The sequence below is a fragment of the Micromonospora sicca genome, assembly GCF_003172935.1.
Classification (GTDB): domain Bacteria; phylum Actinomycetota; class Actinomycetes; order Mycobacteriales; family Micromonosporaceae; genus Micromonospora; species Micromonospora sicca.
Genome location: NZ_QGKS01000242.1, coordinates 1 through 57,671, shown reverse-complemented (window position 1 = coordinate 57,671; position 57,671 = coordinate 1). Strand labels below are relative to the sequence as shown.

The following is a 57,671-nucleotide window of genomic DNA, read 5'->3' as shown; positions in this document are numbered from 1 at the left end:
CGTCGGCGGGGTCGCCGGGCGCGCCGAGCCGACCGCGGTACGCCGTACCGTCGGGGGATCGGCACCCTGCTGGCCGAGCGGGAACGCCGCTTCGCCGAGCTGGGCGTGGAGTCGATGGCGGCGTGGCGCCGGCGGCGGGCGGCGGCACCGGCCACCGGGCAGCCGGGGACCGACCCGTTCGGTGACGTGTTCCTGGTGGTGGACGGCTGGGGCACCCTGCGCAACGACTACGAGGACCTGGAGCCGCTGGTCACCGACCTCGCCACCCGCGGCCTGTCGTACGGCGTGCACGTGGTGGCCGCCTCCGTGCGCTGGACCGATTTCCGGCCGGCGATCCGCGACCTCTTCGGTTCCCGGCTCGAACTGCGCCTCGGTGACCCCTCGGACTCGGTGGTGGTGAAGCGGGCGGTGGCGGCGAACGTGCCGGAGCAGGCCGGTCGGGGGATCACCGCGGAGGGGCTGCACTTCCTCGGTGCCCAGCCCCGGGTCGCCGGGCTGGGCGGGGAGACGGTGGACCTGGTCAAGGCGGTCGTCGCCGGCTGGGCCGGGCCGCCCGTGCCCCGGGTCCGGCTGCTCCCGCCGGTGTTGCCGTACGCCGAGCTGGACCTCGCGGCGACCACCGGCCTGGCCTTCCCGGTCGGGGTGGCCGAGGCGGACCTGCGCCCGGTGGTGCTGGACTTCGCGGCCGAGCCGCACTTCGTGGTCTTCGGCGACGCCGAGTGCGGCAAGTCGTCGTTCCTGCGGGCGCTGGCCACCTCGATCATCACCCGCTTCGCCCCGGAGCAGGCCCGGGTGATCCTGGTGGACTACCGGCGCAGCCTGATGGGCACGATCGAGACGCCGCACCTGATCGGGTACGGCGCCGCCGCCCCGCACACCGCCGAGCTGATCGAGTCGGCGGCCGGCTACCTCCAGGGCCGCATCCCCGGGCCCGAGGTGACCCCCGCCCAGCTGCGCAGCCGGTCCTGGTGGTCGGGGCCGGAGCTGTTCGTGCTGGTGGACGACTACGACCTGGTGGCCGGCGGGCCGACCAACCCGCTGCGCGCCCTGGAGGAGCACCTGCCGCACGCCCGCGACGTCGGGCTGCACCTGGTGCTGGCCCGCCGTTCCGGCGGCGCCGGCCGGACCCAGTACGAGCCGATCATCCAGCGGCTGCGGGAGCTTTCCACGGCCGGTCTGGTGATGTCGGGCGGCCCGGAGGAGGGGGCGCTCGTGGGTCAGGTGAAGGCGAGCCCGTTGCCCCCGGGCCGGGGCCGGCTGGTGACCCGGAGGGAGGGGGTCCGATTGGTGCAACTGGCCCACCTGCCGCCGGCGTGACCGGAGTCACCGACTTGCACCGTGACGCACGGGAAACCCGGTAATCTCCGAGCAGCATGATTCTGTCGCGACGAAATGGCTGGGGAATGTGACCAGGGATCGGCACGGAGTTCCGACCGCCACCCGACATGTCGTGGGACGCACGCTGCTCGGTGTGGCGGCCGTCGCCGCCGCGGTCGCCGCCCCGCTCGCCCCGCCGGCGCACGCCGCCCCGGCCCGTACGGCCACCCCGCCGCTCGCGACGTCATGGCGGTTCAACGCCCCTCCGGCGGCCGCCCGGCAAGCGGGCTGGCTCGCCCCGGTGGACACCCCGAGCCGGGTCGACCAGGTCCGCCAGGAGCAGTGGCAGCTCGACGAGTTGCAGGCCAGGACCGCGTGGCACGACTCGACCGGGCGCGGCGTGATCGTGGCCGTGATCGACTCCGGGGTGGACGGCGCCCACCCGGACCTGGCCGGTCAGGTGCTGCCCGGCATCGACCTGGTCTCCCCGGACGGCGCCGAGGGGCCGGACCCGGTGGGGCACGGCACCACGGTCGCCGGCCTGATCGCCGGCCGCAACGACGACGACCGGGGCGTGGTCGGGCTGGCCCCGGACGCCAGGATCCTGCCCGTGCGGGTGCTCGACGACGAGAACCGGTACGACGACGCGATGATCGTCGCCAAGGGGGTGCGCTGGGCGGTCGACAACGGCGCCCGGGTGATCAACCTGTCCCTCGGCGGCAGCGGCGACAGCCCGGCCCTGGCGGCGGCCCTCGACTACGCCTTCGCCCGGGACGTCGTGGTGGTCGCCTGCACCGGCAACCTCGCCAGCTCGACCGGCACCAAGGTCTGGTACCCGGCCCGCGAGCCCGGCGTGCTCGCCGTCGCCGGCCTGGAACGCAGCACCCAGAACCTCTGGTCCGGCTCGATCACCGGCCACGAGACCACGCTCGCCGCCCCCGCCACGGCACTCTTCGGGGCCCGCCCCGGCGGGCCGACCGGCGGGTACTGGCGGGTGCAGGGCACCAGCTTCGCGTCCCCGCTGGTGGCCGCGACCGCCGCCCTGGTCCGGGCCCGCTTCCCGCAGATGTCCGCCGGGGACGTGGTCAACCGGCTGATCACCACCGCGAAGGACCTGGGACCCACCGGCCGCGACGACCGCTTCGGGTACGGCATGGTGGACCCGGTCGCCGCGCTGACCGCCGACGTGCCGCCGGCAAGGCGCAACCCGCTCGACGACAACGACTCCCCGGGCGTGGTGGGCTTCGGCGCGGCGCCCGGACCGGGGCAGGGCGACCGGGCGGCCGGGCGGGGCGCCGACCCGTTCAGCTTCGCCGCTCCGAAACAGCAGACCCGGTGGACGGCCCACCCGGCGGGCCAGCCGGACGACTCCGCGCCGGAACGGCTCTGGACCGGCCTCGCCCTCTTCGTCGCCCTGGTCACCGGCGCAGCGATGGTGGTCCGCAGGTTCCGCCAGTCGCGGCGGTGACCCCGGCACCGCCGGTCTGACCGGGCCGTCCGCTGGGTAGTGCTTGGGGAATGAGCGGGTCGGGCGAGCACAGTCGGATGTCCACGGTCGAGCGGTCCTGGCGGAGCCGGCGGCTGGACCAGGACCATTCGCTGGGCCTCCGGCTCACCCTGGCCGCCGCCGCGGCGTTCCTGGTGCTGGTGCCGTTCGCCCTGCTGGCCCTGCTGGTGCTGGCGGCCTGGCCGCCGCTGTTCCGGTTGGACGCCTCGGTGACCGACGCGCTGCACGGGTACGCCGTCGCCCATCCGGCGTGGGTGCGGCTGATGAGTCTGTGGACCGACGTCTTCGCGCCCGGCCCGCTGCGGGTCGCCACCGCCGTCGTCGTCGCCTGGCTGCTGTGGCGCCGGGCCCGGCGGCTGGCCCTCTGGGCGGTCACCACGATGGTGGTGGGCGGGCTGCTCGGCGCGCTGCTCAAGCTGCTCGTCGGGCGGCACCGGCCGGACCTGCTCGACCCGGTCGCCCGGGCGGCCGGCTTCTCCTTCCCGTCCGGGCACGCGCTGAACGCCACCCTGACCGCCGGGGTGCTGCTGCTGGTCTTCCTGCCGTTCACCCACGACCGGCGACCGCTGCGCTGGGCGCTGTGGTTCGCCGCGATCGTGCTCGCGGTGGTGACCGGCGTCAGCCGGATCGCCCTCGGCGTGCACTGGAGCAGCGACGTGCTGGCCGGTTGGCTGCTCGGCGTCGCGGTGGTGGCGGCCACCTCCGCCGCCTTCCGCACCTGGCGCAGCCGGACCGGTCGGCGGCCGGCGCGTACCGCCCGGGAGGGGGTCGAGCCGGAGCTGGCCGGGCCGGACCTGGACGAGGCGGGCCGGGGGCACGCGTAGTTGCGCGCCCGGTGGGGTATTGGGCGGCCCATGTCCAATGTCGCGGTCCAGGTGACCAAGCGCGTACTGCTGCCGCTTGCCCTGCTCTTCGCCCTCATGGTGGGGCTGGGTCTCCTGGTCGCCCGGGTCCTCACCCGGACCTGGCCGTTCACCGTGGAAGACGCGGTCAACCGCGAGCTGGCGGCCGACCGTACCGCCGGATGGAACCACGTCTCGCTGGTGTTCAGCACGCTGGCCAGCACCCAGCTGGTCGTCGTGGTCACCGTGCTGGTGGCCCTGGTGCTGCGACTGGTGCTGCACCGCTGGCGGGAGCCGCTCTTCCTCTGCGCCGCGGTGACCGCGCAGGCGCTGATCTTCCTGTTCACCACCATGACCATCGACCGCCGCCGGCCGGCCGTCGAGCACATGGGCGTCTCGCCGCCCACCTCCAGCTTCCCGTCCGGGCACACCTCCGCCGCCGTGGCGCTCTACGTCGGCATCGCGGTGCTGCTGGCGCTGCGGGCGAAGCGCACCCCGGTGAAGATCACCTGGTGGGCGCTGCTGGTCCTGGTGCCGGTCGGGGTCGCGTTCACCCGGATGTACCGGGGCATGCACCATCCCAGCGACGTGGTGGCGTCGTTCCTCAACGGCGGGACCTGCGTGGCGATCATGGCCCGGGCGGTGCTCGACCGGACGCTGACCTGGGGTCGGACCAAGCTGCCCGTCACCCGCCCGGCTGACGACGCGGCCCCCGCCGCCGCGCGCGGCTGACCCGGCGTCCGCCGCGGCCGGGTGCCGTCAGGTCGGCTCAGGTGCACTCGCCGGTGCCGACCGCCCGGGTACGCTCCGCGCCGGCCAGCGCCACCGGCCGAGCCTCGGCGGCGGTCACCGCGAAACCGGTGTTCGGGTCGTCGGCCGCCGCCGCGAAGATCACCCCGAGCACCAGTCCGTTCGCCGAGACCAGCGGGCCACCCGAGTTGCCGCTGCGCACCAGCGCCCGGATGGTGTAGATCTCCCGGGTCACGTCCCCGGAGGAGTAGATGTCGGGTCCGGTGATCTGGTCCACGTCCCGCACCCGGGCCGGCCGGGCGTCGTACGGGCCGTCGAGGGGGAAGCCCAGCACGATCGCGTCCGCGCCGCTGCCGGCCTGCCCGGCGGCGAAGCGCAGCGACGGACCGGGCAACCCGGGCACGTGCAGCACGGCGAGGTCGCGCTCCGGGTCGTAGACGACCACCTCACCGTCGTACCGCTCGCCGCGCAGCTCTACCGCCACCGAGCGGGTGCCGGCCACCACGTGCGCGTTGGTCATCACCCGGTCGTCCGCGTACACGAAGCCGGAGCCCTCGATCCGGCGGGCGCAGCTCGGCGCGGAGCCCAGCACCTTGACCACCGCCCGCTGGCTGTTGGCCACGACGGTGGAACCGGCGAGCGTCGGGTCGGGCGGGGAGACCTGCCGGGCCCGGGTGGGCGCGAGGTCGCCGAAGACGTCCGGGAAGCCGTTGGTGTCGACCGTGTCCCGCAGCGCGGTGGAGAGCTCCTGGGCCTTGTCGGGCAGGATCCGGTCGATCACGGTGAGCAGCGCGCTGTTCCGGATCGAGGAGGCCACCGCGGGCACCGCGGAGGAGCCCAGCGGCACCGCGACCAGCCAGGCCACCAGCATGACGGCGACGAGCGACACGAGCGCGCCGCCGATGTCGTCGAGCCGCTTGGCCACGTCGTTGGTGATCGTCTTGCGCAGGTGCGAGCCGAGCCACCCGGCGAGCGCCTGACCGAGCACGGCGAGCCCGAAGATCGCGACCAGGGAGATCAGCACGCGGATCCCGCTGTCGACGAACTGCCGGGCGATCAGCGGGCCGACCTGGAGGCCGATCAGCGCGCCCAGGAAGAAACCGGAGAGCGACAGCGCCCCGATGGCGAAGCCCTGGCGGTATCCGCTGACCGCGAACACGAGCATGAGCAGGAGCAGGACGAGATCCACGACGGACACGCGTCCAGCGTACGGGCAGCCGGCACGGAACCGGTCCACCGCTCGCGCAACGTGACGGTCAGGTCAGCGGACGGGGCTCTCGTCCACCTCGTCGGTGCCGGCCGAGGGCGCCGGGGCGGCGGCGGTCGGCGGCAGTTCCACCACCCGGCCGCGCGGCCACGGGCGCGCCCAGCCGCCCATCTCCAGCAGCGTGGCCAGCACTCCGGCGGTGAACCCCCAGACCAGCATCCCGCGCGCCGAGAAGGCCGGGCCGATCCAGCCGCTCGGGTGGCGTACCCGCATCCGGTTCTCCGGGTCGACCAGCTCGGCGATCGGCAGCCGGGCGACGTGCGCGACCTCGGCCGGTTCCCGCGGGTGCACCGGGTGCGGGGCGTGCCACCAGGCGAGCACCGGGGTGACCACGAAGTCGCTGACCGGGATCCAGAGCTTCGGCAGCTCGGCCAGCACGGTGACGCTGGTCGGGTCGAGCCCGACCTCCTCGTTCGCCTCGCGCAGCGCGGTGGCGCTGGCGTCGGCGTCCTCCGGGTCGGCCGCGCCCCCGGGGAAGGCCGGCTGCCCGGCATGGTTGCGCAGGGTGGCGGCGCGCTGGAGGACCAGCACGTCCGGGCCGCCGTCCGGTTCCTCGCCGAGCAGCACCAGCACGGCGCTCTCCCGGCCACCGCTCTCCGGGGTGGCGAGCCGGGTGAAGTCCTCGGCGCGGGCGGAGCCGAGCCGGCCGAGCAGCGGCGCCAGCCACGGCGGCGGTTGCCGGTTCACAGGTCGACCTCTGTTCGCGACTGCGGGGCTCGCAGGCCCGGTTCGCTCCTCGCCGTCACGCGCCCACCGCCACGCCGAGGTGCGTCCGCACCAGCTCGGTGAGCCGGGCGTCGTCGAGCGCGCCGCTGGCGTCGGCGTGCCGGACCCGGCCGTCCGCGCCGACGAAGAGGGTGAGCGGGAAGGAGTTGCGGCGCAGCGCCCGCTGGAACGCGTCCCCCTGGTCGACCAGCATCGGGAAGCGGACGCCGAAGTCCTCGCCGATGGACTGGGCGCCGCCGCGGCTGTCCCGGCTGTTCACCCCGATCACCTGGAACCGGCCGTCGGCGCGTTCGCTGAGCCGCTGGAAGGCGGGCAGCTCCTTGCGGCAGGGCGGGCACCAGGACGCCCAGACGTTGACCACCGCCGGGCCCTTCACCTCCCGCAGGTTCACCGGGGCGCCCCCGGTGAAGCAGTTGAGGGTCAGCTCGGGCAGCGGGTCACCCGTCCCGGCGGTGGGGGCGGGGGCGGCCGAGGCCGGCGCGGCGGTCAGCGCGGCGCAGTCGGCGAACGGCGAGGGGCGCTCGGCGCGGGGGGCGGCCGGCGGGGCCGCCCGCTGGTCGGTGGCGGTGCAGCCGGCGACCGCCAGCAGCACCGGGACGAGCAGGGCCGCGAGTCGGCGGTTCACGGCACCTCCGCCGCGACGGCCTGCTGCGGCACCAGCTCCGGGTCGATCCCGACGGCCGCCGCCAGGTCCCGCGCCCGGGGGCCCTTGAGCAGCTTGGCCGCGGCCGCCGGCTCGGTCGGCCCGGTCCCGTACGACGGGCAGAGCTTCGCCAGCGTGCAGGCGCCGCAGGCCGGCTTGCGGGCGTGGCAGACCCGCCGGCCGTGGAAGATGATCCGGTGCGACAGCATGGTCCAGTCGCGCTTCGGGTAGAGCCCCCCGATCGCGTGCTCGATCTTGACCGGGTCGGTCTCGGTGGTCAGCTTCCACCGCTGCACCAGCCGCTGGAAGTGGGTGTCCACGGTGATGCCGGGGACGCCGAACGCGTTGCCGAGGATCACGTTCGCGGTCTTGCGGCCGATCCCGGGGAGGGTCACCAGGTCGGCCAGCCGGCCGGGGACCTCGCCGTCGTACCGCTCGCAGAGGGCCCGGCCGAGGTTGATCAGGGAGCTGGTCTTGTTGCGGTAGAAGCCGGTCGGCCGGATCAGCTCCTCCAGCTCGGCCCGGTCCGCCCCGGCGTAGTCGGCCGCGCTGCGGTAGCGGGCGAAGAGCTTCGGGGTGACCTCGTTGACCTTCTTGTCGGTGCACTGCGCGGAGAGGATCGTGGCGACCGCGAGCTCCAACGCGTTGGAGTGGTCGAGTTCACAGTGCGCGTCCGGGTGCGTCTCGGTCAGCACCCGGCCGATCCGCCGGGCGCGGCGCGTACGGCCGAGGTCGGTCTCGGGGGAACTGGTTGTCACGCCGGCCAGCCTACGTCGCGCGGGTGACGTCCCGGCGGGCCGACGCGAGCGTGGATGCCCGGCCCGGCCTACGGCGCGGTGATCCGGCCGGCCGTGTCGAGCCGCGCCCCGGTCTTCGGGAAATCGGCCCGGCTCATCTGCCGGACCAGCCCGAGACCCTGGTGGCCGGGGTCGATCGCCGGCCGGCCCACGCCATTCATCGCGCTCGAGGTGAACGTCCCGCCGGCGAAGCTGCCGTCCGGCTTCAGGGACACCTTCAGCACGCCGCCCCAGCCGAGCCGGCCGGAGCTGTTCAGCGACTTGCCGCCGCCCGCGAAGTTGCCCAGGCTGTACGCGATCAGCCGGCCCCGGTAGAACTCCATCCCGCGCAGCACGTGCGGGCCGTGCCCGACGACCAGGTCCGCCCCGGCGTCGACGACCGCGTGCGAGAAGCGGACCGGGTCGCCCCGGTTCTCGCCGAAGAACATCTCGGTGCCCGGCTTCACGTGGCTCCGGTCGGCGCCCTCGGCACCCATGTGCACCTGCACCACCACCAGTTCGGCCATGGTGGCCGCCTTCGCCACCACCCGCTTCGCCGACTCGATGTCGACCAGGCTGTTGGACCAGACGTACGACGAGAAGCCGGCCACCGCGACCTTGACGCCCTCGACCTCGACCACGGTGATCTGGTCGGGCGCGCCGGTGTGCTCGAGGCCGTGCTCCTCCAGCGTCCGCTGGGTGTTCCGGTAGCCCCTGGGGCCGTAGTCGTAGCCGTGGTTGTTGGCCTGGTTGAGCAGCTCGAAGCCGGCGTCGCGGAGGTGCGCGGCGTACTCCGGGGGCGCCCGGAACTGGTAGCAGTTCTGCGGCTTCGGCCCGCACTTGCCGGCGCCGGTGTCCTCGGTGAGCGGCTCCTCGAGGTTCCCCATCACCAGGTCGGCCTTGAGTGCCGCCTTGACCTGGTCGAAGAAGCCCTTGCCGTTGTTCGCCGGCAGCCGGGACGGGGCGTTGCCCATGATAACGTCGCCGGTCGCGGCGAGCGAGACGGCCTGCCCGGCCGTCTCCACCGGCCCAGGGTCAGTCGACCCGGCCGGTTCGTCCGGGACGGGCGAGCCGGTCGACCCGCCGCCCCCGCCCGGCTGCCAGACCGGCGTGCCGCCGTCGGCGCAGCCGGCGGCGAGGAGTACGACGAGCAGCGCGCCGAGGGCGGCCAGGCGGCCGCGACGGCGGGACGCGGAGGGGGCGGGAGCGTACATCGCCCGCGACGCTACCGTGCGGTAGACGCTCCGACGAGGGCCGATCGGCCGGAAACCCGGGCCCCCCGGAGCGCCGCCCGCCGGCCGGGTCACCCGGTCCGCCGGTCGGACCAGGGCACGACGGCGCCGGCGCCCCCGGCGAGCACGGCCGCGTGCACCGCCCGGGCCAGCGGGGCTCCCCAGGCGGACCGGGGGCCGCCGTACGGGGCCGGCTCGCCGTCGGCGGGGCAGAGCACGGTGACCGCGTCGGTGGGCGTGCCGGTGGCCGGCAGCCCCAGCTCCCAGATCGCCTGCGCCTTCGCCTCGGTGGCGGTGGCCACGGCGTTGACCAGCGCCGCCTCGCCCAGCCGGGCGGGGACGGACACGATGATGTTGACCGTGCCGACCCGCTGCCCGGGTGCGGCCGGGGCCGGCGCGGCGGCCCAGACCGGGGTGCCGAGCCCGACGGTCGCCCACACCCGCACGCCGCTGTCGGTCCGGGCCACCACCTCGGCCACGTCGACTCCGGTCAGCAGCCCGACACCGGGCCCGGGGAGGCCGAGCCCGTCGGCCAGCTCGGCCAGGTGGGCGGCCGGGTCGTCCCGGTGGTACGACATCGGCACGGTCGCGTTGACCACCCACCGGCGTACCCCGATCCCGCCGCCCAGCGGGGTCGTGCCGACCGCCAGCACCGGCTCGGCGGCCCGCCACACCAGCAGCGGGATGTCCCACCCGTCCTCGTGGCGGGTGGTCAGGAAGGGCTCGCTCAGCACGAGAACGACCCTACGATCGAGGTCAGGACGGGCGGCGACCATCCGCACCGGACGCGGGATCCTAGTCCTTGATCAGGTCGGGCAGGTTACGTCCAACGATCAAGATTCCAGGGGTGCACCTCTGATTCGCGCTCACGTGCGCCTAGACTGGCGGCGCGCGAGGGGATCAGCGGACGGCGGACCCGGCCGACGGACGGCACGCGCTGGCGGAGGTGACCGATGGACGAGGTACTGGCCCGCAGCGGCATCTTCCAGGGTGTCGACCCGGAGGCTGCCGAGGCGCTCGCCAAGGAGATGGAGACGATCGAGGTCCGCAAGGGCGAGATCGTCTTCAACGAGGGCGAGCCCGGCGACAGTCTCTACATCCTGCTGTCCGGCAAGATTAAGGTCGGCCGCCGTGCGGCGGACGGCCGGCAGAACCTGATCGCGGTGATGGGCCCGTCGGACATGGTCGGCGAGTTGTCGCTCTTCGACCCGGGCCCGCGTACGGCGACGGCCACCGCGGTGACCGACACCCGGCTGGTGCGGCTGCGCAAGCAGGCGCTGCGGCCGTGGTTGAACAACCGGCCGGAGATCGCCGAGCAGCTGCTGCGGGTGCTGGCCCGCAGGCTGCGCCGGACGAACGACTCGCTGGCCGACCTGATCTTCACGGACGTGCCGGGGCGGGTCGCCAAGAACCTGCTCCAGATGGCCGGCCGGTTCGGCACCCGGGACGGCGGCGTGCTGCGGGTGACCCACGACCTGACCCAGGAGGAGATCGCCCAGCTCGTCGGCGCCTCCCGGGAGACCGTCAACAAGGCGCTCGCCGACTTCGCCTCGCGCGGCTGGCTGCGGCTGGACGGCAAGAGCATCATCATCCTCGACCCGGAGCGCCTGGCCCGCCGCGCGCGGGTCTGACCGAGTCGGGACAGCATCGACAGGGACCGCCCTCCGGGGCGGTCCCTGTCGTCGTTCTGCCCGGCGCAGAACCCCCTCGACGTCCGGCGGCCGGACGGGCACGGTGGGCTGATGCTCGAACGTGTCGCCGTCCTCTCCGACATCCACGGCGCGCTGCCGGCGCTCGAGGCCGTACTGGCCGAGCCGGACGTCGCCGCCGCCGACCTGATCGTGCTCACCGGCGACATCGCCGCCGGCCCGCAGCCGGTCGAGGTGCTGGATCTGCTCGCCGCGCTGGGGGAGCGCGCCTGCTGGGTCGGTGGCAACGCCGACCGGGAGCTGGTCGAGGCGCGGTCCGGGCGGTCGTCCCCGCACGACGTCTCGAACTGGGCGGCGGCGCAGCTCCGCGACGACCAGGTCGCCCGGCTGGCCGCGCTGCCGCTGACCGTCACCCGGTCGGTCGCCGGCCTGGGCCAGGTGCTCTTCTGCCACGCGACGCCGCGGGACGACGAGGAGATGGTGCTGGTCGACTCCCGGCTGGAACGCTGGGCGGAGGTCTTCGCCGGGCTGCCCCCCGAGGTCGGCACGGTGGTCTGCGGACACACCCACATGCCGTTCACCCGACTCGTCGACCGGCGCCTGGTGGTCAACCCGGGCAGCGTCGGCATGCCGTACGGCGGGGCGGGCGCCTGGTGGGCGCTGCTCGGCCCCCGGGTGCAGCTCCGCCGGACCGGGTACGACGTGGCCGCGGCCTGCGCCCGGGTGGCGGCCGAATCGACCTACCCGGACGCCGCCGAGTGGGCCGACGAGTACCTCCGCTCCCGGCACAGCGACGCCGACGCACTCGCCGTCTTCGGCCCCGGCGACGGCCGCTGAACCCTGGGCCGTCACGCCTGCCACCCGCCGGGCCTGCCAGCCGGCTCCGCGCCGGCACCGCCGTGCGCGGACCGGTCCGCGCCGACGCCGGTCATGGCTTCTGGACGCTACGAAGCTGATGACGTAGGTGGATCGAGCGCGATTCATCGACGTCATCAGCTTCGTAGTCACCTCTACCCCACCCGATGGTCGCCACTCGCGGAAGGAGCGGCCGCGACGACGATGCCGGTGGTCGATCCTGAAAAAGTCAGTCTTGACTGTTTGTTTCGTGGGCGGCACGCTGTCCCCGTGCCCGCCGCATCGACCCGCGTCCCGCAACAGGAGCGCAGCCGCGCCACCCAGGCCCGGCTGCTGGAGGCGACCGTCGAGTGCCTGGTCGAGCACGGCTGGTCCGGCACCACGACCACCGTGGTGGCCGCCCGGGCCGGCGTCTCCCGCGGCGCCCAGCTGCACCACTACCCCACCAAGGCCGCCCTGGTCACCGCCGCCGTCGCCCACCTCACCGAACGCCGGGCGGCGGAGCTGCGCACCGAGGCGGACGCCCTGCCCGCCGGCCCGCAGCGGCTGGACCGGGTGATCGACCTGCTCGGCGCGGCCTTCACCGGGCCGCTCTTCGTCGCCGCCCTCGAACTCTGGGTGGCCGCCCGCACCGACGCCGAGCTGCGCGCCGCCCTGGTGCCGCTGGAGGCCCGGGTGGGCCGCGAGATGCACCGGTTGACCGTCGAGCTGCTCGGGGTGGACGAGCGCCGCCCCGGCGTCCGGGAGGCCGTGCAGGCCACCCTCGACCTGCTCCGAGGGCTGGGCGTGGCCAACCTGCTCAGCGACGACTCGCCCCGCCGCACCGCCCTGCTGCACACCTGGAAACGTCAGCTCGCCACCCTGCTCGCCCCGAACCCCGGATCGCCGGACGCGATGCCACCGGCGACCGCAGGCCCGGGACGCGAGGGGCCCTGACCCGAACGCCCTGACCGGCACACCCCCGCCCGGAGGCACCATGGCCGACCTGCCCGCACTGCTCGCGGATCTCGCCGCCGAATCCGACCAGCTCGACGCCCTCGTCGCCGGGCTGCCACCGGAGGGCTGGGCCCGGCCGACACCCGCCCCCGGGTGGACGGTCGCCCACCAGATCGCCCACCTGGCCTGGACCGACCACGTGGCCCGGCTCGCCGCCACCGACGCCGAGGCCTTCTACGCCTCGGTCCTCTCGGCGCCCGACCCGGCCCGGCTGGTCGACGACGGGGCCGAGTCGTTCCTCGCCCCGCCCGCCGAGCTGCTGGCCCGCTGGCGGGACGGCCGGGCGGCGCTCGCGTCGGCCCTCGCCGCCGTGCCGCCCGGGGAGAAGGTGCCCTGGTACGGCACCCGGATGTCGCCCGCCTCGATGGTCACCGCCCGGATCATGGAGACCTGGGCGCACGCCGAGGACGTCGCCGACACGCTCGGCGTCACCCGCCCGGCCGCCGCCCGCCTGCGCCACATCGCCCACCTCGGCTTCCGTACCCTCGGACACGGCTTCGCCGCCCACGGCCGGCCGGCGCCGACCGCGCCGGTGCGGGTCGAGCTGACCGCACCCCACGGCGACACCTGGACCTTCGGGCCGGCCGACGCCGCCGACCGGGTCACCGGGCCCGCGCTGGACTTCTGCCTGCTGGTCACCCAGCGCCGACACCGCGCCGACCTGTCCCTGGTCGCCACCGGCCCGACCGCCGACGAGTGGCTGGACGTGGCCCAGGCCTTCGCCGGGCCACCCGGAGCCGGCCGCGAGCCGACGACCGCACCGCCCGACGGCGGCCGGGCGGCGGCCGTACCGGACCGGGATGAGCGCGCCGGGGCGACGCCGTGAGCGGCGTGCTGCGGATCGGCAACGCCTCCGGCTTCTACGGCGACCGGTTCACCGCCTGGCGGGAGATGCTCGACGGGGGCGAGCTGGACGTACTGACCGGGGACTACCTGGCCGAGCTGACCATGCTCATCCTCGGCCGGGACCGGCTGCGCGACCCCGACCTCGGGTACGCGAAGACCTTCCTCCGCCAGCTCGAAGACTGCCTCGGCACCGCGCTCGACCGGGGCGTGCGGATCGTGACCAACGCCGGCGGACTGAACCCGGCCGGCCTGGCCACCGCGATCGGCTCGCTCGCCGACCGGCTCGGCCTCACCGCGCGGATCGGGTACGTCGAGGGCGACGCCCTGCGACGCCCGGACGCGCTCACCGCCAACGCCTACCTCGGCGCGTTCGGCATCGCCGCCTGCCTGGACGCCGGGGCGGACGTGGTGGTCACCGGCCGGGTCACCGACGCCTCCCTCGTCGTCGGGCCGGCGATCGCCCGCTTCGGCTGGGGCCGCGACGACCTCGACGCGCTGGCCGGGGCGACCGTGGCCGGGCACCTGATCGAGTGCGGGGCCCAGGTCACCGGCGGCAACTTCAGCTTCTTCACCGAACTGCCCGACGGCGGCCACCGGCCCGGCTTCCCGATCGCCGAGCTGCACCCGGACGGCTCGTCCGTGCTCACCAAGCATCCCGGCACCGGCGGCGCGGTCACCGTGGAGACCGTCACCGCCCAACTGCTGTACGAGGTGGGCGGCCCGGCGTACCTGGGGCCGGACGTGGTGACCCGGCTGGACACGGTCACCCTGACCGCCGACGGGCCCGACCGGGTACGCGTCTCCGGCGTCCGGGGCACCCCGCCGCCGGACACCCTCAAGGTGGGCGTCAACAACCTGGGCGGCTTCCGCAACTCGATGACGTTCGTGCTCTGTGGGCTGGACATCCCGGCCAAGGCGGCCCTGGTCCGGGGGCAGCTCGAGGAGGCGGTCGGCAAGGAAGGGCTGGAGTTCACGCTGGCCCGCACCGACCACCCGGACGCCACCGACACCGAGGCGGCGAGCGCGCTGCTGCACGTACACCTGCGCGACGGCGACCAGGCACGGGCCGGGCGGGCCTTTTCGGCGGCCGCGGTGGAACTGGCGCTGGCCTCCTACCCGGGCTGCACGCTGACCACCCTGCCGGGCGACGCCACCCCCTACGGCGTCTTCACCGCGGACCTCGTGCCGCAGGACGCGGTCGCCCACGTCGCCGTGCTGCCCGGCGGCGAACGCGTGCCGATCGCCCCGCCGATCCGGACGGCCGCGACGCCGGCGGACACCGGGTCCGCCGACGCGGCCGCGCCCGAGGCGGCCGCCGGACACGCGACCCGGCGCGGGCCGCTCGGCGAGCTGGTCGGGGCGCGGTCCGGGGACAAGGGCGGCGACGCGAACCTGGGGGTCTGGGCGCGCACCGACGAGACCTGGGCCTGGCTGCGCGGCTGGCTCACCGTCGAGCGGCTGGCGGAGCTGCTGCCGGAGACCGCCGCGCTGACCGTCGAGCGGTACGAGCTGCCGAACCTGCGCGCGGTCAACTTCGTGGTCCAAGGGCTGCTCGGGCAGGGGGTGGCCGCCTCCACCCGGTTCGACCCGCAGGCCAAGGCGCTCGGCGAACTGCTCCGCTCCCGCGTGGTCGATCTGCCCACGGAACTGCCCGCCATCATCACCAGGAAGGCACAGCCGTGACCATCGTGGACACCCCCGAGCGGCGGCAGCTCCGCGAACTGACCCGGGCCTTCGTGACCCGGGAGGTGCTGCCGCACCTGGCCGACTGGGAGCGGGCCGGCGAGGTGCCCCGGTCGCTGCACGAGACGGCGGCGAAGATCGGACTGCTCGGCGTCGGCTTCCCGGAATCGGTTGGTGGCAGCGGCGGCGACCTGCTCGACTCGATCATCGTCACCGAGGAGATCATCCGCTCTGGCGGCTCGTCCGGTCTGGTGGCGGCGCTCTTCACCCACGGCATCGCGCTGCCGCACATGGTGGCCGCGGCCGGCGCCCGCCTCGGCCCCTCGCTCGGCACCTCGCTCGGCGGGGAGCGGACGACGAACGACGACCTGATCGACCGGTACGTCCGCCCCACCCTGGCCGGGACGATGATCGGCGCGCTGGCGATCACCGAGCCGGACGGCGGCTCGGACGTCGCCGCGATCCGCACCACCGCCCGCCGGGACGGCGACCACTACGTGGTGAACGGGTCGAAGACCTACATCACCAGCGGGGTCCGGGCCGACTTCGTGACCACGGCGGTCTGCACCGACTTCCCGGGCAGCGGCGAGCTCAGCCTGCTGGTGATCGACAAGGGCCTGCCCGGCTTCACCGTGGGACGCCGGCTGGAGAAGCTGGGCTGGCACTGTTCGGACACCGCCGAGCTCTCCTTCGTCGACGTACGGGTGCCGGCGGCGAACCGGATCGGCGCGGAGAACACCGGCTTCCTCGCGATCATGCAGCACTTCGCCAGCGAGCGGCTCTCCCTCGCCACGCAGGCGTACGCGACCGCGCAGCGCAGCGTGGAGCTCGCGGCCCGGTGGTGCCGGGACCGGTCCACGTTCGGCCGGCCGCTGGCCAGCCGGCAGCTGATCCGGCACCGGCTGGCCGAGATGCACACCCGCGCCGAGGCGGCCCGGGCGTACGTGCACGAGGTGGCCGCCCGGGTCGCGGCCGGCGAGCCGGTGGTGACCGAGGTGGCGATGGCGAAGAACGTCGCGGTGGCCGCCTGCGACCACGTGGTCGACGCGGCGCTGCAACTGCACGGCGGCTTCGGCTACCTGCGCGACGCCGAGGTGGAACGGCACTACCGGGACGCCCGCATCCTCGGCATCGGCGGCGGCACCACCGAGATCATGAACGAGATCATCGCGAAGGGCATGGGCCTGTGACCACACTGGACAGCGCACTGGACCCGTCCTCGCCGGCCTTCGCGGCCAACCGCGAGGCCCTGCTGGAGCGCCTCGCCGAGCTGGACGCCGCGCTCGACCAGGCCCGCGCGGGTGGCGGCGAGAAGTACGTGACCCGGCACCACAAGCGGGGCAAGCTGCTCCCCCGGGAACGGATCGAGCTGCTCCTCGACCCGGCCAGCCCGTTCCTGGAGCTGTCCCCGGTGGCCGCGTACGGCACCGACTTCCCGGTCGGGGCCAGCGTGGTCACCGGCATCGGCGTGGTCGAGGGCGTGGAGTGCCTGATCGTCGCCAACGACCCGACGGTACGCGGCGGCGCGGTCAACCCGTGGTCGCTCGCGAAGACCCGGCGGGCCGGCGAGATCGCCCTGGCCAACCGGCTGCCGATGGTCAACCTGGTCGAGTCCGCCGGGGCGGACCTGCCCACCCAGGCGGAGATCTTCATCCCCGGCGGCCGGGTGTTCCGCGACCTGACCCGGCTCTCCGCGGCGAAGATCCCGACGGTCAGCGTGGTCTTCGGCAACGCCACCGCCGGCGGCGCGTACGTGCCGGGGATGTCCGACTTCACCATCATGATCCGGGACCGCTCGCAGGTCTACCTGGCCGGGCCGCCGCTGGTGAAGATGGCCACCGGCGAGGTCACCGACGACGAGTCGCTGGGCGGGGCGGCCATGCACGCCACGAAGTCCGGCCTGGCCGACTTCCTCGCCTCCGACGAGCGGGACGGCATCCGGCTGGCCCGGCAGTGCGTACGCCGGCTCAACTGGCGCAAGCAGGGCCCGCCGCCGCGCAACCCGTTCCCCCAGCCGCCCAAGTACGACCCGGAGGAGCTGCTCGGCATCGCCAGCGCCGACCTGAAGGTGCCGTTCGACCCGCGCGAGGTCCTCGCCCGGGTGCTGGACGGCAGCGAGTTCGACGAGTTCAAGCCCGGCTACGGCACCGCGCTGGTCACCGGCTGGGGCGAGCTGCACGGCTGGCCGGTCGGCGTGCTGGCGAACGCCCGGGGTGTGCTGTTCAGCGAGGAGGCGCAGAAGGCCACCCAGTTCATCCAGCTCGCCAACGCCGCCGACACCCCGCTGGTCTTCCTGCAGAACACCACCGGCTACATGGTCGGCACCGAGTACGAGCAGCGCGGCATCATCAAGCATGGCGCCCTGATGATCAACGCGGTGTCGAACTCGACCGTGCCGCACCTGACGGTCAACCTGGGCGCCTCGTACGGCGCCGGCAACTACGGCATGTGCGGCCGGGCGTACGAGCCGAGGTTCCTGTTCACCTGGCCGAACGCCAGGTCGGCGGTGATGGGCCCGGCTCAGCTCGCCGGGGTGCTGTCGATCGTCGCCCGGCAGGCCGCCGCCGCTCGGGGCCGCGATTACGACGAGGACTCCGACGCCGCGATGCGGATGATGGTCGAGCAGCAGATCGAGTCCCAGTCCGGGGCGCTCTTCCTCTCCGGCCGGCTCTACGACGACGGGGTGATCGACCCGCGGGACACCCGTACCGTCCTCGGGCTCTGCCTGTCGGCGATCCACAACGGACCGGTGAAGGGCGCCGACGGCTTCGGCGTCTTCCGGATGTGAGGGGGCCAGTCATGATCAACCGACTGCTGGTGGCCAATCGCGGGGAAATCGCCCGCCGAGTCTTCGCCACCTGCCGGGCACTCGGCGTGGACACGGTCGCCGTGCACTCCGACGCGGACGCCGACGCGCCCTTCGTGGCCGAGGCCGACCTGGCCGTCCGGCTGCCCGGGAACACGCCGGCCGAGACGTACCTGCGGATCGACCTCGTCCTGGACGCGGCCCGGCGGGCCGGCGCGGACGCGGTCCACCCGGGCTACGGCTTCCTGGCCGAGAACGCCGACTTCGCCGCGGCCATCACCGACGCGGGGCTGACCTGGGTCGGCCCGCCGGCCAAGGCGATCGCCGCGATGGGCGACAAGATGGCGGCCAAGGCGCTGCTCGCCGATGCGGGCGTGCCGATGCTGCCGACCTGGACCGAGGCCGACCAGGTGACCGACTTCCCGGTGCTGGTCAAGGCCGCCGCGGGCGGTGGCGGCCGGGGCATGCGGGTGGTCCGCGACGCCGCCGGGCTCGCCGAGGCCGTCGCGCGCGCGCGCCGCGAGGCGGCCGCGGCGTTCGGCGACGGCACGGTCTTCATCGAGCGGTACGTCGAGCGCGGCCGGCACGTCGAGGTGCAGATCTTCGGCGACACGCACGGCACCGTGGTGGCCCTCGGGGTGCGCGACTGCTCGATTCAGCGCCGCCACCAGAAGATCGTCGAGGAGGCGCCGGGGGTCCTGTCCCCGCAGGTGCGCGAGCGGCTGCACGAGGCGGCGGTGGCCGCCGGCCGGGCGGTCGACTACGTCGGCGCGGGGACCGTCGAGTTCCTGCTCGCGCCCGACGGGGAGGTCCACTTCCTGGAGATGAACACCCGCCTCCAGGTGGAGCACCCGGTCACCGAGCTGACCACCGGACTGGATCTCGTCCGGCTGCAACTGCTCGTCGCCGAGGGCGAGCCGCTGCCGGAGCGGGCCCGTGACGCGCACTGGATGCGCGGCTACGCCATAGAGGTGCGGCTCTGCGCCGAGGACCCGGCCCAGGGCTTCCGCCCGGCCACCGGCACCCTGCGGCGGTTCGCCGTCCCTGGAGTGGACCGCGGGTTCGGCAACCTCCAGCGGGCGGGCCTGCGACTCGACTCCGGCGTGGTCGACGGCTCGACGGTCACCGTTCACTACGACTCGATGCTCGCCAAGCTGATCGCCTGGGCGCCCACCCGGGCCGAGGCGGTCCGCGCCCTCGCCGGCGCGCTGGCCCGGGCCGAGCTGCACGGCGTCGCCACCAACCGGGACCTGCTGGTCCGGGTCCTGCGCAGCCCCGAGTTCGGCGCCGCGGACGTCGACACCGGCTTCCTGGACCGGCATCCCGAGGTCTTCGCCCCGCTGCTCCCCGCCGACCAGCTCCCCCTGGTCACCCTCGCCGCCGCGCTGGCGGGCGCCGCCGGGCGTCGGGCGTCCGCGCCCGTGTTGGGCGGGCTGCCGTCGGGCTGGCGCAACGTGCCGGCGTTTCCGCAGGTCACCCGATTCAGCGGAGTGGACGGCGGCGAGGTCGAGGTCCGGTACCAGCTGGACCGCAGCGGGGCACTCGCCGAGTGGTCCGTGTCCCTGGCCGGTGGAGGCACCACTTCCGACGCGGCGCCGGCCGTGACCGTGGTCGAGGCCGCTCCCGACCGCGTCGTGCTCGACGTCGACGGGACGCGGCGGGCGTTCCGCGTACACCGGGTGGGGTCGGAGGTCTTCGTGGACGGCCCGGCGGGGGCGGCGAGCCTCACCGAGCTGCCGCGCTTCCCCCTGCCCACCGCGGAGCTGGCCGCCGGGTCCCTGCTCGCGCCACTGCCCGGCGCGGTGACCCGGGTGCACGTCGAGGTCGGCCAGCGGGTCGCCGCCGGCGAGCTGCTGCTGACCTTGGAAGCGATGAAGCTGGAACACCCCGTGCTCGCCCCGACCGACGGCGTGGTCGCCGAGCTGCCGGTCCCGGCCGGCGGCCAGGTCGACACCGGCGCCGTGCTGGCCGTGGTCAACCCCGAGGAGGATCCGCGATGAACTTCGACCTCACCCCCGAGCAGGACCAGCTCCGCGACGCGGTCCGGGCGCTGGGCCGCAGGTACGGCCACGGCTACTTCGTCGAGAAGGCCAAGGCCGGCGAGCACACCACCGAGCTGTGGCACGAGGCCGGCCGGCTCGGCTACCTCGGCGTGAACATCCCCACCGAGTACGGCGGTGGGGGCGGCGGCATCACCGAGCTGGCCATCGTCTGCGAGGAGCTGGCGGCGGCCGGCTGCCCGCTGTTGCTGCTCGTGGTCTCCCCCGCGATCGCCGCCACCGTGATCAACAAGCATGGCACCGACGAGCAGCGCAAGCGCCACCTGCCCGGGCTGGCGGACGGCTCACAGAAGATCGTCTTCGCGATCACCGAACCCGAGGCGGGGTCGAACTTCCACCGGCTCGGCACGGTGGCCCGCCGCGACGGCGACGACTGGCTGCTCTCCGGCCGCAAGTGCTACATCTCCGGGGTGGACGAGGCGGGCCACGTCCTGGTTGTCGCCCGCACCGAAGACGCGGCCACCGGCAAGCTGAAGCCGGCGCTGTTCATCGTGCCGACCGACGCCCCGGGCCTCACCCGGTCCAAGCTGGACATGGAGATCCTGTCGCCGGAGAACCAGTTCCTGCTCTACCTGGACGACGTGCGGGTGCCCGCCGACGCGCTGGTCGGCGAGTCGCTCGACGCCGGCCTGCCGGCGCTCTTCGCCGGCCTCAACCCGGAGCGGATCACGGTCGCCGCGATGGGCGCCGGCACCGGCCGGTACGCCATCGAGCGCGCGTCGGAGTACACCGCCACCCGGAAGGTCTGGGGCGGCCGCAGCATCGGCTCCCACCAGGCCGTCGCGCACCCGCTGGCGCACGCGGCGGTGCAGGTGGAGCTGGCCCGCCTCATGATCCACAAGGCGGCCACGCTCTACGACGCCGGCCGGGACCTGGAGGCCGGTATCTCCGGCAACATGGCCAAGTACGCGGCCGGGGAGGCCGCCGCGCTCGCCGTGGACACCGCCGTGCAGGCCCTCGGCGGGGCCGGGATGACCACCGAGTACGGGGTCGCCACCCTGCTCGGCGCGGTCCGCGCCGGCCGGATCGCCCCGGTCAGCCGGGAGATGATCCTCAACTTCGTCGCCCAGCACGTCCTCGGCCAGGACAAGTCGTACTGAGAGCGCCGGCTCAGGCAGGTGAGGTCTGACTTACAACCTCTGCGCAGGCCGTCCCGGCGAGTCCGTCCTCGTGCTTGGCCTCGGCCCCTCGTCACCGCTGGCACTAGTCGGCCTCTGCTGGCTAGGCGGCGTGAAACGATCGTCAAGCAGTCATCAGCGGTGTCACCGCAGACGCCCAGCCGCAGGAGTAGCAGATGGGCAACACTGCCGGGTCTTCCGGCAGAAGGCGTTGGTCGCCCTTTGGCTATCCGCCGACGACCGTCACACCGTGTGCGCCGTACCCCTCCACACTGCCGCCAGTCCTCGTCACCAGGACGACGGGCTCGCCCTCCTGAAGGCGGTACTTCCGCCGCTCGTCGGGGTCGGGCATTCGTGCCTGCACCTGGTCACCCTTGCCCAGGATCACCACGACGCGTTCCCGCTCGCTTCGGACGAAGGTTCCGCGACTCCGCACCACCACGATCAAGCCCTCACTTCGCAGTTGCTGAAGTGCGCGGCGGACCGTGAGGCGGCTGAGCCCATACTCCTGCGTGAGACTCAGCTCGGTGGGCACTCGCTGGCCGGGCGCAAGCTCGCCTGAGCGGATGGCTTGTCGCAACCGGTCCGCGAGTTGCTTCCACGTAGCGACATCGGGATCGAAGTCGCTCTCACTGTTCACAAGCGCACGCTAGGTGATCCCATACTGCCGTAGTGTTGTGTTTACGTCAACACAACACTTAGGGTGACGCCATGACCATGCACGCGCCTGTTGTTCCTATCTGGACGTGCGGCGGTTGTGGTGCCCCTTGGCCCTGCCGCACCCGCCGCCACGAACTACGCGCCGAGTACCAGGGTGCGCCGACATCCCTGGCGCTCTACATGGGATCGTGCTTGGTAGCAGCGACCCAGGACATGGGCTGGGCGCCGGCGGGCCTGCTCCACCGCCGTTTCCTCGGGTGGCTGCCGTGAAGCTGCGAGCCGGGGACCTGCTCTACGTCAGTCGAGCGGCCAGCCCGCAGTTCGTGACTCCGATGACGTTCCGGTTGATCCGAGTGCTCGACTGGATGACGTACGACGGGTGGGTCTGGCTCGACGGCTACCAGCTCAACGCCAAGTGCGATGCCGTCGCTCGTCGCTCGATCTTCGTCCAGAAAGCCGGACTGCGGTCGCCCCCGGCACCAGGTGCCCCCGGATCGCACAACGCGACGTCACGCCGCCCCTCAGTCGACCCTGCGGCAGGCGGCGTCAATCCGGTGGACCGAGTCGTACTGAGTCCGTTGGAAGGGGCCCTGGAGAGTCCCTTCCCCTCAAGATCTATGTCAGGTGACGCCGGCAGGGCGGGGCGGGGACACTGAGCGGATGTTCCCACCGGATCTGGAGCGGACGAAGGACCGGCTCTACGCCGCCTTCGCCCACCACCGCCTGCCGCCTGACATGGAAGCGTGCGATCACTGCGTTGACCCGGCGGAGGTGGAGCTCTTCCGGTGTACGCCGCTGCGCGACCTCGCCCCGGACCAGCTCGGGACCTACCTGTCCAACCCGGGCACCTGGGGTGACGGGACCGAGTTGCCGCACCTGGTGCCCCGGCTGCTGGAGGGGTACGCCATCGGCGAGATGGCGGACTGGTGGTCACCGGAGACGGTGGCCTGCCGGATCGAGCAGCGCTGGCGGGACTGGTCGCCCGCCGAGCGGAGCGCGGTCGAGGAGTTCTTCCGGGCCTGGTGGCGCTGGACCCTCACGTCCTGTCCGGCCACCAACCCGGCGTGGGACCTGCTGGAAGCAGTCGCCAGCCTCGGCCTCGACGTCGGAGGGTACCTGGCGGACTTCGCGGAGCTGTCGGGCGAGGAGCCGGCCCGACACCTGGCCGAGGTCCTCGATTCCTGGGCGTGGGGTGGGCTCCTGCCGGAGGACGCAAAGCGGGTGGTGGGGCGCTGGCTGGTCGCCGGCACGCCGGCGCGGCTGCTCTGGGAGGCCGCGGTGACCAGCGCGCCGTCTCCGGTCGCCGACGAGTTGACCAAGGCCGCCGAGCTGGCCGATCTACTTCGTGGCGCACTGGCTGATGAGGGCGTCTGACCGTACGTCAGCGGACGGTGCGGCAGGCGGCGTCGATACGGTGGACCGGGCGGACCCGGCGGCCCAGCCCCTCCAGCAGCGAGTCCTCGACGTGGAAGTCCCGGACCCGCAGTCGCCGCCGGGGCAGCTCGTCCTCGCTCGGGCAGAGCACCTGGGCCCGGACCTGACCGACCGGCACGTACCGGACCCCGCCGTGCTCCTGGAGCAGAACGACGTTCACGTCGTCCACGGTGACCACGTGGCCGCGGACGTCCTCGCTGACGCCGGGCGCCGGCTCGATCGTGGTGACCGTCAGCGGCAGCACCGGCGTACTGATCACCGGCAGCGCCGCCCAGACCAGCGTGGCGAGCACCGCCGCCTCGGTCACCGAGGCCAGCGGCCGGATCACCGCCGCCGGCAGCGGCCCGGTGACGAAGAGGGCCAGCACCGGCGGTACGACGAGCAGCACCATGGCCAGCAGTTCCCGCTGCCGCCCGGCCTCTAGCAGGGTCGGCCCGAGCAGCCAGAGGTACCCGGTGAAGCCACCGCAGAGCAGCAGCACGCGGGGCACCGGCTGCTCGTGCAGCCGCTCCAGGCTGAGCTGGAACGCCGCCACGAACGCCGGGACGAGCAGCGGCAGGTAGAGCAGCGGCCAGGTGACCAGCGCCAGCAGAAAGCTGGCCGCCGCGAACCAGGCCGGGGTGATGTCCACCCAGCGGGCGAAGAGCGGGCGACGGAAGCCGGGCGGCATCCGTTCCACGCTGACCCGGAGCACCGCCCCGAGCGCGAAGACCGCGACCAGTCCGGTGGAGAGCAGCTGCGCGGCCGTGGTGAGGAACCCGGCGAGCAGGTTCACCGTGCCGACGTTGGCGACCAGCAGCAGGGTGGTCTGGAGTTCCCCGCCGGCCTCCACGCCCAGCCGCAGCACCGAGAAGACCGCCGGGACGCCGACCACCGCAGTCCAGAACGACTGGCTGGCGCGGGCCCGCCGTTCCGCCGGATCCTGGCCCCCGGGGAGCGGCCCGGCGGGACCGGCCGTCTCCGGGGCCGTCGCCGCCGGCGCGGTCATCGCCCGGGCGCCTTGTCATCGAAGTCGACCAGCTTCGGCACGTCCAGCGGCTGCGGCTGCGACTTGTCGGCCTTCAGCCAGGGCCCCAGCGTCCGGTTGTACGCGGTCAGCCAGGGACTGCTGATCCCGTCCCGTCCCTCCAGGTAGCTCTTCTGCAGGAAGAACGCGACCAGGTCGCGCAGCGCCGGGTCGCCGATCGGGACGCCGATGCCGAGCAGCTCGCTGGTGCCGAAGGGCATGTCGACGATCTCGAACTCGGTCGGGTACTGCGAGAGGAAGCCGGCGAGGATCGTCTCGTCGGAGCTGACCGCGTCGTAGCGCCCCTCCCGGATGCCCCGGACGCAGTCGCCGACCTCCTTCACCACGTACGCCTTGACCTCGTGCTTCCCCAGCTCCGCCTCCGTGGTGGAGCCGCCGCTGGTGCAGATCCGGTAGCCCGGCTCGCGGAGGTCCTCGATGGTGCGGATCCGGTCCCTGAGCCGCTTCGGCACCATCACCTCCTGGGTGGTGACGAAGTACGGCCCGGCGAAGCTGACCAGCTTCTTGCGCTCCTCGGTGATGGAGAAGCTGGAGACGATCAGATCCACGGTGCCGCCCTGCAGCGCCGGGATCCGGTCCTCGGTGGCCAGCGGCACCCACTCGATCCGCTGGTCGCCCTCGAAGCCCAGCGACGAGGCGATGTAGCGGGCGATCTCCACGTCGAACCCGGTGTGCCTACCGTTGCGCAGCTCGCCCATCAGGGGCTCGGTCGTGGCCACGCCGATCTTGATCTTCGGCTGGCCGTCGATGTGCGACTCGCGCAGCTTGTCGAGGACCGACGGCAGCGCGGGTTCGCGGCGGTTGTCGCAGCCGGCTGCGGCGGCCAGGGTCAGGGTCAGCGCCACGGCGACGGTGGTGGCGACGGACCGGAGCCGGTGACGGGGAAAGACCTCGTTCATGGAGCGACCTCGATCATGACACGATGCGGGCACCCAGGGTAGCGGTAGGGACGCAGCCAGGTGAGCATGCTCCTCACAGCGGCCGGTTCAGTCCGACGTGGAGATGACCGGCCCACCGGGTCGGCGTCGCGGGGAACTCGTCGCGTACCGCGCGCACCGTGTCGTTGAGCACCCGCGCCGCGGCGGCCGTGTCGGGAGGCTGCGTGCCACCGTTCGTCAGTCCGGCGTAGAACGCCTCGGCGATCCGGGCGCTGTCCGTGGTACGCCACGTCGTACCGATGACCCCGCGGAAGCCCGCGAGCTGGAACGCCGCGGCGAGATGCAGCGGCTCGTCGGTGAATGTCGGGTGCGTCTCGGCGGTGCTGCAGGCGGAGAGGAAGGCCAGTTCCGCGCGCTCCAGATGGTAGGAGCCCACCATGCCCGGGCTGAGCATCCCGCCCCCGCCGAGGCGCAGGCCGCCGACCAGCATGGCGTTGATGCTGGCGTCGGCCTCGCCGTGGCAGGCGAAGTGGGCGATCGGATGGACCCGCAGCGCGTCCTCGACCGCGACCGGTTTCACCTCGGTGCCGGCGAGCACGGTGGAGCCCGGGATCAGTCGGGCGACGTGCTCGACCTCGGCGCGCACCTGCGACAGTGCCGGCAGGTCCCTGGCGGTCGGTACGCCGAAGACGGCGGCCGTGGCGGCCGTCGGTGGGCGCGGACGCTCCGCCACGGCGTGCGCGAGGGCGGTGAGGGTCGGCGTGTAGGACGACACGGCGCGGTCGAAGACCGTACGCGGACGGCCCGGCTCGCGATGATGCCCGGCCGCGTGGAGCGGGAGGCGGGCCAGCGTGCCGATCGGGGACCACCAGATCCGCGGAGCCGGATCGTGCCCGGGAGCGATCCGGTCGAGTACCGGTCCGGTGACGGCGTCCCACAGCCACGCCAGGATGCCGAGCAGGTCTTCCTGCGCGGAGGCGCGCCGGTCGAAGGGCACCGCCGGGTCGATCGCGTCGGACACCGCCGCGGACAGCCGGAGGACATGCCGCTGGACGACCGTCTCCCGCAGGTCGGGCAACCGGACCAGCTGCACGGGTCGGTCCGGTTCCGGCGGAATGATCAGGGCGTCCCCCCGGTCGCCGTGCGTGGTGACGACCACGACCGGCAGTCCCGTGAGCCGCTGGCGGAGCCGTGGCAGCGACGGTGGCCGCAGGAAGTCGGCAAACTCGGGCAGCCGGCGGATTCGCTCGATCACCCTGTCCCGTTCGACGGCCAACTCCCGAGTGCGGGCCACCCAGACCGGTCCGGGGTCCCATTCGGTCGCGGTGCTGTCCAGCACTTCACCGGACTCCGCCCTGCGCTCGACCTCGATGGTGAACTTCCGGACGTGCGTGTAGGCGTCGGCCTGCGCCAGTTCCTGGTCGATACGGTCGAGCTCAGCGGCGAGCGGTGGGCTGACGATCCGCAGCTGCGCCCATCCGCCGCGGATGCCCAGGGCCTCGTGGAACAGCAGGCCACGGCCGCGCTCCAGGAGCTCGACAGCGCTGTCGGTGTCCTCCGCCGCGATCGCGACCGCAGCGGCCTCGGCCGCCAACCCACCCAGTTTCGCGATGGCGCCGAGCCGGCGGCGGCCGGCCATCGACCGGCTGACCGAGGTCGTCATTCCTTGCACCGCCCGCTCCAGCGCCGCCAGTCGGGCGGCCGGGTCCGCCGCTTCGCGTGCCAGCCCGGCCTGCTGGCGTTCGGCCGCGATCCGGGTCTGCGCGTCCGTCACCGGCGAGGCGGCGATCGCCGCGTACGTGGCGATGGCCTCGGCGCGGGCCCGATCGGCGTCGGATCCTCCGGCTCTCGCCAGGTCGGCCGCCGCCCGGGCCAGCAGCCCGGCCCGAAGCGGCCACCAGTGGTGGTCGGTCGGGGTTTCCTCGACCGCCTGTCGGGCCAGGTCCACGGCACCGGACAGGACGTCGAGGTCGCCGCCGAGCAGATACCGCTGGTACAACGCATCGGCGACCGAACTGCGGATCCGCGGCTGATCGGGATGCTCCGGCGGCAGCAGGGCGAGCGCCTCCCGGAAGGTGCGCTCCGCCTCGAGCAGGGCCGCCTGGTCGTTCCGCCGCACGGCATGAACGGAGAGGCTGCTCGCGTGGTTGTACAGGAACCCGACGCGGCGGGAATCGTCGCGGGGCAGGGCCGCGACCGCGCGGCGGTTGGCCGCCACGGCCTCGGCGAGCAGCGCGTCGTCGGGCACCAGCGCGTCGCGGCGCACCAGCACGCGGGACAGTCCCATGAGCCGCAACGGATACGACTCGTGCTGCGCCGGGGTGAGTTCCAGCGCCTCCCGCTGGTACCGCAGCGCCTCGTCAAGAGCTTCGGTGCTGTCGGTCAGCCAGCCGGTGTGCGCCAGGGTGTGGGCGAGGACCGTGAGCTGGGTCGGGCGCAGGTCCGGCTGCTCGTCGGTCAGCTCCAGAGCCGCACGGGCGGCGGACACGGCGACCTCGACCAGCCGTTCGTCCTGTCCGTGCAGTCCCGCGTCGGCGGCGGCGCTCGCCAGCAGGTTCAGTGCCTCCCGCCGTAAGGGGTGCTGCGGCCCGGCGGCGTCCAGGGCACACTGCGCCCACGTTCCCGCCCGCGCAGCCCCGCTCAGCTCGCCGCCGTGCTCCCAGCGGGCCAGCTCGGCTTCGCCGAGCAGCAGCAGAGCCTGCGGCCGGGCCGCGTGGTAGGCGGGCACCGCGCCGAACAGCACGACGGCCGCCTCGAACCGCTCGGCCAGCGCCTGTGGTGAGCCGTCGACCGACACCCGGTCGGCCAGCTGCTCGGCACGGCGCAGCAGTTGGTCGATCACCACGGGCTGGTCGGCCGCGGTGACGATCGTGCGTACCGGGTCGGCACCGACGGCGTCCGCCAACTGGTTGGCGACCGCGTTGAGCCGCTCCAGCGCCGACGCCATCGCGGGCTCGTCCGACGCGGCGGCGTGGACCGCGTCGCGCCAGGCGGCGGTCGCCTCGATCAGGATCTCGACCGACGCGTGCTCCGGGGTCCCGTGCAGCCGGCACAACGCGGAGCCGAGCCGCGCCACGACGTTCGGCTCGATGGGGTACCGCTGCCAGCTGAGCTGCGCCGCGCGGCGGTACTCCCCGACGGCCAGCTCCAGAGCCTTGGGGCCGGCACCCCGGTCGAAGTACAGCTCCAGCAGGCGGCCGCGGTGGACGAGTCGGTGGACCCGGTGCGGGTCCCGGGCCGACGTGGCCTCCAGCGCCTTCGTGGCGGTGTCCAGCGCGTCGTCGTACGTCAGTGGGTCGCCGGTCTCCTCGGCGAGCGTGACGAGCGCCCCGCAGAGATCGGTCAGCAGCGCGGCAGAAAGCAGGCGGGTGGCCGGGGCGCGCTGCCGTACCACCCCCGCGAGCCATTCCTGGTACAGCGTGACGAGCATCCGGAGGGCCTTCTCCGAACCGGCCCGGTACCGCTGCCAGAGCCGCGCGACCCGGTCGGCCTGCTGCTGGCTGAGCGGGACGTCCGACAGGTCCGGCGGACCGGGCCGACCGGTCTCCCGGCATTCGTCACGGATCACCTCGGGTACCAGTTCCGGGTCCCGGCGGTGCAGGCGTCGGAAGAGGTCGACCGCCGCGCGACGCTCCCGCAGGCCGTCGAGCCCGGGCAGGTCGAGATAGCGGTACCAGTGGAGCCGCGCCAGCGCCTGCGCCACCTTCCGTCCCGCACCGCGATCACCGACCGCGCCGGCCAGGCTCTGCTCTTCGCGCGACAGGTCCGTACCCGACAGGAGCCCCGGATTCCCCGTCCGTTCGTACTCGGCGATCACGTCCGTGATCCGCTCCAGGGCACTGCCGATGGTCCGTCTCGACATCGCTTCTCGATTCCGTCGCGCTGGCCGGTGCAGTGGTGTCGGGCCGAGATCCCTTGTGCCTCGCCAATTCTGCCGGGGTGGGACCGGCGGGCGGAAGCGGCGGCTGGCGTCCAGGGTCGGCGTGGTGGCTTGCCCGGGTCGCTACTGTGACAGCGGAAGAGGCCAACCGATGCACGGGGAGCGGCATTGGAACTCGTTGCGCACCGCATCGGTCGGCTGTGCGGCCAGGCCTCCGGCGGGCAGCTTCGGGAGCATGCCGAGCGGTACGGCGTCCTCGACGTGCTGGACCGGATCGCCGACGCGATCGACCGGGGACGGGTGGACCGGCGACTGGAGGAGGATCTCGACCTGCTCGACGGTGCGTTCGCGCGCCACGGCATCGACGGGCTCACCACCGGCGTACGCGGCTTCGAGTCATGGCTCGGCGGAGGCGGACATCCGACGGTCGTCGCGTGGACCTGCCCGAGTCCACGGTCGTGTCCCCGAGCGATGCCGATCGGCGACGGCGAGCGGCCGGTGTGCCCGCTGACCGGCTCACCGTTCGTGGAGACCCGGATCCCGTTGTGAACGCATTCCTCGCCGAGCTGGGCAAGCAGCTGGTGACCCGGTGGACCGTCGCGCTGATGGTGCCGGGGGCGCTGTTCGCCGGCGCCGTGGTGCTGGCCCACGTTCTCGGTCACCACCACGCCACGGAGCTTCAGGCCCTGCCGACCTGGCTGGACGGGGTGACCGGCGCCGGCGGACCCGGCGCCCTCCTGATCACCGCGGCCGCGTTCCTGCTCGGCGCGGCGGCGGCCGGGCTCACCGCTCAGTCAGTAGGCGTGTTCGCCGCGTGGACCTGGAGCCTGAGCCCGGCCGGGCCGGTGCTGCGCCGGCTCGCCGGGTGGCGCCGCCGCCGGTGGGAGCAGGCGGATGCCGAGGTGGCGGAGGCGGAACGCGCGCTCCTCGCGGACACCGCCGACGCTGCGCTGCGCGCCCGGGCCCGCCGCGCCATCGCCCGCCGCGCGGCGGTCTGCCTCGTCGAACCGGAGCGGCCGACCTGGATCGGCGACCGGCTGCACGCGGCCGACGTCCGGGTGCACCGGAGCTACGGGATCGACCTTGCGGCGGCCTGGCCGCGGCTGTGGCTGGTCCTCGCGGACGAGGTGCGTGGTGAGCTGACAGCGGTTCAGGAGCGATGTGCCTTAGCGGCCCGGCTGGCCGGCTGGGGCATCCTGTACGCCGCCCTCGGGGCGTTCTGGTGGCCGGCCCTGGTCATCGGCGTCGGAACCCTGCTCACCGCCCGGTACCGCGCTCGCCTGGCCATCGCCGTGTACACCGACCTGGTCGAAGCCACCGTGGACCTGCACGGCCGGGAGCTGGCGGTCCAGCTTGGACTGCCGTGCCCGGGCCGGCTCACCGCGGAGATCGGAGAGCAGATCACCGCGATCGTCCGCAAGGACGGCGTCGTACCGCACTCCCGGCGGGCCGTGCCCGCCGAGCCGTCGCAGCGCCCACGGTCGCTGCCGCACCCGTGACCGCGGCCGTCGAACGGTCACGGTTTCCAGGACGGGTTGTGCAGGATGGCCAGGTTCTGTCGCGCGGTCACCGCCAGGCCGTGGTTGTGGTCGACGTCCGACAGCGCATCGAGGACCTCCCAGTACCGGGTGATCGCCCGCTCCCGGTACCCGGCGAGGGCCAGGGTCGCGGCCAGGTTGTTCCGCCGGCCGGCCGTCTGGAGGTCGTTCCGCCCGTGGTTCCGCTCGGTGTGGCGGACGTTCTGTTCGTGCAGCTGGATGGCCTGTGCGTACTGGCCGGCCTGCTGGTATCCCACCGCCAGGTTGTTTCGGAAGACCAGGGTGAGGTCGCCGTCGGTACCGTGCAGCTGCTCGGCCGCGACCACGACCTCCCGCAGCACGTCCAGCCCGTCGTCGACATCCCCGGCGGCGAGGTACGCCTGCCCGAGAGCGTTACGGACCTTCAGCGTGTCCTCGTCGACCGGTCCGAACGCCTGCGCCGCCCCGGCCGCGAGGGGCTCCAGCAGCGCGATGGCCTCGGTGAAGCGTCCGCACCGGCGGTGGTCCTCGGCGAGGTCCAGCCGGTACGCCAGGGTGCTGCGGCTGCGCAGCGATTCCCGACCGAGGCCGGCCGCCCGCCAGACGTCGAGGGACGTACGGACCGCGTCGAGCGGATCGGCGAACCCGGGCGCGGGTGGCGGCGGCATGGCCGGTAGGGGCTCGGGTGGGTCCGCCTCGCTTACCACCCAGGACGCGAGCAGCGCCCGCAGCGTCGGGGGATGCATCCCGCCGACGTACAACCGGCACACCCCGTGATCCAGGTGCAGGTGCAGGGATGAGCCACCGTCGTCCTTCGGCCAGAAGGAACTGATCGCCAAGGCCAGGAAGTTGGGCGTCCGCACCTCCAACCCACGCAGGTCGGGCCAGCGGAAGGTCAGGAACCGACGTATCCGCCGACGGAGCACGATGCCGGAGCGGTCGACGAGGGCGGTGAGCGCCGGTGTCTCGTCCGTCCTTTGCGGATGCCCGCCTAGATAGGTCACCTCGGGTATCGCGAGTGCCGACATTGCGTCATCGTTCCATCTGGACGGCCAACTGGGAACGTCCTGGCGCGGCCCGGGGTACGGCGGGCGGCTGATCGCCCGTCGTACCCCGGGTCCGTCAGCGGACGGCCGAGCGGCTCACGAGGTGGAGGTTTTGTCGAACTTCTCCCACGGGCCGATCGCCGTCCGGTTGGCGATCAGCGGCTTGGCACCACCGCTCTCCGCCACCACGTACCTGCCGTTGGCGTTGGCCCGGAGGCTGATGCTGCCGTCCGAGTTGTTGATGACGGTGAACTTCTCCCACGCGCCGATCGCCGTCCGGTTGGCGATCAGCGGCTTGGCGCCCCCGCTCTCCGCCACCACGTACCTACCGTTGGCACGCGAACGGAGAGCGACGAATCCGCCGCCCGCATCGATCATGTCGAACTGCTCCCACAGCCCGATCGCGGTCCGGTTGGCGATCAGCGCGTTGGCTCCGGCGTTCTCGGCCACGACATAGCGACTGTTGGCTCGGGCGCGGAATGCGACCGGCGCCGCGGCCACCGGGGCGCCGGTGAGTCGGGTGAGGGCCTCATAGTCACCGTTGAACACGTTCTGGCTGTAGTTCGCGGGCTGGCTGGGGTTACCGGCTGCGTACTGCCAGACGGTCTCCGTCGTCCAGCCGGCCGGCAATGGCGGGCGGGTGGTCGTGTAGCCGGCGATGTCCAGCGGGTGATCGCCGAAGGACGCGTTGTTGCCGGTGCACGGGTTCCAGAAGTTGGTGTTGGTGTAGATCATCGGCACCCGACCGATGCGTGTCTTGACCTGGTTGCTGAAGGCCCGGATCCAGTTGGAGAACTCGGTCGTGGTCAGCCCGTAGCAGGTGGGTGCGCCACTCCAGTACGGCCACTCGATGTCCACCATGGGTACGAGCGTCTGGCTGTCCTTGGTGAACTGCGCGCTGTCGATGAAGAAATTCGCCTCGGTGATCGGGTCGCGGCTGTCCGGGCGCGCGAAGTGGTATGCACCGACGAGCAGCCCGGCGGCCTTGGCCGCACGGTAGTCCTCGGCGAAGTAGGGGTTGAGGTAGGTACGCCCCTCGGTCGCCTTGATGTACGCGAACTTGTACCCGTTGGCCGCCACGGTCGGCCAGTCGATCGGGCCTAGGTTGTGGTCGTGGCTCGAGACGTCGATGCCCCGGATCGTGTAGCCGGCCGGGGTGGTGGCGCTCGCCGACAGCGAGCTCGTGCGCGCGCCCGGCTTGACTCCGGCGTTCGCCCGTCCACCACCGTCGGGAGTGGAGCCGGCCGCACTCACCGGTTGTGCCGTGCCGATCGCCGCGCCGAGAGTCAGCCCGGCAGAAATCAGCACAGAAATCCATTTTCTTGACATGATAGGTCGCGAATCTCCTTGATCGGGAAGTCGACGACCGCCGTTCGCGAATGGCGGATCACGGCGTCAGGACACGCATCGCATTCGGCCGAGAGGATCGGCCGCAGCGGGATGCGGTCGTACTTTAACCCGACGAAGTGCCTGCGCGGTGTCCCGGACGGCTCAGGGTTGCTCGCCGGTCCGGGCCGGTATCCGGCGAGGAGGCCACGCGGAAGAGGCGCGGCCCGTCCGGGAAGGGGCCGGGGTACGGCGGGCGCCCGATCGCCCGCCGTACCCCGGGGTCCCGTCAGCGGACGGTCAGCGCGCCGACCACCGGCAGCGGCGCCACCACCGGCGGGAGCCGCTTGGGCTCGCCCCGGCCCGGCTCGCCCTGGCGGGCGAGGCTGCTCTTCGACGCCTCCGCCCGGGCCGCCTCCGGCGCCTCCACGAACGGCTGGGCGTCACCGGTGCAGAGCGTGCCCTTGGCCGGCAGCGCCACCGTCAGCAGGTACGCGTCGACCGCGCCGGTCACGCAGGCCGACGTGCCGTACGCGGTGTGCCCCCAGCTGTCGCTGCTGAGCAGCCGGCTGTTCGGCAGCAGCGCGGCCGAGCCGACCGCCCCCTGGTAGTTGGTCGCCGGGTCCCAGTAGTTGCCGACCACCAGCACCGGGGCGCTGGTCCGCTTGTTGAACGGCCCGGTGTAGGCGTCCTCGTCCCGCACCGTCCAGGTATTGCGGGCGCAGGGCGCGGTGCCCCAGGCCCAGGCCCGACCGAAGTACGGCGCCCGCTTGTCCTCCTTGGCGGACAGCGCCGGCCAGGCCGCCGCGTCCTTCGGGTGGTACGCGTCGGTGCAGTCGACGGTCAGGAAGGTCTCGAGGCCGTTGTCGTACGGAAAGTCGTAGCCGCGCTGCTGGCGGGCCGTCACGGCGCGCTGTGCGACGGCGGTGCGGGCCTGCGCCCGGGTGGCCGTGGCGGCGGCCGGGTCGGTCAGCACCAGCAGCTGCTCGGTGAGGCTGACGACGTCCTGCCAGCCGTACGGCGAGTAGAGCGCGCCGAGGGTGGCGCCGACGAAGTCGGCGTAGCTGACGGTGAACCGGCCCAGGTCCGGGTCGTCGACCACCAGGGTCTTCTTGCGCAGCCGCTGCGCCACCAGCTCGTACGAGGCGACCGGGTCACCGGACGCCAACGAGCACCTGTCCTCGCCGGCCTTCGCGCAGCGCACCAGGATCTCGTGCAGCGCGTGGTAGGCGCCGTCGGCGCTGCGCAGCCGGGTCTCCTGGAGCAGGTTGCGGGCCTTGCCCTGGCCGATCCAGGCGTTCGGGTTGAGCACGCCGTCGACCACCAGGGCGCGGACCCGGTCCGGGAACATGTTGGCGTAGTACTGGCCGAGCGCGGTGCCGTAGCTGAAGCCCAGGTAGGTGAGCTTCTTGTCGCCGACCGCCCGGCGCAGCACGTCCATGTCCCGGGCGACCTCGGCGGTGGAGGCCGCCCCGGTCAGTGGCCGGCCGCTGGTCGAGCAGGCCTTCCCGACCGCCTTCGACGACGCGACGTACGCCTTCTCCTCGGCCTTCGTCCACGGGAAGGCGACGTTCAGGCCGGCGTACGCCCTGGTCTGGTCCTTGACCGACCGGAAGCATTTGACGTTCTCGCTGGCGGCGACGCCGCGCGGGTCGACGCCGACGACGTCGAACCGGTCGAGCAGGTCGTCGGCGAGGAAGTACGGCGCGGCGAGCGCGATGTCGGTGCCGGAGCCACCCGGGCCGCCCGGGTTGAGGAAGAGGCTCCCGATCCTGTGCTGCTGGTCGCGGGCCTTCACCCGGAGCACCGCCACCTCGGTGGTGGCGCCCTTCGGCTGGTCGTAGTCCAGCGGTAGCCGGACCGTGGCGCACTCCGCGTACCCGTAGCAGGCGTACCAGTCGAGCTTGGGGCTCAGCACGCTGTCGACCCGGCGGGCCTCGACGGGGCTGGTCCGGTCCGATGTGGACGGCTGGGGTGTGAGCCTCGGAGCCGGCGCCGCGATGGCGGGTGCGACCGCCGATCCGGCGAGCACGATACCGGCGATCCCTGTTGCGGCAAGGGACCGGATTGCACGTGGCATGTGGCTGCCTTCCGGTGGGGGGAACGGGGTCAGTCGAGCAGAACTCGACCTTCGTCACTCTAGGGATCAGCGGCAACGAATGTCGCCCCTCAAACGCCCATGGAACCGACAAATTGCCGATTGATGTAACGGAATTTTCATGATCGGCGCTGTTGTCGCTCCCGTGTAGCGCCGGACGGTCCACCGCCGACCGCGCGGCCCGGCCCCGCGTTTGACAGCCGAGTGACCTGCGCCATGCTTGTCGGGTGAGGTTGTTCCCCAAGCCCGACGCGCGCTTCCGGGCTGCCGCCGCGACGCTGGCCGCGGTCGCCCTGCTGGTGACGATGCTGATCTGGCGCCCGGAGGGCATCCCGGCCGTGGTGCTGTCGCTGCTTCTCGTGCTGCTCGCGATGACGGCGGGCGTGGCCGTGACCGCGGCGCGGGAGAGCCGCGACGCCAGGCCGGCGGCCTCCCACCAGCCGCCCGGCCAGCCGCTCCCCGCCGGTTACGGGGTTGATGCCGACACACTGGAGGCGCTGGACCCGCGCGCGGTGCGCGACCTCCGGGGACTGGACGCGGACACACTGGAGGCGCTGGACCCGCGCGCCGTGCGGGACAGCCGGTCGGTGAACGGGGTCAGCGACCGGTGAGCGTGGGCGCGGCCAACGCGTCCACGCCGCGTCCGGCCAGGCAGCGGTAGGTGCGGTCGCCGTCGGACCCGGCCGGTGGCAGCACCTCCAGGTTCCAGCCGGCCTGGTACCGGATCCCGCTGGTGAGCCGGAACGTGCGGGCGTTGCAGACGCCGCGGATGAGGGGGTCGGCGCTGATCGCCGCGTGCCCGGCCCCGACCAGCGCGTCCGGCAGTTCCCCCTCGGCGTAGGTCTCCCAGGTGTGCCGGCCGTCGCAGGGGACCCGGGCCGCCTCCGCCCGGGCGGCGCGCAGCCGGACCGGCCCGAAACACTCCAACTCGGACGGGCAGCGGGCACCCGCCGGCAGGTTCACGCCGGACGAGCCGACCCGGCAGCCCGGCAGCACGTCCGCTCCGCCGCCCGACACGCTCACCCCGGTGGCGACGGGCATCGGCGACAACGCGGCCGGCGCGCCCCCGGCGAGCCACGCGCCGGCGCTCGCGGAGGCGCCCAGCGCGAGGACGCCGGCGCCGCCGAGGAACCACCGCCGGCGCCACCGTCGCCCCGGCGTCGGCACCGTCGGGTGCGCGTCCTCCGTCGGCGGGCGCTGGGCCGGCTGCCCCGTCCGGCCGACGGTGTACGGACCGCCGGCGCCGCCGCTGACCGGGATGCCGGAGACCGGGGCACCGGAGACCGGCGCGGCGCCCGGATCGAGCGGAAGCGCGGCCAGCAGCCCGCGCAGCTCGACGGCGGACGGGCGCGAGCCCGGGTCGTTGTCCATCCCGGCCCGCAGTACGTCGAGCAGTTCCTCCGGCACGCCGGGCAGCCCGGGGATCGGCTGGTGGAACATCTCCAGCACGGTCACCAGGCTTGGATTGCGCTCGGACTGCCAGCGCGGCGGCCGGCCGTGCATCACCGCGTACAGGGTCGCGCAGAGCGCGTACACGTCGACCGCCGGCGAGGGTGGGCTGTGGCTGAACATCTCCGGCGGCGCGTACGCCGGGGTGAGCACCTCCAGGGTGACCGAGGCGTCCCGCACCTCGGCCAGCACCGCCAGCCCGAAGTCGGCCAGCACCGCCGGGTTGAAGTGCGAATAGAGTATGTTGGCGGGCTTGACGTCCCGGTGCAGCACCCCGGCCGCGTGCGAGTGGGCGAGCGCGTCGGCGATCTTGACGCCGAGGTCCCGGGCCTCCACCGGTCCCAGCGGCGAGTTCCGCATCCGCTCCGCGTACGACCCGTCGCAGAGCTCCATGATCAGGTACGGGTGCTGGTCGACGGTGACCCCGACGTCGAAGAGGTCCACCACGTGCGGGTGCGACGACATCTTCCCCGCTGCCCGCGCCTCGCGCAGGAAGCGCGCCTGGTCCCGCTCGCTGTCCAGGGTGCGGTTCTCCACCTTGACCGCGACCTCGCGCCCCACCGAGATCTGGGTGGCCCGGTAGACGGTGGCGTAGCCGCCCCGGGCGAAGACCTCAAGATCGGTCAGACCGGGCACGATGGGCAGCCGGCGGGCGCCGGGCGGGGTGTCGGTCACGGCTCGAAAATACCTGTCTCCACCGTCGGCTCAGTGGACCGGACCAGCCGCCGGCGCGCTACCTGCGGCGTCGTCCGCCGGCGCGGACCCGGCCCGGGCATCGCCGTCGGCCGCGCCGGCCGGCTCAACCGGATCGATGCCGCCCACCGTCGGCGCGGCGCGACGGGCGTCCCACCACAGGCCCACCGCGGTGGCGACCGCGCCCAGCCCCTCCCAGGCGGCCACCCCGAAGAACCGGCCCGGGGCGACGTCGGAGAGCACCGCGATGCTGAAGACGGTGAACGTGACCAGCCGGAAGACCACCGTGAAGCGGTAGAAGGGCCGCCACTCGGTCGCCGTGGCGAGCAGGTAGTAGACGCCCATGTTGAACGAGGCCATCGAGGACGCGGTGAGGAACGTCCCGGTGTAGTCGCCGGGCGCGCGGGTGTCGGGCACCTCGAAGCCGAGCAGCCGCAGCTGCGCCTCCGGCCAGATCAGCCCGACCGCACCCAGCAGCAACGCGAGGACGCCGAAGACGGCCATCGTCCAGCCGGCGCCGGAGCGCGGCAGCCTCATCTGTCCTCCCCAACCCGCGACCGCCACCGTGGACGGCCCCCTCGATCAGACACACGCTAGCCGCCACCCCCGACGCCCACATCCCCGGAACCGCCAATCCTGCGGCCGGCGCCGCAGCGGGCGGCAGCTGTCAGGCTGCGGCGAGGCGGGCCCGGAGGGCGTCGGCGGCGGGGCGCTCGCTGCGCTGCTCGGTGGAGTACGCCAGGCGTACCGCCTCGTCGGCGCTGGCCAGCGCCTCGACCGGGCGACCGCAGGCGACCAGGGTCTCGGCCAGCACCATCGCGGCGATCACCTGGCTGCGGACGTCCTCCGCCGGGGCGACCACCGCCCGCTGCGCCCAGTCCAGCGCCTGCTCCCGCTGGCCGTGGGCGAGCAGCGCGGAGGCGTACCGGGCCATCGTCTGCCGGCGGGAGAAGAGCAGCGACGGGCTGTTCGCGGCGGTGGTGGCGACCGGGGCGAGCAGCCCCACCGCGGTCGCCGAGTCACCGGCGGCGAGCCGGGCCATCGCGAGCAGCACCCGGGGCGCCACCTGCGCGGGGGCCTGCGGGTTGTGCGGCTCGACGCTGGTCAGCACCGCGCGGGCCTCCCGCTCGGCGGTGTCGCAGTCACCCATGTCCAGCGCCACGAAGCCGCGCAGCGTGCCGGCCATCCCGGTGAGCAGCGGATGCGCCGTCCGCTCGGCGTACGCGTGCGCGTCGGTGAGCAGGTCGGCCGCGTGCTCCGGCTCGCCCAGCCCGCGCGCCACCACAGCCCGGACGACCAGGGCGAAGCCCTGTCCCCAGTCGTCGGAGACCTCGGCGAACTCCCGGTACGCCTGCCGCGCCGCCCGGTCCGCCTCGGCCAGCTCACCCAGTTCGGCGGTGGCGTACGCCTCGACCGCGCGCAGCGTACCGACCGCCCACGCCTCGCCGACCCGCTCGCCGAACGGGAGGAAGACCCGCGCCATCCGGCACGCCTCCCGCAGCCGGCCGGCGAGCAGCCGGGCGAACGCGGTGGTGCCGCGCAGCCAGGCCCGCCCGTACGGGTCCCTCAGCTCGGCGAAGAGCCGGGCGGCCCGGCCGAGCACCGCGTCGGTGCCGGCGAAGTCGCCCCGGGTGGTGGTCACCCAGGCCAGGTTCTGCAACGACCAGGCCTGCCCGCGCGGGTCCTTGGCGGCGAGGCTGACCTGGTAGGAGGCGGCGAGCCGGCTGCTCGCCTGGCCCAGCCGGCCGGCGATGAAGTCGGCCATCCCGAGCCGGCGCATCGCCGAGGCGCGCTGCGTGGGCAGCTCGCCCGCGGTGGCCACCTGCAACGCCTCCTGCCAGCAGTACTCCGCCCGGGCCTGGTCGCCGAGGGTCTGGTGGGCCTGCCCGGCGAGGAGCAGCGCGCTGGTCCGGGTCGGCGCGTCCCCGGCGTTGGCGGCGATCTTCTCGGCGAAGGCGAGCGCGTCGGCGGGGCGGCCGACCTGGAGCAGGGCCCGCGCGTGCACCACCCGGTCGGCCGGCGGGACGCCGTCGCGGGCCAGCTCGGCGGCGCGTTCGGCGTACTCGACGGCGAGGGCCGGCTCCCCGGCGTGCAGCGACCGGCGGGCGGCCCGGCCCAGCGCGGCGACGCCGAGCGGGACCACCGCGCGGGCCGGCGCGTCCGGGCGCAGCTTGACCGCGTCGGCGAGCGCGGCGGCCCGCTCGACGTGCTCGGCGACGAAGTCGTCCCGGGCGGCGTCGGTGAAGCCGCCGGGCGTGCCGCCGGCCGGGTCGGCGTCGGAGGTCTCGGGCGCGGCCCAGCGGACCAGCGCGGCGTGCCGCTCGGCCAGCTCCGCCTTGCTCACCCCGGCGTACGCGGCCTCCCGCATCAGCGGCGTCGCGAACGCGTACCCGGTGCGGGTGCGGTGCAGCATGCGGCGTTGCAGCAGCTCCTCCACGGCCCGGTCCAGCGCGACCGCGACCACCGCCGCCGGTCGGCCGTCCCGCCCGGCGCGCTGCTCGCGAAGCGCCTCCAGGGCGCCGGCTGGCACGGTGTCGCCGACCACCGCCGCGTCCCGCAGCACCGAGCGGGCGTCCACCGGCAGCGCGTCGATGCGGGCGGCGAGCACGGCGGCCAGGTCCCGGGAGAGCAGCCGGCTGCCCAGCGAGCCGGGGACCAGCCGCCAGCCGCCGTCCGCGCCCGCGGTCAGCGCACCGCGCTCACGCAGCAGGGTGACCAGCTCGGCCAGGTAGAACGGGTTGCCCTGGGCGGTCGCCAGCAGCCGGTCGGCGTCGTTCTGCGACAGCTTCCCGCCGCCGAGATAGCTGGTCAGCAGCCGGGCCGCGTCGGCGCCGCGCAGCGCGGGCAGCCCGTGCACCTCGGCGTCCGCGACCCGGGTCAGCGCCCCGGCGGTACGCACCAGTTCGGGACGGCCGAGCAGCAGCACCAGCACCGGGCCGCTGAGCCGGTTGAGGGTCAGCGCGAGCGCCTTGATGGTCTCGGCGGTGGCGTCGTGCAGGTCGTCCACCACGATCACCAGCGGCGCCTCGACGGCGAGCCCGCTGAGCAGCCCGGCGACCGCGTTGGGCACCGCCTCGGCGTCCGGCGGCGGGGCGGCGGCGCTCCACTCGCCGTTCTCGGCGGCGGCGGGGAGTTCGGCGTACCCGAGCAGGGCGAGCAACTGGTCGGTGGCGAGCGGCGGCGGGTCGCCGGGGAGCCGGCCGAGCCGCTGGGCGAGTCGGCGCAGCCGCTCCTCCACCGCCGGCCGGGTGAGCGCGGTGGCCGCGTCGCTGGGCAGGCCGACCGCCGCCCGGACCAGGTCGGCGAGGGGGGCGAGCCGGCGGCGTTCGCCGAAGGCGGCGCAGCGTACGGAGAGCACCCGGGCGCCGGTGTGCGCGGCGTACCGGCCGGCGCCGACGTCGTAGCCGGCGGCGAGGCGTTCCACCTCGGCGGCGAACCGGGACTTGCCGATGCCCGCCTCGGCGGTCATCAGCAGCACTCGGGGGTCACCCCGGTCGATCACCTCGGCGAGCCGGCCGGCGACCCGGCCGATCTCGGTCTCCCGGCCCACGAAGGGCGCCTCGTCGCCGAGGCCGGACCGGGTGCCCGGCGCGTCCAGCAGGCCCAGCAGCTCGTACGCCTCGACCGGCTCGCGCTTGCCCTTGAGCCGCAGCGGGCGCAACGCCCGCCAGGAGGCGACGTGCCGGGTGGCGGCGGAGGTACGGGCGCCGGCGTAGACCGCGCCCACGGCGGCGGCGTCGGCGAGCCGGGCGGCGGTGTTCACCGTGTCGCCGATGACTGTGTATTCGATCGCGGCCTGGATGCCGGCGATCACGTCGCCGGTGTTCAGGCCGACCCGCAGGCCGAGGGGCGCGCCGCCGCCGCGCTCGTCGTCGAGCACCCGGCGGACCGCCCGCTGCATGGACAGGGCGGCCCGGACCGCGCGCTCGGCGTCGTCCTCGTGGGCGACCGGCGCGCCGAAGACCGCCATGATCCCGTCGCCGGTGAGCTTGTCGACGTGCCCGCCGAAGGTCTTCACCGCGCCGGCGAGCGCGGCGAGCACCCGGTCGGTGACCGCGCCGACCCGTTCCGGGTCGAGGTCCTCGGACCAGGAGGTGAAGTCGGAGAGGTCGCCGAAGAGCACGGTGACCACCCGCCGCTCGGCGGCGGGGAGGGTGGCGGCGGCCGGCAGCGCCGCGCCGCAGTTGTGGCAGAACCGGGCGCCGGGTACGGCGACGGTTCCACACACCGGGCAGGTCACGGCTGCTTCAACTCCGCACCCCCGGCGCCGGATTCCCGGGGCTCGACCCCGAGGTACTCCAACTGGGCCCGGACCGACCATTCGGCGGCCCACCAGAGCGACCGGTCCACGTCCGCGTAGACCCGGGCGACCACTTCGGGGGCGGTGGTGGCGCCGTCGGCGACCGCCGACCGGACCTGGTCGAGCCGGGCCCGGCGGTGGACCAGGTAGAAGTCGGCGGCGGCACCGCAGTCGGCCAGGGCCGGGCCGTGCCCGGGCAGCGCCGGGATCCCGCGGTACGTCGAGAGCAGTTCCAGGCTGGCCAGGTAGTCACCGAGGTGGCCGTCCGGGTGGGCGACCACGGTGGTGCCGCGCCCCAGGATGGTGTCGCCGGTGAGGACCGCCCGCTCGCCGTCGTGCTCGACGAGGAAGCAGACCGAGTCCCCGGTGTGGCCGGGGGTGGGCAGCAGCCGGATCTCCAGGCCGAACCCGCCGACGTTCTCGCCGGGCGTGGTCAGCGGCTCACCGCCGATGGTGTGCGCCGGGTCGGCGGCGCGCACCTGGACGCCGCCGAGCAGTTCGGCCAGGCGCGCCGCGCCGTCGGTGTGGTCCGGGTGCCCGTGGGTGATCAGCACCAGCCCGACCGGGGCGTGCCCGGCGATCCGGGCGAGATGGGCGTCGTCGGCCGGTCCGGGGTCGACCACCACGGCCGGCTCGCCGGGGGCCGCCCGCAGCACCCAGGTGTTGGTGCCGTCGAGCGTCATCGGCCCCGGGTTCGGCGCCCGCAGCAGCGTCGCCCAGCCGGGTAGCTCGTCGGCCAGCGCCCCCGCCGCCTCGGTCACATGCCCGCCCATGGCAGCGATCGTACGACCCCGCCCGCCGGTCCCCACGATCTTGCGGTTCCGGCCCCTGATTCGTGCCCGTTCAGGGCTTTCGTCGGGGCACGAACCGCAAGATCGCGGGTACGGAGCGTCAGGCGACCTCGACGATGACCTCGACCTCGACGGGAGCGTCGAGGGGGAGTTCGGCGACGCCGACCGCGGAGCGGGCGTGCCGGCCGGCCTCGCCGAAGACCGCGCCGAACAGGTCGGAGGCGCCGTTGATCACGCCGGGCTGGCCGGTGAAGCCGGGCGCGCTCGCGACGAAGCCGCTCAGCTTGACGATCTTGACGACGTTCTCCAGGCCGACCAGCGAGTCGATCGCGGCCAGGGCGTTCAGCGCGCACCGCTGGGCCAGGTCCTTCGCCTGGTCGGCGGAGACGCCGGCGCCGACCTTGCCGGTGGCGAGCAGCTTGCCCTCCGCCATCGGCAGCTGGCCGGAGACGTAGACGTGCTGCCCGGACTGGACGGCCGGCACGTAGCTGGCCACCGGCGGCACCACCTCGGGCAGGCTCAGGCCGAGTTCCGCGAGCTTCGCGTGCGGTCCGTTGCTCACGCCCGTCAGCCCTTCGGACGCTTCAGGTAGGCGACGAGCTGCTCCGGGTTCGGGCCGGGAACCACGGAGACCAGCTCCCAGCCGTCCTCGCCCCAGTTGTCGAGGATCTGCTTGGTCGCGTGGACCAGCAGCGGAACCGTGGCGTATTCCCACTTCTGCATCGGGTGAAGGCTCCCTTGCCTGGCATGGACACTTTCCAGGCACAGACTACGGTCAGGACGGCGGCCTGGGCGCGGGACGCTGCTCGGGCGTCACGGGCAGCTCGCCGCAGGGGCCCTCGTGGTCGTAGCGCTGCGGGCACCGGCTGCGGTCGGGCAGCAGCAGGTCGCAGAAGACCCGGTGCCGGTTGTTCTGGTCGTCGGCGGTGGAGACCGTCGTCTCGCCGGCGTCCAGCTCGCTCAGGAAACCCAGCGAGGTGGCCACGGTGCCGGCCAGCGCGGTGGCCGCCGCCAGGTCGGCGACCCGGACCGGCAGGTGGATGACGTACCCGGGCTCCTCCTCGTCGGGACCCCGCTCGCCGGGGCGGACCAGGGCGCGGATCGCCTCGGCCGGTTCGAGGCAGCGGCGGTACGACCGCTCGTTGATCGGCAGGGCGGGGAGTTCGGCGTCGCCGGACCGGCGAGCCCGGTCACCGGGCGGAAACTGGGCTCGAGGAATGTTCTCCGCGTCGCGCATGCGCTTGCCTCCGGGCGTCGTACCTGGTCTGAATCACCACCGTCCGGCTCGGACATCCGCCCGGTCCGGCCCCCGCACCGCGACGAACGTAGGGCCGATCCTCGGACCCGACAACGGGACGCGCACGCGTGATCACCTGCAGTCACATATGCGACAGATGCGTCGTCGGGGAGGTGACCGAGGTTCACGTCCCACCGGTGGTGCGGCGCCGCGCGACCGGCGCGATCGCACGCGGGGGCTGGCAACTCGCCCATCGACCGCTACCCTTCCGGTCGGACGGGCGACCCACGCCCGCCCGCCACGCTCGATCACGCGTCCGTCGCCTGGGGCGGCGACGGCGCCGCACCCCGGGGGAAAGACATGACCCAACCGCCCATCGGTGGCGCCACCGGCTCGCCCGACGGCCCGTCCCGCGACGAGCCGTCGGCCGGGCACGCGCCGGCCACCGCACCGGCCCCCGGCACGTTCCCGCCGCCGCCGGCCGCTGGCTACCCGCCGTACCCGGGCCCGGCGGCCCCGAAGAAGCGGCGCGGCCTGCTGATCGCCTCGATCGCGCTGGCCGCGGCCATCCTGCTCTGCGGCGGGGGCGGCACGGCGGCGTTCCTGACCCTGCGGAACACCGAGGACGGCCAGGGCGCGAAGGAGCCGGCGGTCGCCGTGGACGGCTTCCTCACCGCCGTCTACAAGGACCGGGACGCCAGGAAGGCGGCCACCTTCGTCTGCTCCGCCGCCCGCGACGACAAGAAGATCGCCGGCAAGGTCGCGGAGGTACAGAAGTACGCGGCGGAGTACCAGAACCCGCGCTTCCGGTGGACCACCCCGACGGTGGACAACCAGACCGGCGACCGGGCCACCGTCACCACCAAGGTCACCATGACCACCGCTGACGAGAAGGTGGCCGACCAGGAGCTGCGCTTCACCGTGGTGCGGAAAACGGGTTGGTGGGTCTGCGAGGTCGCCTGAGCCCGGCGGCTGGATAGGCTCGACGGGTGCGAGCAGCTGAGCAACGGTCCGAGACCTGGCCGGCCCGCCTTCACGTGGTGACCGGCAAGGGCGGCACGGGCAAGACCAGCGTGGCCGCAGCGCTGGCCCTGGGCCTGGCCGCAGGCGGCCGGCGCACGCTGCTGGTCGAGGTGGAGGGGCGGCAGGGCATCGCCCAGCTCTTCGGCACCGACCCGCTGCCGTACGAGGAGCGGCACCTGGCCGACGCCCCCGGCGGCGGCGAGGTGCGGGCCCTCGCGGTGGACGCCGAGGAGGCCCTGCTCGAGTACCTGGACATGTTCTACAAGCTCGGCGCGGCCGGCCGGGCGCTGCGCAAGCTCGGCGCGATCGACTTCGCCACCACCATCGCGCCGGGCCTGCGGGACGTGCTGCTCACCGGCAAGGTGAAGGAGGCGACCACCCGCACCAACGGCCAGCGCCGGACGTACGACGCGGTGGTGCTGGACGCGCCGCCGACCGGGCGGATCGGCCGGTTCCTCAACGTCACCGCGGAGACCGCCCGGCTGGCGAAGATGGGCCCGATCAAGACCCAGAGCGAGGGGGTCTCGGTGCTGCTGCGCTCCCCGATGACCGCGGTGCACGTGGTGACCCTGCTGGAGGAGATGCCGGTCCAGGAGACGGTGGACGCGATCACCGAGCTGACCCAGCTCGGTTTCCCGGTCGGTCGGGTGATCGTCAACGGCGCCCGGCCGCCGGTGCCGGCGGGGCGGGCGCTGAGCCAGGCCGAGCTGAAGCGGGGGCTGCTCGCCGCGGGCCTGCCCGCCGACCGGGACACCGTGGCCGGGCTGGCCGGGGAGGCCCGGGACCAGCAGGTACGCCGGGAGCTGGAGGACTCGCTCCGCGCCGACCTGGTGGAACTGGGCCTGCCGCTCACCGAGCTGCCGCTGCTGCCCGACGGGGTGGACCGGGCCGGGCTGGAGACGCTGGCCAGGGCTCTCGTCCGGGCGGATTGACTCACACCTGCGGCCGGCACGGAGCAGAGACACCCCCGAGCCCGATACGCTCGATTGGTGCCTTCCGAAGACGCGGCGCCACCGCTGGACGTCGACCAGATCCTCGCCGACCCCGGGGTACGGATCGTCGTCTGCTGCGGGGCGGGCGGAGTGGGCAAGACGACCACGGCGGCCGCGCTGGCGTTGCGCGCCGCCGAGCGGCACGGCCGGCGGACGGTGGTGCTCACCATCGACCCGGCCCGGCGGCTGGCCCAGTCGCTCGGCCTGACCGAGCTGGACAACACCCCCCGCCAGGTCAAGGGCATCGACGTCGAGGCCAGCGGCGGTGAGCTGCACGCCATGATGCTGGACATGAAGCGCACCTTCGACGACGTGGTGCTTCAGCACACCGACCCGGCGAAGGCGGCGGAGATCTTCGCCAACCCCTTCTACCAGGCGATGAGTTCGACCTTCGCCGGCACTCAGGAATACATGGCGATGGAGAAGCTGGGCCAGTTGCACGCCCGGGGCGAGTGGGACCTGATCGTGGTGGACACCCCGCCGTCCCGCTCGGCGCTGGACTTCCTCGACGCCCCGGCCCGGCTCTCCCGCTTCCTGGACGGGCGGATGCTGCGGCTGCTGCTGGCCCCGGCGCGCAGCGGGGGGCGGAGCATGTTCAGCCTGGTGACCGCCAGCTTCGGGATGTTCTCCAAGGTCGTCCAGAAGGTGATCGGCGCGCAGCTGCTCACCGACCTCTCCGGCTTCGTCGCCGGGCTGGATTCGACGTTCGGCGGCTTCCGGCAGCGGGCCGAGCAGACGTACCGGATCCTGCAGGCGCAGGAGACCGCGTTCCTGCTGGTGGCGGCGCCCGAGCCGGACGCGGTCCGGGAGGCCGCCTACTTCGCCGGGCGGCTGCGGGAGGAGCGGATGCCGCTGGCCGGCCTGGTGCTCAACCGGGTCCACCGCCCGACCGCGACGTCGCTGGACGCGACGGAGAGCCTGGCCGCCGCGGAGCGGCTGGCCGAGTTGGGCGGCCACGAGGGCACCGTCGACGTGCTGCGGGCTCACGCCGCGCTGGCCCAGCAGGCGGTACGCGAGCAGCGGGTGGCGGCCCAGTTCACCGAGGCGTTCCCGGCGGTGCCGGCGGTGTCGGTGACGGCGCAGCCCGCCGACGTGCACGACGTCGACGGGCTGCGGACGATCGGCGCGGCGATCAGCCGACCGTGAAACGCCGTCAGTTGGCGGCGGTCACCAGGACCTTGTCCTTGCCGGCCTTCTCCTTGGCGTTCTTCGCCATGGCGGCCTCGAACATCTTGCGCCAGCTCGTCACCTGCGGGTGACGGCGCAGCAGCGCGCGGCGTTCCCGTTCGGTCATGCCGCCCCACACCCCGAACTCGATCCGGTTGTCGAGCGCATCGGCCAGGCACTCGTACCGAACTGGGCAGCTCCGGCAGATCCTCTTCGCCACGTTCTGTTCGGCGCCCTGTACGAACAACGCGTCCGGGTCCCCGTTCTGACATGCCGCCAGCGACGGCCAGTCAGTGATCATGCCCATGTGTACACGTCCCCCCTTGCAGTACCTACCGACTTCGTGCGACCAGCCGTCGAATTCCCCCGGCCGTCCGGCCCGTCCTTCCCCAAGGAGGCACGGACGACGTGTGGCCCTGTCGCCGCCACTCATCATGCTCTGTAGTCGCCTGATTACGCAACGTTGTCGGCGAAATCCATCATTCCGGACACTCCCGGCTTCCCGGGCCCTCGCCCGCCGTCTACCCGGCCCGGGTCGGTGAAAACGCTGCGCCGCTCCCCCGTTCGGAGGAGACTCGTCGCCAGGTTCACGCAACCACCCACCGGGGTTCGTGCGTTTAGCACAACGAGGTCGGCGCGCGCAGGAAATGGGGAAAGAACGCCCCAGCGCCCCTCGTTCCCTACTCGCGTACCCTGTCGAGGTGACCTGGATGCGGAAACGTGACCACAATGTGCTGACCAACGCCGCATCGCTACTCATCTGTGGCCTGTTGGCCGGCGTGGTGGTCGCGGCGGCGGCCTTCCCCGCGGTGGCGATGTCCGGGCTGGCCGCCAAGGCCGGCGCCGAGACCTTCGGCGCGCTGCCCAAGGAACTGACGGTGGCCCGGGCCCCGCAGATCACCTATCTGCTCGCCTCGGACGGCAAGACCCCGCTCGCGACGATGTACGACGAGAACCGCAAGGACGTCAAGCTCAAGGACATCTCGCCCTTGATGCAGAAGGCGATCATCGCGGCCGAGGACCACGACTTCTACAAGCACAACGGCGTCGACCTCAACGGTGTCGCCCGGGCGTTCGTCAACAACAGCTCCGGCGCCAACTCCCGCCAGGGCGCGTCGACGCTGACCATGCAGTACGTCCGGCTGGCCATCGCGTACTCGGCGACGCACCCGGCCGACGTGGTGGCGGCGACCGAGGACACCAGCGCCCGGAAGCTGCGCGAGATGCGCTACGCGCTCCAGATCGACAAGGAGCTCACCAAGGACGAGATCCTGGAGCGCTACCTGAACATCGCCGCCTTCGGCAACGGCGCGTACGGCATCTTCGCCGCCAGTCAGGTCTACTTCGGCAAGCAGCCGAGCAAGCTCGACATCCAGGAGTCGGCCATGCTGGCCGGCATGGTCAAGGCGCCGACCGCGTTCGACCCGACGACCAGGGCCGGTTACCCGGAGGCGGTGGCCCGGCGGGACTACGTCATCCAAAACATGGTCGACATCGGGGCGATCACCCAGGCGGAGGCCGACCAGGCCAAGAAGATCAAGCTGCGGGTGAACGACAAGCGCACCCCGAACGGCTGCGTCGCCACCAACCAGCGCACCTGGGGCTTCTTCTGCGACTACTTCTACCGCTGGTGGATGCAGCAGGGGACGTTCGGCTCGACCTCGTACGACCGGGAGCGCCGGCTGAAGAGCGGCGGCTACACCATCACCACCACGCTCGACGTGCAGGCGCAGAAGGGCGCCGACAAGGCGGTCCGCAACCACCTGAGCGAGAACAGCAAGGCGGCCCGGATGGTGGCGGCGATCGAGCCCGGCACCGGCCGGGTGCGGGCGATCGCGGTCAACCGCAACTTCAAGATCGACGACCCGAAGCACCCGCAGAACAAGATCTCCACCGACCCGAAGAAGGCCGCGAAGAAGATCCGGGGCAACTACCCGAACACGGTCAACCCGCTGGTCACCGGCGGCGGCGGCATCACCGGGTACCAGGCCGGCTCGACCTTCAAGATGTTCGCGATGGTGGCGGCCCTGGAGAAGGGCATCCCGCTCAGCTACACCATCAACGCGGAGCCGTTCTTCAAGTCCGAGTACATCATCGATTCGAAATCATCGGCGGCCTGCAAGGGCACCCACTTCTACTGCCCGAAGAACGCCAGCGCCAGCATGACCGGCGTGCACAACATGTGGAGCGCGTTCGGCAAGTCCGTCAACACCTACTTCATCCCGCTGCAGCAGCAGGTCGGCGCGGAGAACGTGGTGAAGGCCGCCCAGAAGCTCGGCATCACCTTCCGCGCGCCGTCGGACGCCCGGTTCGCCTCGAACAAGGACTACGCGCACCAGTGGGGCGCGTTCAGCCTCGGCGTCTCCCAGACCACCCCGCTGGAGCTGGCCAACGCGTACGCGACGCTGGGGGCGGACGGCAAGTACTGCGAGCCGATCCCGGTCCAGGAGATCCGTGGCCCGGACGGCAACAAGCTGGACATCGCCAACCCGCACTGCGAGCAGCGGATCAGCACCGAGGTGGCCCGGGCCGCCGTGGACGCGGCCCGCTGCCCGGTCGGTGACCGGTCGGCCACCTCCAAGTGCACCGGCGCCACCGCGGGCAACGTCCGCCGCATCGTCGGCGCGCCGGTCGCCGGCAAGTCCGGCACCACCGACTCGGACAAGACCTCCGCGCTGGTGGCGATGACCAAGCAGTACGCGGTGGCCGGCATCATGGCCGACCCGGACTGGCCGCAGACCGACCAGAAGATGGGCCACGACGTCCCGAACGGCATCAACCCGGCGGTGTACGAGACGCTGCGCGACGCGATGAAGAACAAGGAGCCCGTCGACTTCACCCCGCCCAGCGGCAAGATCATCTTGGGTGACCAGCGCTCCATCCCCGACGTCAAGTGCCAGCCGATCGAGACCGCCAAGTCGCGGCTGCGGGGCGCCGGGTTCGACCCAGTCGTCTCCAGCAGCAAGGTCCCGTCGAGCTGCCCGAAGGACACCGCCGCCGGCACCAGCCCGGACGGCCGCACCATCAAGGGCGGCGTGGTGAGCATCGAGGTCAGTGCCGGTGGCGGCGCCACGCCGGCCGATGGCGCCACCCCGCCCGGTGGCCCACCGCCGCCCGCCACCGGCCGCCCCGGGCGACCGCGCGGCTGACCCGTGGCACGGACGGGCGGCACCCCACCAGGGGGTGCCCGCCCGTTTCGCGTACGTGCGGCGGCAGCCGAGTCGGTCAGAGGCCGAGCTGCCGGCGTACCTCGGCGGCGACCCGGCCGCCCTCGGCCTGGCCGGCCACCGCGGTCTGGGCCGCCTTCATGGCCGGGCCCATCTGGGCCTTGCCGGTGAAGCCGCCCGCGGCGAGCGCCCCCGCGACCAGCTCGGCCAGCTCCTCGTCGGAGAGCTGCTTCGGCAGGTAGCGCTCCAGCACCTCACCCTCGGCGGTCTCCTTGGTGGCCTGCTCGGCGCGCCCGGCGTCGGCGAAGGCGGTGGCGGCCTCGCGCCGCTTCTTCGCCTCCTTGGTCAGCACCGCGAGCACCTCGTCGTCGGTGAGCTCGCGCTTGGCCTTGCCGGCGACCTCGGCGTTGCCGACGGCCGCGAGGGCCATCCGCAGCGTGGAGGTGGTCAGCTCGTCGCGCGCCTTGAGTGCGGCGCGCATGTCTACGGTGAGGCGGTCCTTCAGCGTGCTCATGGACGGTCAAACTACCCTGAACGCCATGCGAAAGCGCACACTATTCCGGCTCGCCGCCGGGACCTTCGCCGCGGGCACGGCCACCCTGGCGTACGCGTCGCTCGTCGAACGCAACATGTTCACCCTCCGCCGGTACGACGTGCCGGTGCTCCCGGCCGACGCCGAGCCGCTGCGCGTGCTGCACCTGTCGGACCTGCACATGACGCCCGGCCAGCGGCGCAAGCAGGACTGGGTGGCCTCGCTGGCCGCCCTCGACCCCGACCTGGTCGTGGTGACCGGCGACAACATGGCCCACCCCGACGCCGTTCCCGGCGTGCTGCGGGCCCTGCAACCGCTGCTCGACTTCCCGGGCGCGTTCGTCTTCGGCTCGAACGACTACACCGGGCCGGTCTGGAAGAACCCGTTCACCTACTTCCTGCCCGACCGGGAGTACACCGAGGGCGTGGCGCTGCCGTACGAGGAACTCCGGGACGTCTTCACCGGCGCCGGCTGGGTCGACCTGAACAACACCCGGACCACGGTGAAGGCCGGTGGCCGGGAGGTCGAACTGGTCGGCGTCGACGATCCGCACATCGAGCGGGACGACTACGCCGCGGTGGCCGGCCCGGTGTCCGCCTCGGCCGAACTCGCCCTCGCCCTGGCCCACTCCCCCGAGCCGGCCGTCCTCGACCAGATGGCCGCGGACGGCTTCGGGCTGCTGCTCGCCGGGCACACCCACGGCGGCCAGGTCTGCGTGCCGGGCTACGGCGCGCTGGTGACCAACTGCGGGCTGCCCCGCTCGATGGCCCGCGGCCTGCACCGCTGGCCCGGCTCGGACTCCTGGCTGCACGTCTCCGCCGGGCTCGGCACGCACCCGACCGCGCCGGTGCGCTTCGCCTGCCCGCCGGAGGCGAGCATCCTCACCCTGATCCCCCGCTGAGCGGGTCCGGGACGCCCCGGACCCGGCGCGGGGGTACCGAGTTTGACCATCGGTCCGGGTGGGCTACTATTTGTCGGCACGCCTCGGGGTGTGGCGCAGCTTGGTAGCGCGCTTCGTTCGGGACGAAGAGGTCGTCGGTTCGAATCCGGCCACCCCGACCAGAGGTAACAGCAGGTCAAGGCCCCTCCGTGGAGGGGCCTTGATTCGTTTCTGGGGATCACTGCTCTCTAGAAGGCACTGAGCAGGCAGCTGCCGGGTGTCGAGGCGTTTGGTGCTGAGTGCCGGGATCAGGTGCAGCCGGACGACGCTCTCGGCGGGCGTCCCAGCCGGCGGCGGAGGCGATGCCGAGATCGAGGCACCCCGCAGGTACGGAGGCAGTACGTTCGTAACCGAGACGATGACGCCCTGACTCAGCCCGGGGAGGCCGCGATGAGCACGACGGACGTCCGGAGCAGCGACGCGAGCGGGACGACGAGCATCAAGAAGGTCGACATGAAGCTCGAGGTGGTCGTCATCCCCGTCTCGGATGTCGACCGCGCGAAGGAGTTCTACGGGCGCCTCGGGTGGCGGCTCGACCAGACGCCGCCGGGTGTGATCCAGTTCACGCCGCACGGCTCCGAGTGCTCGGTCCAGTTCGGACCGAACCTCACGTCGGCCACGCCTGGTTCGGCCAAGGAGTACCTGATCGTGTCCGACATCGAGGCGGCCCGGAACGCGCTGGTCGCCGCCGGTGTCGAGGTGAGCGACATTTTCCACATCGGCCCGGACGGGCCGGTGAGCGGTCTGGATCCCGAGCGTCGCAGCTACTTCTCGCGCGCCTCGTTCAGCGACCCCGACGGCAACAACTGGCTGCTTCAGGAGATCACGACCCGGCTTCCCGGGCGCATCGAGGCTGCTGCGACCTCGTTCGGCTCGGCAAGCGACCTGGCGGGCGCGCTTCGGCGGGCGGCGGCCGCACACGGCGAGCACGAGAAGCGCACCGGCAAGACGGACGCGAACTGGCCCGACTGGTACGCGGAGTACATGGTGAGCGAGCAGAGCGGCGCGGAACCGCCCAAGTGAGCGAGCTGTCGCGGCCCACCAGTCGGCTCGACGTCAGGACGGCTCGCCCGCCGCCCGCCGTGACTAGCATCGGCGGCAATGGAGCTGCTGGAGCGGGCCGGCCCACTCGACGCGCTGGACGAGCTGCTGACGGCCAGTGCCGCCGGTGGCCGCATCGCGCTCGTCGCCGGCGAGGCGGGCGCCGGCAAGTCCGCCCTGGTGAGTGCGTTCACGGCGGCGGTCGGAGTTCGGGCCCGAGTGCTCCAGGGCGGCTGCGACCCCCTGCTCACCCCGCGCGCCCTCGGCCCGCTGCACGACATCGGCCGGCAGATCGGCGGCGCGCTGGCCGAGCGGCTCGCCGACAGCCGGGCCGGTGGCGGGCGGGAGGGTGAACGCCGAGGCGTGCTCTTCGACGCCCTCCTCGACGAGCTGGCCGGACCTCGGCAACGCCGCCGACCGGTGCTGGTGATCGAGGACGCGCACTGGGCGGACGAGGCCACCCTCGACCTGACCGCCTTCCTCGGCCGTCGGCTGGCCGGCTGCCGCGCCCTGCTGGTGCTCACCTATCGCGACGACGAGGTGGGTCCGGAGCACCCCCTGCACGCGGTGCTCGCCGGGCTGCCCCGCGCGCTGGTGCGCCGGCTGCCGCTGCCGCCGCTCTCCACCGCCGCCGTCGAGGAGCTGGCCCGCCGCGCCGGGCGCTCCCCCGCCGGCCTCTACCAGGCCACCGGGGGCAACCCGCTGCTGGTCACCGAGGTGCTGGCCGCCGCCGAACCGGGTGTCCCGCCGACCGTACGCGACCTGGTGGCCGCCCGGCTCGCCGCGCTCAGCCCGGCCGCGCGGGAGGTGGCCCGGCTGGTGTCGGTGGTGCCGTCCCGGGCCGAGTCGCACCTGCTTGCCGGGGAGCCGGCGGCGGCCGTCGAGGAGTGCCTGGCCGGCGGGCTGCTGGTGCCGGCGGAGGACGGCGTGCGGTTCCGCCACGAACTGCTCCGCCGGGCGGTCCGGGACGGCCTCTCCCCGGTACGCCGCTCGACCCTGCACGCGGCGGTGCTGGCCCGGCTCGCCGGCCGGTCCGACGTGGACGTCGCCCGGCTGGTGCACCACGCGCACCACGCCCACGACGCGCCGGCCGTGCTCCGGTGGGCGCCGCTGGCCGCGCGCCGGGCCGCGGCGGTCGGCGCGCACCGGCAGGCCGTCGCCCACTACGCGGTGGCCCTGCCGCGCGCGGCCGGGCTGCCGGCGGCGCGCCGGGCGGAGCTGCTGGAGGGGTACTCGTCCGCCGCCTACCTCGCCGGGCTGGGCACGGAGGCCCTCGCCGCCCGACGGGAGGCGCTCGCGCTGCGGGAGGCCGACGGCGCTGCCGTCCCGATCGGGGAGAACCTGCGTTGGCTGTCCCGGCTCTGCTGGTGGACCGGGGACAGTATGGCCGCCCGCGCGGCGGCCACCCGGGCGGTCGAGGTGCTGGAGTCGGCGCCGCCCGGCCGGGAGCTGGCCATGGCGTACAGCGGGATGGCGCAGCTGCTGATGCTGGCCAACCGGGACGACGAGGCGATCGACTGGGGCGGCCGGGCGCTCGCGCTGGCGGGCCGCATCGGGGATCGGGACACCGAGGCGCACGCGCTGGTCAACGTCGGGTCGGCGCGGCTGCAGCGCGGCGACCCGGACGGCGTCGAGCTGCTGGAGCGGGCGCACGTCCGGGCCGCGCTCGACGGGCTCGACGACCACGCCGCGCGGGCCCTGGTCAACCTGGCCGCCATGTCCGTCGAGCGGTACGACCTCGACGCGGCCGGTGCCCGACTGGCCCGCGCGCTGGAGTTCACCACCGGGCGGGACCTCGACGGGTACGCCCGCCACCTGTTGGGCTACCGGGCCCGGCTGCGGCTGCTGCGGGGCGACTGGACGGGCGCGCTGGCCGACGCCGAGAGCGCCCTCGCCGGCTCCGGGCAACCCGGCGGCAGCCTGGTGCCGGCGCTGCTCGTCCGCGGCCTGCTCCGCTCCCGGTACGGCGATCCGGCGGCGACGGACGGGCTGACCCGGGTGGCCGGGTGGGCATACGGCACGGGAGAGCTCCAGTTCGTCGGCGCCGCGGCGGCGGCCCTCGCCGAGCACCACTGGCTCGACGGCGAGCCGGAGCGGGCCGCCGCCGAGGCCCGGCGCGGCTATGAGCTGGCCGTCGCGGTGGGAGAGCCGTGGTCCACCGGGGAGCTGGCGTACTGGCGGTGGCGGGCCGGGGAGCTGATGTCGGCGCCGGAGGTGGCTGCGTCGCCGTACCGGCGGCTGCTCGACGGCGACTGGGCCGGCGCGGCCGACGAGTGGCGGCGCCTCGACTGCCCGTACCGCCGGGCGGAGGCCCTGGCCTGCGGAGACGCCGAGGCGGCGGGCGAGGCGCTGCGGATTCTGGACGCCCTGGGCGCGGTCCGGACGGCCCGGCGGCTGCGGGCCGAGCTGCGCGGGCGCGGCCTGGCCCGGGTGCCGCGCGGCCCGCGACCGGCGACGGCGGCCAACCCGCCCGGGCTGACCGCCCGGCAGCTGGAGGTGCTGGCGCTTGTCGTCGACGGGCTGAGCGACGCCGAGATCGCCGCACGGCTGTCGCTGTCGGCGCGCACGGTCGGGCACCACGTCTCCGCGGTCCTCGGCAAGCTGGCCGTGCCCAACCGGGGGCAGGCCGCCGCGGTCGCGCGCCGGCGGGGCCTGGTGCCGCCAACATAGGTGGTTCTCCCCATGTCCGGCCGCCGCGGCAGCCCTAGCGTCACCGGCAACCGACCGAAGGGCACTGCCATGACCAGCACGATCGACCTGGCCGCCGTCAAGGCGCGGCAACAGCAGACCTGGGCCAGCGGCGACTACGGCGCCGTCGCCGCCCGCATCCACCTCGTCTCCGAGCTGCTCGTCGAGGCGGCCGACCTCGCCGCCGGGGCAACCGTGCTGGACGTGGCGACCGGCACCGGCAACGCGGCGATCGCGGCGGCCCGCTGCGGCTGCCGGGTGACCGGCGTCGACTACGTACCGGAGCTGCTGGAACGCGCGCACGCGCGGGCGGTGGCGGAGCGGCTGCCGGTGACGTTCGTGACCGGTGACGCCGAGCGGCTGGCCTACCCGGACGCCTCGTTCGACGCGGTGCTCTCCTGCGTCGGGGTGATGTTCGCGCCGGACCAGGAACGCGCGGCCGCCGAGCTGGTCCGGGTCTGCCGGCCCGGCGGCACGGTCGCGCTGGCCGCCTGGACGCCGGAGGGCTTCATCGGCGACCTGTTCCGCACGGTCAGCCGGCACGTACCGCCGCCCGCAGGGCTGCGCGGGCCGGTCGAGTGGGGCCGCGAGGAGCGGCTGGCCGAGCTGTTCGGGGCGGCGCTGCGTGACCTGCGGGCCACCCGGCGGACCTTCGTCTTCCGCTTCACCGCGCCGGAGGAGTTCGCCGACTTCTTCTGGGTCAACTACGGGCCGACGCTGAAGGCGTTCGAGGCGCTCGACGAGCCGCGGCGGCCGGCGTTGCACGCCGACCTGGTCGAGCTGGCCCGGCGGTACGACCGCTCCACCGACGGCACGGTCCGCATCCCGGCGGAGTACCTGGAGGTGGTGGCGACCCGGGCGTGACGCCCGCCCGCCCCTTCGCCGTCGCGCCGGCTCAGTCGTGCAGCTCGGTGCGGGCCACCTCGGCGAAGGCGGCGGTCAGGTAGCCGGCCAGCGGCCGGCCGGTGACCGCCAGCAGGTCGGCGACGAGCAGCGGGGCGTGCCGGGCGATCGCCGCCGGGTCCGGCGGGGCGTCGTCCTCGCCCGGGTCGTACACGCCGAGGGCGCCGGCCAGCAGGACCAGCAGCACGTGCGGGTCCACGTCGGGCCGCCACGCCGCCACGTCCCGGACGCAGCGTTCCAGCACCTGTCGTACGTCGTCGCCGTCCAGCCCGTCCGGGTGGGTCTCCTCCAGCAGCAGCCGGACCACCCCGCCGAGCACCAGACCGGCCCGGTCGACGCCGGTGAGCCGGTCGACCGCCGGCTCATACGCCCCGGCGTCCCGGGACTGGGCGGCGGCGACCGCGTCGGTGGCGGCCACCGCGATCTCGCGGGCCGGAGCGGGCAGGTGTCGCCAGGTGCCGGTCACCGGCCCAGCATCCCAGACCGCGTGTGCTTGCTCACCTGGCGGCCCGCCGGTACGCCTGGCCGCCGGTAAACGACTCGCGGGGCGTCGTACCCACCGCAGAGAATCCAGCCATGCTGCGCCGCGCCCTGCCCGCCCGCCCGGAAGCCCGCCGGATCCTGCTCGGCACCCTGCTCTCGGCCATCGGGCGCGGCCTGACCCTGCCGTTCCTGTTCATCTACCTCACGGACGTGCGCGGGCTGACCGACACCCGGGCCGGTCTGGTGATCGGCTGGTTCGGCGCGGTGACCCTGGCCCTGTCGCCGGTGGGCGGCACGCTGATCGACCGGTTCGGGGCCCGCCGGGTGGTGCTGCCCTGCCTGGTGGTGGAGGCCGTGGGCACCGGCTCGCTCGCCCTGGTCGACTCGACCGCGTCGGCGTTCGCGGTCGCCACGCTGATCGCGGTGGGCGGCTCGGCGCTCTGGTCCGGGCAGACCACCATCCTCGCCTCGCTGACCGACGACGGCGAGCGACAGCGGGTCTTCGGCCTCCAGTTCGCCCTGCTCAACCTGGGCATCGGGGTGGGTGGCCTGATCTCCGGCGCGATCGTGGACACCGCCCGGCCGGTCACCTTCCAGGCCATCTACCTGCTGGACGCGCTGAGCTACCTGATGCCGGGGCTGATCCTGCTGACCCTGCCGCACGTCGGCCGCCGGCTCGCCGCCGCCCCGACCGCCGGGGACCGGCCGTCGACCGGGGGCTACCTGACCGTGCTGCGGGACCGGCCGTTCCGCCGGCTGGTCATCTTCGGCCTGGTCCTCACCACCTGCGGGTACGCGCAGATCGAGGTGGGCTTCACCGCGTACTCCGTCCGGGTGGCCGAGGTGACGCCGCGGGTGGTGGCCTGGGCCCTCGCCGGCAACACCGTGATGATCGTGCTCTCCCAGCTGCTGGTGATCCGCCGGATGGAGGGGCGCAGCCGGACCGGCGCGCTCGCCGCGGTCGGCGCGGTCTTCGCGGCCGCCTGGCTGGTGCTCGGCGCGGCCGGCGTCATCCGTACGGGGAACGCGCTGGTGGCTGCGCTCGGCGTGGTGGCCTGCGCGGCGATCTTCGGCTTCGGCGAGACGATGCTGTCGCCGGTGATGCCCGCGCTGACCAACGCGCTCGCCACCGACGAACTGCGCGGCCGGTACAACGCGATGAGTTCGATGATCTTCGGGGTCAGCGGGATCATCGGCCCGGTGACCGCCGGCCCGTTGATCGGCGCCGCCGACGGGCGGATCTGGGTGATCGTCGTGGTCGGCGGCTGTCTGACCGCCTCGGTGCTGGCCCTGTCGCTGCGCCGGCTGCTGACCCCGGCCCAGGAC

At 73.7% G+C, this 57,671-nt stretch carries 48 protein-coding genes, 1 tRNA gene and 2 pseudogenes (1 of these 51 running past the window's edge); 28 read left to right on the top strand and 23 right to left on the bottom strand.

The genetic code is table 11. The annotated features are described in order from the left end of the window. The 4 genes and pseudogenes from eccCa to DKT69_RS17615 form a co-directional block, all read left to right on the top strand. Positions 1-1,317: pseudogene (gene eccCa / locus DKT69_RS17630) on the top strand (type VII secretion protein EccCa); it begins 2,644 nt to the left of the window's first position. Positions 1,318-1,450: 133 nt separating this feature from the next. After that, positions 1,451-2,785, top strand: coding sequence for a type VII secretion-associated serine protease mycosin (gene mycP, locus DKT69_RS17625; protein WP_109802629.1), 1,335 nt, complete (start codon positions 1,451-1,453; stop codon positions 2,783-2,785). 77 nt (positions 2,786-2,862) lie between these two features. Then, the gene (locus tag DKT69_RS17620) at positions 2,863-3,648 is read left to right on the top strand and encodes a phosphatase PAP2 family protein (RefSeq protein ID WP_109802628.1); all 786 of its coding nucleotides are present in this window, start codon (positions 2,863-2,865) and stop codon (positions 3,646-3,648) included. 30 nt (positions 3,649-3,678) lie between these two features. Beyond that, complete coding sequence (locus tag DKT69_RS17615) at positions 3,679-4,398, top strand: phosphatase PAP2 family protein (RefSeq protein ID WP_109802627.1); 720 nt, start codon at positions 3,679-3,681, stop codon at positions 4,396-4,398. 37 nt (positions 4,399-4,435) lie between these two features. Here the strand turns inward: DKT69_RS17615 and DKT69_RS17610 are convergent, their stop codons facing one another. The 6 genes from DKT69_RS17610 to DKT69_RS17585 all read right to left on the bottom strand — a co-directional run bounded on the left by DKT69_RS17610 (position 4,436) and on the right by DKT69_RS17585 (position 9,794). After that, complete coding sequence (locus DKT69_RS17610; RefSeq protein WP_109802626.1) at positions 4,436-5,614, bottom strand: MarP family serine protease; 1,179 nt, start codon at positions 5,612-5,614, stop codon at positions 4,436-4,438. A gap of 63 nt (positions 5,615-5,677) precedes the next feature. Beyond that, entirely contained in the window at positions 5,678-6,370 is a 693-nt protein-coding gene (locus DKT69_RS17605; protein WP_109802625.1) for an NUDIX hydrolase, read from the bottom strand. Between the two features lie 55 nt (positions 6,371-6,425). Beyond that, positions 6,426-7,034, bottom strand: a complete 609-nt coding sequence (locus tag DKT69_RS17600) for a TlpA family protein disulfide reductase (protein ID WP_109802624.1) — start codon at positions 7,032-7,034, stop codon at positions 6,426-6,428. Next, positions 7,031-7,810, bottom strand: coding sequence for an endonuclease III (nth, locus tag DKT69_RS17595; protein ID WP_109802623.1), 780 nt, complete (start codon positions 7,808-7,810; stop codon positions 7,031-7,033). The genes DKT69_RS17600 and nth overlap by 4 nt, the downstream gene beginning before the upstream one ends. Positions 7,811-7,878: 68 nt before the next feature. Further along, entirely contained in the window at positions 7,879-9,042 is a 1,164-nt protein-coding gene (locus tag DKT69_RS17590; RefSeq protein WP_109802622.1) for a CapA family protein, read from the bottom strand. Between the two features lie 89 nt (positions 9,043-9,131). Continuing rightward, entirely contained in the window at positions 9,132-9,794 is a 663-nt protein-coding gene (locus DKT69_RS17585) for an adenosylcobinamide amidohydrolase (protein WP_109802637.1), read from the bottom strand. Between the two features lie 219 nt (positions 9,795-10,013). Between DKT69_RS17585 and DKT69_RS17580 the strand changes: the two genes are divergently transcribed. The 9 genes from DKT69_RS17580 (at position 10,014) to DKT69_RS17540 (ending at position 21,055) form a co-directional block, all read left to right on the top strand. Next, positions 10,014-10,691 carry a Crp/Fnr family transcriptional regulator gene (locus tag DKT69_RS17580; RefSeq protein ID WP_007466162.1) on the top strand — a complete coding sequence of 226 codons (678 nt, stop codon included), beginning with the start codon at positions 10,014-10,016 and terminating at the stop codon, positions 10,689-10,691. A gap of 111 nt (positions 10,692-10,802) precedes the next feature. Beyond that, the gene (locus DKT69_RS17575) at positions 10,803-11,546 is read left to right on the top strand and encodes a metallophosphoesterase family protein (protein WP_109802621.1); all 744 of its coding nucleotides are present in this window, start codon (positions 10,803-10,805) and stop codon (positions 11,544-11,546) included. A gap of 288 nt (positions 11,547-11,834) precedes the next feature. Beyond that, positions 11,835-12,500 (top strand): TetR/AcrR family transcriptional regulator, encoded by a 666-nt coding sequence (locus DKT69_RS17570; RefSeq protein ID WP_236647983.1) that lies wholly within the window; start codon positions 11,835-11,837, stop codon positions 12,498-12,500. 40 nt (positions 12,501-12,540) lie between these two features. After that, positions 12,541-13,386, top strand: a complete 846-nt coding sequence (locus tag DKT69_RS17565; protein WP_109802620.1) for a TIGR03084 family metal-binding protein — start codon at positions 12,541-12,543, stop codon at positions 13,384-13,386. Continuing rightward, positions 13,383-15,089 (top strand): acyclic terpene utilization AtuA family protein, encoded by a 1,707-nt coding sequence (locus DKT69_RS17560; protein ID WP_109802619.1) that lies wholly within the window; start codon positions 13,383-13,385, stop codon positions 15,087-15,089. The genes DKT69_RS17565 and DKT69_RS17560 overlap by 4 nt, the downstream gene beginning before the upstream one ends. Then, entirely contained in the window at positions 15,086-16,279 is a 1,194-nt protein-coding gene (locus tag DKT69_RS17555; protein WP_109802618.1) for an acyl-CoA dehydrogenase family protein, read from the top strand. Before DKT69_RS17560 ends, DKT69_RS17555 begins: the two co-directional genes overlap by 4 nt. Beyond that, positions 16,276-17,877, top strand: coding sequence for an acyl-CoA carboxylase subunit beta (locus tag DKT69_RS17550; protein ID WP_109802617.1), 1,602 nt, complete (start codon positions 16,276-16,278; stop codon positions 17,875-17,877). The genes DKT69_RS17555 and DKT69_RS17550 overlap by 4 nt, the downstream gene beginning before the upstream one ends. An 11-nt stretch (positions 17,878-17,888) precedes the next feature. Continuing rightward, on the top strand, positions 17,889-19,895 hold the full coding sequence (locus DKT69_RS17545; protein WP_109802616.1) for an ATP-binding protein: 2,007 nt from the start codon (positions 17,889-17,891) through the stop codon (positions 19,893-19,895). Next, a complete protein-coding gene (locus DKT69_RS17540) occupies positions 19,892-21,055 on the top strand; it encodes an acyl-CoA dehydrogenase family protein (RefSeq protein WP_109802615.1) in 1,164 nt (387 codons plus the stop codon). The genes DKT69_RS17545 and DKT69_RS17540 overlap by 4 nt, the downstream gene beginning before the upstream one ends. A 244-nt stretch (positions 21,056-21,299) precedes the next feature. Here the strand turns inward: DKT69_RS17540 and DKT69_RS17535 are convergent, their stop codons facing one another. Continuing rightward, a complete protein-coding gene (locus DKT69_RS17535) occupies positions 21,300-21,713 on the bottom strand; it encodes a GntR family transcriptional regulator (protein WP_109802614.1) in 414 nt (137 codons plus the stop codon). Positions 21,714-22,065: 352 nt separating this feature from the next. On the opposite strand from DKT69_RS17535, the pseudogene DKT69_RS39885 reads away from it, so the two are divergent. Together DKT69_RS39885 and DKT69_RS17520 are read left to right on the top strand one after the other, a co-directional pair. After that, positions 22,066-22,254: pseudogene (locus tag DKT69_RS39885) on the top strand (hypothetical protein); the annotation flags it as partial. A 139-nt stretch (positions 22,255-22,393) separates the two neighbouring features. Beyond that, on the top strand, positions 22,394-23,107 hold the full coding sequence (locus DKT69_RS17520; RefSeq protein WP_109802612.1) for a hypothetical protein: 714 nt from the start codon (positions 22,394-22,396) through the stop codon (positions 23,105-23,107). Between the two features lie 7 nt (positions 23,108-23,114). On the opposite strand, the gene DKT69_RS38370 is transcribed toward DKT69_RS17520, so the two are convergent. The 3 genes from DKT69_RS38370 to DKT69_RS17505 form a co-directional block, all read right to left on the bottom strand. Continuing rightward, positions 23,115-24,155, bottom strand: a complete 1,041-nt coding sequence (locus tag DKT69_RS38370) for a hypothetical protein (RefSeq protein ID WP_109802611.1) — start codon at positions 24,153-24,155, stop codon at positions 23,115-23,117. Further along, positions 24,152-25,093 carry a transporter substrate-binding domain-containing protein gene (locus DKT69_RS17510; protein ID WP_109802610.1) on the bottom strand — a complete coding sequence of 314 codons (942 nt, stop codon included), beginning with the start codon at positions 25,091-25,093 and terminating at the stop codon, positions 24,152-24,154. Before DKT69_RS17510 ends, DKT69_RS38370 begins: the two co-directional genes overlap by 4 nt. 73 nt (positions 25,094-25,166) lie before the next feature. After that, on the bottom strand, positions 25,167-28,934 hold the full coding sequence (locus DKT69_RS17505) for a CHAT domain-containing protein (RefSeq protein ID WP_109802609.1): 3,768 nt from the start codon (positions 28,932-28,934) through the stop codon (positions 25,167-25,169). Between the two features lie 186 nt (positions 28,935-29,120). Here DKT69_RS17505 and DKT69_RS17500 point away from each other — a divergent pair, with 186 nt between their 5' ends. Next, the gene (locus tag DKT69_RS17500; RefSeq protein WP_109802608.1) at positions 29,121-29,501 is read left to right on the top strand and encodes a hypothetical protein; all 381 of its coding nucleotides are present in this window, start codon (positions 29,121-29,123) and stop codon (positions 29,499-29,501) included. Continuing rightward, positions 29,498-30,451: a hypothetical protein gene (locus DKT69_RS17495; RefSeq protein WP_109802607.1), complete on the top strand. Its 954-nt coding sequence runs from the start codon at positions 29,498-29,500 to the stop codon at positions 30,449-30,451. Before DKT69_RS17500 ends, DKT69_RS17495 begins: the two co-directional genes overlap by 4 nt. Positions 30,452-30,468: 17 nt before the next feature. Here DKT69_RS17495 and DKT69_RS17490 read toward each other — a convergent pair whose 3' ends face one another. From DKT69_RS17490 to DKT69_RS17480, 3 genes are all read right to left on the bottom strand, one after another. Then, positions 30,469-31,497, bottom strand: coding sequence for a tetratricopeptide repeat protein (locus tag DKT69_RS17490; protein ID WP_109802606.1), 1,029 nt, complete (start codon positions 31,495-31,497; stop codon positions 30,469-30,471). 114 nt (positions 31,498-31,611) lie between these two features. Next, positions 31,612-32,823: a GH25 family lysozyme gene (locus DKT69_RS17485; protein ID WP_161557869.1), complete on the bottom strand. Its 1,212-nt coding sequence runs from the start codon at positions 32,821-32,823 to the stop codon at positions 31,612-31,614. Positions 32,824-33,130: 307 nt separating this feature from the next. Then, entirely contained in the window at positions 33,131-34,921 is a 1,791-nt protein-coding gene (locus DKT69_RS17480; protein WP_109802604.1) for an alpha/beta hydrolase, read from the bottom strand. 245 nt (positions 34,922-35,166) lie between these two features. On the opposite strand from DKT69_RS17480, the gene DKT69_RS17475 reads away from it, so the two are divergent. After that, positions 35,167-35,550 (top strand): hypothetical protein, encoded by a 384-nt coding sequence (locus DKT69_RS17475; protein ID WP_109802603.1) that lies wholly within the window; start codon positions 35,167-35,169, stop codon positions 35,548-35,550. Here the strand turns inward: DKT69_RS17475 and DKT69_RS17470 are convergent. The 7 genes from DKT69_RS17470 to DKT69_RS17440 all read right to left on the bottom strand — a co-directional run bounded on the left by DKT69_RS17470 (position 35,537) and on the right by DKT69_RS17440 (position 43,409). After that, entirely contained in the window at positions 35,537-37,063 is a 1,527-nt protein-coding gene (locus tag DKT69_RS17470; protein ID WP_109802602.1) for a serine/threonine-protein kinase, read from the bottom strand. The two genes, DKT69_RS17475 and DKT69_RS17470, sit on opposite strands and share 14 nt — an antisense overlap. Positions 37,064-37,093: 30 nt before the next feature. Beyond that, positions 37,094-37,618 carry a hypothetical protein gene (locus DKT69_RS17465; protein ID WP_109802601.1) on the bottom strand — a complete coding sequence of 175 codons (525 nt, stop codon included), beginning with the start codon at positions 37,616-37,618 and terminating at the stop codon, positions 37,094-37,096. A gap of 130 nt (positions 37,619-37,748) precedes the next feature. Further along, positions 37,749-41,321, bottom strand: coding sequence for an adenylate/guanylate cyclase domain-containing protein (locus DKT69_RS17460; RefSeq protein WP_109802600.1), 3,573 nt, complete (start codon positions 41,319-41,321; stop codon positions 37,749-37,751). Then, a complete protein-coding gene (locus DKT69_RS17455; RefSeq protein ID WP_109802599.1) occupies positions 41,318-42,154 on the bottom strand; it encodes an MBL fold metallo-hydrolase in 837 nt (278 codons plus the stop codon). The genes DKT69_RS17460 and DKT69_RS17455 overlap by 4 nt, the downstream gene beginning before the upstream one ends. A 118-nt stretch (positions 42,155-42,272) precedes the next feature. Further along, positions 42,273-42,734 (bottom strand): RidA family protein, encoded by a 462-nt coding sequence (locus DKT69_RS17450; RefSeq protein ID WP_109802598.1) that lies wholly within the window; start codon positions 42,732-42,734, stop codon positions 42,273-42,275. Positions 42,735-42,739: 5 nt separating this feature from the next. Next, entirely contained in the window at positions 42,740-42,895 is a 156-nt protein-coding gene (gene sp36, locus DKT69_RS17445; protein WP_013289021.1) for a Sp36 family protein, read from the bottom strand. A 52-nt stretch (positions 42,896-42,947) separates the two neighbouring features. Beyond that, positions 42,948-43,409: a hypothetical protein gene (locus DKT69_RS17440; RefSeq protein ID WP_109802597.1), complete on the bottom strand. Its 462-nt coding sequence runs from the start codon at positions 43,407-43,409 to the stop codon at positions 42,948-42,950. 360 nt (positions 43,410-43,769) lie between these two features. Between DKT69_RS17440 and DKT69_RS17435 the strand changes: the two genes are divergently transcribed. From DKT69_RS17435 to bagB, 3 genes are read left to right on the top strand one after another with little or no spacing between them, the layout of a single operon-like run. Further along, positions 43,770-44,372, top strand: coding sequence for an Rv0361 family membrane protein (locus DKT69_RS17435; RefSeq protein ID WP_109802596.1), 603 nt, complete (start codon positions 43,770-43,772; stop codon positions 44,370-44,372). 26 nt (positions 44,373-44,398) lie between these two features. Next, positions 44,399-45,364 carry an ATPase BagA gene (bagA, locus tag DKT69_RS17430; RefSeq protein WP_109802595.1) on the top strand — a complete coding sequence of 322 codons (966 nt, stop codon included), beginning with the start codon at positions 44,399-44,401 and terminating at the stop codon, positions 45,362-45,364. Between the two features lie 57 nt (positions 45,365-45,421). Next, the gene (gene bagB / locus DKT69_RS17425) at positions 45,422-46,570 is read left to right on the top strand and encodes an ArsA family ATPase (RefSeq protein WP_109802594.1); all 1,149 of its coding nucleotides are present in this window, start codon (positions 45,422-45,424) and stop codon (positions 46,568-46,570) included. A gap of 7 nt (positions 46,571-46,577) precedes the next feature. Here bagB and DKT69_RS17420 read toward each other — a convergent pair whose 3' ends face one another. Then, positions 46,578-46,898 (bottom strand): WhiB family transcriptional regulator, encoded by a 321-nt coding sequence (locus DKT69_RS17420; RefSeq protein WP_109802593.1) that lies wholly within the window; start codon positions 46,896-46,898, stop codon positions 46,578-46,580. A 403-nt stretch (positions 46,899-47,301) separates the two neighbouring features. On the opposite strand from DKT69_RS17420, the gene DKT69_RS17415 reads away from it, so the two are divergent. Then, complete coding sequence (locus DKT69_RS17415; protein WP_109802592.1) at positions 47,302-49,740, top strand: penicillin-binding protein; 2,439 nt, start codon at positions 47,302-47,304, stop codon at positions 49,738-49,740. Between the two features lie 76 nt (positions 49,741-49,816). Here the strand turns inward: DKT69_RS17415 and DKT69_RS17410 are convergent, their stop codons facing one another. Continuing rightward, a complete protein-coding gene (locus DKT69_RS17410; RefSeq protein WP_109802591.1) occupies positions 49,817-50,272 on the bottom strand; it encodes a GatB/YqeY domain-containing protein in 456 nt (151 codons plus the stop codon). Between the two features lie 25 nt (positions 50,273-50,297). Between DKT69_RS17410 and DKT69_RS17405 the strand changes: the two genes are divergently transcribed. The 5 genes from DKT69_RS17405 (at position 50,298) to DKT69_RS17385 (ending at position 55,823) form a co-directional block, all read left to right on the top strand. Beyond that, positions 50,298-51,191, top strand: a complete 894-nt coding sequence (locus DKT69_RS17405; RefSeq protein ID WP_109802590.1) for a metallophosphoesterase — start codon at positions 50,298-50,300, stop codon at positions 51,189-51,191. A gap of 84 nt (positions 51,192-51,275) precedes the next feature. Continuing rightward, a tRNA-Pro gene (locus DKT69_RS17400) sits at positions 51,276-51,352 on the top strand. 268 nt (positions 51,353-51,620) lie between these two features. After that, positions 51,621-52,253, top strand: coding sequence for a VOC family protein (locus DKT69_RS17395; RefSeq protein WP_109802589.1), 633 nt, complete (start codon positions 51,621-51,623; stop codon positions 52,251-52,253). A 78-nt stretch (positions 52,254-52,331) separates the two neighbouring features. Then, on the top strand, positions 52,332-54,941 hold the full coding sequence (locus DKT69_RS17390) for an ATP-binding protein (RefSeq protein ID WP_109802588.1): 2,610 nt from the start codon (positions 52,332-52,334) through the stop codon (positions 54,939-54,941). Positions 54,942-55,010: 69 nt separating this feature from the next. Next, complete coding sequence (locus DKT69_RS17385; protein WP_109802587.1) at positions 55,011-55,823, top strand: class I SAM-dependent methyltransferase; 813 nt, start codon at positions 55,011-55,013, stop codon at positions 55,821-55,823. A 31-nt stretch (positions 55,824-55,854) separates the two neighbouring features. Here the strand turns inward: DKT69_RS17385 and DKT69_RS17380 are convergent, their stop codons facing one another. Beyond that, a complete protein-coding gene (locus DKT69_RS17380) occupies positions 55,855-56,328 on the bottom strand; it encodes a hypothetical protein (RefSeq protein WP_109802586.1) in 474 nt (157 codons plus the stop codon). A 110-nt stretch (positions 56,329-56,438) separates the two neighbouring features. Here DKT69_RS17380 and DKT69_RS17375 point away from each other — a divergent pair. Next, a partial coding sequence (locus tag DKT69_RS17375) for an MFS transporter (protein WP_109802585.1) occupies positions 56,439-57,671 on the top strand: 1,233 nt, incomplete at its 3' end.

Bases quoted from the DNA above. Each gene is read 5' to 3' on its own strand.
- DKT69_RS17435 (WP_109802596.1), top strand. From the start codon at position 43,770: ATGACCCAACCGCCCATCGGTGGCGCCACCGGCTCGCCCGACGGCCCG.
- sp36 (WP_013289021.1), bottom strand. From the start codon at position 42,895: ATGCAGAAGTGGGAATACGCCACGGTTCCGCTGCTGGTCCACGCGACC.
- DKT69_RS17580 (WP_007466162.1), top strand. From the start codon at position 10,014: ATGGACGAGGTACTGGCCCGCAGCGGCATCTTCCAGGGTGTCGACCCG.
- DKT69_RS17545 (WP_109802616.1), top strand. From the start codon at position 17,889: ATGATCAACCGACTGCTGGTGGCCAATCGCGGGGAAATCGCCCGCCGA.
- DKT69_RS17590 (WP_109802622.1), bottom strand. From the start codon at position 9,042: ATGTACGCTCCCGCCCCCTCCGCGTCCCGCCGTCGCGGCCGCCTGGCC.
- DKT69_RS17480 (WP_109802604.1), bottom strand. From the start codon at position 34,921: ATGCCACGTGCAATCCGGTCCCTTGCCGCAACAGGGATCGCCGGTATC.
- DKT69_RS17455 (WP_109802599.1), bottom strand. From the start codon at position 42,154: ATGGGCGGGCATGTGACCGAGGCGGCGGGGGCGCTGGCCGACGAGCTA.
- DKT69_RS17390 (WP_109802588.1), top strand. From the start codon at position 52,332: ATGGAGCTGCTGGAGCGGGCCGGCCCACTCGACGCGCTGGACGAGCTG.
- DKT69_RS17410 (WP_109802591.1), bottom strand. From the start codon at position 50,272: ATGAGCACGCTGAAGGACCGCCTCACCGTAGACATGCGCGCCGCACTC.
- DKT69_RS17490 (WP_109802606.1), bottom strand. From the start codon at position 31,497: ATGTCGGCACTCGCGATACCCGAGGTGACCTATCTAGGCGGGCATCCG.
- DKT69_RS17405 (WP_109802590.1), top strand. From the start codon at position 50,298: ATGCGAAAGCGCACACTATTCCGGCTCGCCGCCGGGACCTTCGCCGCG.
- DKT69_RS17540 (WP_109802615.1), top strand. From the start codon at position 19,892: ATGAACTTCGACCTCACCCCCGAGCAGGACCAGCTCCGCGACGCGGTC.
- DKT69_RS17385 (WP_109802587.1), top strand. From the start codon at position 55,011: ATGACCAGCACGATCGACCTGGCCGCCGTCAAGGCGCGGCAACAGCAG.
- DKT69_RS17415 (WP_109802592.1), top strand. From the start codon at position 47,302: ATGCGGAAACGTGACCACAATGTGCTGACCAACGCCGCATCGCTACTC.
- DKT69_RS17465 (WP_109802601.1), bottom strand. From the start codon at position 37,618: ATGAGGCTGCCGCGCTCCGGCGCCGGCTGGACGATGGCCGTCTTCGGC.
- DKT69_RS17510 (WP_109802610.1), bottom strand. From the start codon at position 25,093: ATGAACGAGGTCTTTCCCCGTCACCGGCTCCGGTCCGTCGCCACCACC.
- DKT69_RS17620 (WP_109802628.1), top strand. From the start codon at position 2,863: ATGTCCACGGTCGAGCGGTCCTGGCGGAGCCGGCGGCTGGACCAGGAC.
- DKT69_RS17575 (WP_109802621.1), top strand. From the start codon at position 10,803: ATGCTCGAACGTGTCGCCGTCCTCTCCGACATCCACGGCGCGCTGCCG.
- DKT69_RS17440 (WP_109802597.1), bottom strand. From the start codon at position 43,409: ATGCGCGACGCGGAGAACATTCCTCGAGCCCAGTTTCCGCCCGGTGAC.
- DKT69_RS17565 (WP_109802620.1), top strand. From the start codon at position 12,541: ATGGCCGACCTGCCCGCACTGCTCGCGGATCTCGCCGCCGAATCCGAC.
- DKT69_RS17520 (WP_109802612.1), top strand. From the start codon at position 22,394: ATGTTCCCACCGGATCTGGAGCGGACGAAGGACCGGCTCTACGCCGCC.
- DKT69_RS17505 (WP_109802609.1), bottom strand. From the start codon at position 28,934: ATGTCGAGACGGACCATCGGCAGTGCCCTGGAGCGGATCACGGACGTG.
- DKT69_RS17420 (WP_109802593.1), bottom strand. From the start codon at position 46,898: ATGGGCATGATCACTGACTGGCCGTCGCTGGCGGCATGTCAGAACGGG.
- DKT69_RS17615 (WP_109802627.1), top strand. From the start codon at position 3,679: ATGTCCAATGTCGCGGTCCAGGTGACCAAGCGCGTACTGCTGCCGCTT.
- DKT69_RS17395 (WP_109802589.1), top strand. From the start codon at position 51,621: ATGAGCACGACGGACGTCCGGAGCAGCGACGCGAGCGGGACGACGAGC.
- DKT69_RS38370 (WP_109802611.1), bottom strand. From the start codon at position 24,155: ATGACCGCGCCGGCGGCGACGGCCCCGGAGACGGCCGGTCCCGCCGGG.